Genomic DNA, 57,187 nt, shown 5'->3' with positions numbered 1-57,187 from the left:
GCGCAGCCTGTCCCACCGCCTGCACGGGCTGCAACTCTGGCTGGCCCTGCCCAAGGGACAGGAGGAGATTGCCCCCGAGTTCCATCATTACCCGTCACAGAAGATCCCCGCCATTACCGTGGACGAGGTGCCGGTCCGCGTGATCATGGGCAGCGCCTATGGTGTCGAATCCCCGGTAAAGACCTATGCGGAAACCCTTTATGTCGAGGCACACCTGCAGGCCGGCCAGCGGATCACCCTGCCGGATGTCGAGGAAAGGGCCGTCTATGTGGCCGCCGGAAAGCTCAATGCGCGCGATATGGAGATACCGGAATTCAGCATGGCGGTCTTCCGCCAGGAGTCCGGCGTGGAACTCGTGGCTGCCGAGGAGAGTCGCATTGCGATCATCGGTGGCGAGCCATTCGACCGGCGCCATATTGTCTGGAACTTTGTATCCAGCAGGGCTGAACGGATCGACCAGGCTGTGAATGACTGGAAACAGGGCAATTTCGCCAGGGTCCCCGGTGATGAGGAAGAGTACATACCCTTCCCGGATAAGTAGCCACCCGGGCGCACGGTACGCCCGCAGCCACCCACGGGGCTGATAGCAATTTAACGAAAGCTGCCCCCGGAATAAGCTGGCGACTCAGGGGGAGGACCTATCCTTGCGGGGGATATGGACCAGGGAACAACCGCTATGGCAAGGCATCCTGCAACCCCGGCGACCCATGAGTGCAATGACTGAACTCCCCTGGATCCTGGGGGGCGGACTGCTGATGAGTGGCATCGCCATGTCCGGTGCCATCAGCCTGCTGATGCGCGAAGCCACCCTGGAGAGGATCCTGTTGCCGCTGGTGTCCCTGGCGGCGGCAACCCTACTGGGTGGGGCCTTCTTCCACATGCTGCCCGAGGGGCTGGCATCTGTTCGACCGCTCAATGCGGGGCTCTGGGTCCTGGTTGGTTTCAGTACGTTCCTCCTGCTTGAACAGTTACTCAGCTGGCACCACTCCCATGGCACCCACTCCAACAGCCGGGAGCCGGTCACCTACCTGATCCTGCTCGGGGACGGGATCCATAACTTTATCGGCGGGCTGGCGGTTGCCAGCACCTTCCTGATTGATGCGCGCGCAGGTATTGCCGCCTGGCTTGCCGCTGCGGCACACGAGGTGCCCCAGGAGCTTGGGGATTTTGGAGTGCTGGTACACGGTGGCTGGTCGCGCCGCCGGGCGCTGGCCTGGAACTTTATCTCCGGCCTGACATTTCCCCTGGGCGCATTACTGGCTTACCTGTTGTCGCGCCACTTTGACCTGGGCACACTGGTCCTGTTCGGGGCTGGCAGCTTTATCTACATCTCCGCCTCGGACCTGATCCCGGAAATCAAGCATCGCGGGGGCGCCGGCGCCGCGGCGGTCCATTTCGGTTTCTTTGCCCTTGGGCTGCTGCTGATGTTCGCCCTGGCACGCTATGTTGCACACTGACCTTTAGCCGGGGGGTCCCGGGCATGGTGTCGGCCCCTTGCTAAACTACGGATAGCACGAACACCCGAACACAACGGTACAGCCGATGGCTCACTCATTGCTTGGACAGTCGCGCGACCCGGTCTGCGGTGCCACGGTGCCGGAGGGGGCTCACAGCTGGCAACACCGGCATATCAAGTATTCTTTCTGCTCCGAGCACTGCCGTTCCCGCTTCCAGCGCTGGCCACACCTGTATGTGGGTGAGGCCACCTTCGGGCTGGCGGAGAAACAGCTCGGTACCGCTGTGTTCAAGGCCCACAGGATCAGGCTGACGAAAAAGCTCAATGCAGAGGCCCGTGACCGGGTGATGGCGTCAGTTCAGTCACTCAAGGGTATCGACGGTCTCTGGATTAAAGGGGAAGAGGTGCTTGTCCGCTATGACCTGATGCAGGTTTCCCTGAGCGATATTGAGGAGGCGATCATCGCCGAGACCGGGAAGCTGCGTAACCATATCCCAGACAGGATAGAGCGCGCGCTGATTCACTACAGTGAGGAGTGCGAGCTGGATAACCTCTCGCACCTGCCCAGCCACTATCGTCCCTGAGTCCTGCTGCGGCTGCGGCTGCGAGACAGGGCGCTCCCTGGTCTAGACTGGTCCGGCAGCCGCATCCCGATTTGCCAGGCACCGGACCCCTCGCCATGCACGAACCCCTACCGCCAGAGGCCCAGGAAAAGACCTCGATTATTTCCACCGGCAGCCTCCCGGCCGCCGGCACGGTAGCGGCCATGCTACACGATGCCTATGAGCTGTACCGGGTTGGCGACGAGGGCAGGGTGGCGGATTACATCCCGGTGCTGGCAGAGGTGCCGCGGGACCTGTTTGGCGCGTGCATCACCAGCGTCGATGGCACCCAGCATGCAGAAGGTGATGCGGATCACTCTTTCACGATTCAGAGCGTGTCCAAACCCTTTGTGTTCGCCCTGGTATGCCAGGCCATAGGCGTGGAGGAGGCCCGCAGGAAGATTGGCGTCAACGCTACCGGCATGCCCTACGATTCCGTGATCGCCCTGGAACTCAGCCCCGATCGCCTTACCAATACCATGGTCAATGCCGGTGCCATTGCCACCACCAGCCTGGCGCCGGGTAAGACCGCGGAGGAAAAATGGCGCTTTGTGCTAGACGGTCTGTCCCGCTTCGCGGGTCGCCGACTGGAAATTAATGAAACTGCCTACAACTCGGAGATGGCGACCAACCAGCGCAATCGCGGCGTCGCTAAATTGCTCGAGGGATATGAGCGGATGTACTGCGACGCCATGGAGGCAACGGATGTCTACACACGACAGTGTTCTATCAATGTCACGACCCGGGACCTGGCAGTAATGAGTGCCACACTGGCCGGCGGCGGTGTGAACCCGCTGTCCGGTGAGCGCGTCGTGGGTACCGCTGTATCCAAGCGGGTGCTGGCGGTATTGGCAACCGCCGGGCTGTATGAACTGACTGGTGATTGGCTCTACGAGACCGGGCTGCCCGGCAAGAGCGGTGTCAGCGGGGGGCTGATTACGGTGATCCCCGGGAAGGGCGGCCTGGCCACCTTTTCCCCGCCCCTGGATGACGCCGGTAACAGTATCAAGGGGCTCCAGGTGACCCGCTACCTCTCCGAGCGCATGGCGCTCAACCTGTTCGCATCCAAGCCGCGACAATGATATATCTGTAAGGCAGAGCGATAAGTAGTCACAAGAGTAACAGGATAGACGTCAATGAAAGCATCCGATTTGTTTGTACGCGCACTGGAAGCCGAGGGCGTTGAATATGTATTCGCCATCCCGGGCGAGGAGAACCTCGATTTACTGGAGTCCCTCCGCGGTTCGAAGATCGAGCTCATTATCACGCGCCATGAGCAGGCTGCGGGCTTTATGGCTGCAACCTATGGCCGGCTGACCGGCAGATCCGCTGTGTGCCTGTCTACACTCGGTCCCGGCGCCACCAACCTGGTGACAGCCGCCGCCTATGCCCAGCTGGGCGCCATGCCCATGGTGATGGTTACCGGACAGAAACCCATCAAGAGCTCCAAGCAGGGTCAATTCCAGATTATCGATATCGTCGACATGATGCAGCCCCTGACCAAGTTCACGCGCACCATCGTCAGTGGTGACAATGTGCCTGCCCATGTGCGGGAGGCTTTCCGCCAGGCGCAGGAGGAGCGCCCCGGCGCGACGCACCTGGAGTTGCCCGAGGATATTGCCCACGAGCATTCCACCATGCCGGTACTGGAGCCCAGCTATACCCGCCGGCCCATTGCCGAAGAAAAAGCGATCCGCCAGGCAGCGGAGGCGATCACCGCCGCGCGCAGACCGCTGTTACTGATTGGTGCGGGGGGCAACCGCAAGTTGACCGCCAAAATGTTGCGGGAGTTCGTCGAAAAACTGGGCATTCCCGCGGTTACCACCCAGATGGGCAAGGGTGTGATCGACGAGTCGGGTCCGCACTTTATCGGTAACACCGCACTTTCCGATCACGATTTTGTGCACCGGGCCATCGACCAGGCCGACCTGATTATCAATGTCGGCCACGATGTGGTGGAGAAACCGCCATTCTTTATGCGCCCCGGCGGTGCCGAGGTGGTGCACATCAACTTCAACTCAGCCCAGGTGGACCCGGTGTATTTCCCGCAGATCGAGGTGGTAGGCGATATCGCCAACAGCCTGTGGCAGCTGAAAGAGCGACTGGAACCCCAGGATCACTGGAGTTTTTCCGACGCACACCGGATTCGTGATGCGCTGCAGAAACATATTCACGATGGTTGTGGCGATGACAGCTTCCCGATCAAGCCGCAACGCCTGGTGAAGGAAATCCGCGATGTCATGCCGCAGGACGGCATCCTTGCCCTTGATAACGGCATGTACAAGATCTGGTTCGCGCGTAACTATCCTGCGCACTCCCCCAATTCCGTATTGCTGGACAACGCCCTGGCCACCATGGGTGCCGGCCTGCCATCGGCCATGGCGGCCAAGCTGGTCTTCCCGGACCGCAAGGTGATGGCCATCTGTGGTGACGGCGGCTTCATGATGAACTCCCAGGAGCTGGAGACTGCCGTACGGCTCAAGCAGGACCTGATCATCCTGCTGTTGCGCGACGATGGTTACGGCATGATCAAGTGGAAGCAGAAGCAGATGGACTTCCACGATTTCGGGCTGGACTTCGGCAACCCGGATTTCGTTGCTTACGCGGAGGCCTACGGGGCCAGGGGCCATCGCATCAAGGCCACCGCCGAACTCAAGCCACTGATCCGGAAGTGCTGTCAGGAGGGCGGCGTGCACCTGATCGACGTGCAGGTCGATTACGCGGACAACGATCGCATACTCAACCGCGAAATTCGTGAGCTGTCCGGCAAGCTGTGATTAATGGCCAGCCCGGCTGGGCCACCTGACAATACCAGAAGGAGAGCGGCATGCTCCGGGAATCCTATCCTTATTACCTGGCCAATGAGGCGGTGGCGGCCAACACCGACCTGGAAGTGCTCGATAAATATTCCGGGGATGTGGCCACCCGGGTGGCGCTGGCAGCGACAGAAACCATCGATAGGGCCATCGACTGGGCGGTGAAAGCCGAGAAACCGATGGCCGCAATGGCACCGTACGAGCGCCAGGCGGTACTCAACCACTGTGTCACACGTTTTAAGGAGCGCTATGACGAGCTGGCCGAGGCACTTTGCATCGAGGCCGGCAAACCCATCGGGGATGCCCGCGGCGAGGTTACGCGGCTGATCGACACCTTTCGGGTAGCCGCAGAGGAGTCGGTACGTATCGATGGCGAAGTCATCAACCTGGAAATATCTCCCCGTGCCAGGGGCTATCGCGGTTTTGTCAAGCGTGTACCGGTGGGGGCCTGTTCGTTTATCTCGCCATTTAACTTCCCGTTGAACCTGGCCGCCCACAAGGTGGCGCCGGCGATCGCCGCCGGCTGCCCGTTTGTGCTCAAGCCCGCGAGTCGCACGCCGGTGGGCGCGCTGATTATTGCCGAGGTCCTGGCGGAGACGGACCTGCCAAAGGGAGCCTTCTCGGTGCTGCCCTGTCACCGGGAGGGCGCCGACCTCTTTACCGTGGATGATCGTTTCAAACTACTCAGCTTTACCGGGTCACCGGCCGTCGGCTGGGACCTCAAAGCCCGTGCTGGACGCAAGAAAGTGGTGCTGGAACTGGGGGGCAACGCGGCCTGTGTGGTGGATGCGGATACCGACCTGGACGACGCGGTGGAGCGCCTGGTTTTCGGTGCCTTTTACCAGTCCGGCCAGAGCTGTATCGGTGTGCAGAGGATATACGGGCACAGCAGTATTTATGCAGAGCTGAAGCGACGGCTGGTCGAACGCACGCGGCAGCTGGTCAAGGGGGACCCGCACGACGAGGAAACCTTTATCGGCCCGATGATTTCCGAAGGGGAAGCCACGCGACTGCACAACTGGATCCGGGAAGGGGTAGAGCAGGGTGGAACACTGCTGTGCGGTGGCGAGCGGGACGGGGCCATGCTGGACCCGACCCTGCTGGAGAATGTGCCCCGGGGCTGCGCAGTGGTAGAGGAAGAAGCCTTTGGCCCAGTGGCTGTCCTCGAGTCTTTCGAAGACTTCGACGACGTGTTGGCGCGGGTCAATGACAGCGCCTTTGGCCTGCAGGCAGGCATATTTACCCGCGACCTCTACCGGGCGCAGAAAGCATGGGACCAGCTCGAGGTGGGTGGCGTGATTATCGGTGATGTCCCCAGCTGGCGGGTCGACAATATGCCCTATGGCGGGGTCAAGGACTCCGGCCTGGGCCGCGAGGGCATTCGCTGGGCGATTGCCGACATGACCGAGGAGCGCCTACTGGCGATTCGTACACCGGCGGGGTAGCACCAGCCAGCCTACCGGCCAGTTGGTGCCAGCGGTTGTCAGCTCCAGCTACCCGGTGCAGGTACCTGGAGTCCCAGATGCCGTGCATGGAACTGCAGGTGCTCGCCAATAAAACTGGCAATAAAAAAGTAGCTGTGGTCATAACCATCATGGCGCCGTAATTGCAGCGGGTAGTTGCTGACCAGCGCTGCCATCTGCAGTGCTTCCGGCTTCAGTTGTTCTGACAGGAAGTTGTCGGCTTGACCCTGGTCCACCAGTGCCGGTACCTGTGCCTCGTTCGCAAAACTACGCATCAGCAGGCTCGCATCGTAGGCTTCCCAACCCGCGGTGTCCTCTCCCAGGTAAGCCGTAAATGCCTTCCTGCCCCAGGTACTGTCGACCGGGTTGGCAATGGGGCTGAATGCAGACACTGAATGGAACCGCCGGGGGTTGCGCAGCGCCAGCACCAGGGCGCCGTGGCCACCCATGGAGTGGCCGCTGATGGACCGCTTGTCATTTACGGGAAACATTTCTTCGACCAGGGCCGGTAGCTCATCGAGTACGTAGTCGTACATGTGGTAGTGACGGCTCCAGGGATCGCGGCTGGCATTGACATAGAACCCCGCGCCCTGGCCCAGGTCGTAACCCTCGTCGTCGGCTACCGCCTCGCCTCGCGGACTGGTGTCCGGCGCCACCAGCGCCATGCCCAGCCTTGCGGCAATCTGCTGGGCGGCGGCTTTCTGCATGAAATTCTCATCCGTGCAGGTCAGGCCGGATAACCAGTAGAGCACCGGCACCCGCTGGCCATCTGCCGCATGCGGCGGCAGGTAGATGGCAAAGCGCATATCGCAGTTGAGTACATCGGAGCGGTGGCGGTATTGCTTGTGCCAGCCGCCAAAGCTCTTGTTACTGCTCAGGTTTTCAAAGGTCATGGGAAGGCCCCGGTCAGTGATCGAAATGGATCACGGAGCGAATGCTTTCGCCGCTGTGCATCAGGTGGAAGGCCTCGTTGATGGCCTCCAATCCCATGGTGTGGGTGATAAAATCGTTCAGCTTGAACTCTCCGGCCAGGTAGCGCTCCACGTACTCGGGTAGTTCGGAACGTCCCTTGACCCCGCCGAAAGCGGTGCCTTTCCAGACCCGGCCGGTGACCAGCTGGAACGGACGGGTGGAGATTTCCTGGCCGGCCCCGGCCACACCGATGATGACCGATTCACCCCAGCCCTTGTGGCAGCATTCCAGCGCGGACCGCATCACGTCGACATTGCCAATACACTCGAAGGAATAGTCCACGCCCCCATCGGTCAGCTCGACGATCACTTCCTGGATCGGCTTGTCGTAGTGCTTCGGGTTGATGCAGTCGGTGGCACCCAGCTGGCGGGCCAGGTCGAATTTGCCCTCATTGATGTCGATGGCAATGATACGCCCGGCCCGGGCCATGGTGGCGCCGATCACTGCCGACAGGCCGATACCGCCGAGGCCAAAGATGGCGACGGTCGCTCCCTCCTCGACTTTTGCGGTATTCATTACCGCGCCCATACCGGTGGTGACACCACAGCCCAGCAGGCAGACTTCTTCCAGTGGTGCCGCCTTGTCCACCTTGGCCAGCGATATTTCCGGCAGCACCGTGTACTCGGAGAAGGTTGAGCAACCCATGTAATGGTAAATCGGCTCTCCATCCTTGTAGAAACGGGTGGTGCCGTCCGGCATCAGCCCCTTGCCCTGGGTTTCGCGGATCTTGCCGCACAGGTTGGTCTTGCCGGACAGGCAGAATTTACATTCGCCGCATTCCGGTGTGTACAGAGGGATCACATGGTCGCCTACTGCCAGGCTGGTCACGCCTTCACCCACAGATTCCACAATACCGCCTCCCTCATGGCCGAGAACGGCCGGGAAAATACCTTCCGGGTCGTCACCGGACAGGGTAAAGGCATCGGTGTGGCACACCCCGGAGGCAACCACACGGATGCGGACCTCGCCGGCCTGCGGTGGCATCACATCAATTTCCTCCACCGATAGCGGTTGTCCCGCTCCCCAGGCCACGGCGGCCCTGGCTTTGATGGTCCCGGTCATAAGGCTCTCCTCGGTAATAGGGCGGCGGTATGCCGCGATATGGCGGGCAGTCTAACTGTTTCCATTCGGGTTATAATCGGCGCTTTTGGTAAATCATATTTACCAGGTGGTAATAATTGTGGCGAAGTATTGATGGGGCAAGCAATGCGCGAGTGGGAAGGAGTCAGTGAATTTGTCGCAGTGGCCGAGGCCGGCAGCTTTACCGGCGCCGCCCGCAGGCTGGGGATCTCCACCGCCCAGGTCAGTCGGCAGGTCAGCGCCCTCGAGTCCAGGCTGTCGACCAAACTGCTGTATCGCACCACGCGCAAGGTGTCGGTGACAGAGGTGGGGCAGGTGTACTACCAGCATTGCCGCCAGGTTCTCGACGGCCTTGAGGAGGCTGAGCGGGCTGTAAGCGACCTGCAGCAGGTGCCACGGGGCCGGCTCAGGCTGACCGCCCCCGTCACCTACGGCGAGACCACACTGGCGCCACTGGTAAATGATTTTGCCCTCCGCTACCCGGAGCTGGAAGTGGATATGCAGCTGACCAACCAGAAGCTGGACCTGGTGGCGGAGGGCTACGATCTCGCCATCCGCCTGGGCAAGCTGGACGACTCGAGCATGATGGCGCGGCGACTGGGATCCCGCACGTTGTATGTCTGCGCCTCCCCCGCTTACCTGGCCGCCCACGGTGAACCCCACAGCCTGTCGGAGCTGGGGCAACACAACTGCCTGCCGGGGACCCTCGTATACTGGCGCTTCCGGGAGCAGGGGCGATCGAGGGATATCCGGGTGAGTGGCAGTATCCGCTGCAACAGTGGACAGGCGCTGGTAGATGCGGCGCTGAAGGGGATCGGTCTCGTGCAATTGCCGGACTACTACGTCGACGAACACTTGCGTTCAGGCCGCCTCATTTCCCTGCTGGAGCACTACCGGGAGGAGGATGACGGTATCTGGGGCGTCTACCCCCACAACCGTCACCTGTCGCCCACGGTGAGCATGTTGCTGGACTACCTGGGCGAGTTTATCGGTTAGCCCGGAACATGGCATCGGCTCTGCAGGGGGGGGGGCCGCACCGGCATCACCACTCTACACAGATCTTGCCAAAGTGCGCGCCGCTCTCCTCATAGCGGAAAGCGTCACCCAGCTCCTCGAACGGGAAAGTGCGGTCAATTACCGGGCGGATTCCTGTCTGGTTGAGCGCGGCCACATACTCCTGCTGGTTACGGCGGCTGCCCACGACCAACCCCTGTAGCCGAGCCTGCTTGGCCATCAGCATCGCGGTGGGCACCTCGCCGGATGTGCCGGTCAATACACCGATCAGGGCGATATGCCCGCCGATACGGACTGCCTTGATGGACTGTTCAAGGGTGCCGGGCCCCCCGACCTCTACGATGTGGTCCACACCCCGGCCGTCGGTGAGTTCCAGTACTTTTTTGCCCCAGTTTTCCTCACGCTTGTAGTTGATGGTGTGACCGGTGCCCATGTCGCTGACGCGCTCCAGTTTCTCGTCGGAAGACGAAGTGGCGATAACCCTGGCGCCCATGGCCCTGGCGATTTGCAGGGCGGCAATGGACACGCCCCCGGTTCCCAGTGTCAGTACCGTGTCACCCGCCTTGAGTCCCCCATCGACAACCAGTGCACGCCATGCGGTAAGCCCGGCGGTGGTAATGGTTGCCGCCTCTGTGTGGCTCCACCCGCGGGGTGCATGGGTAAAGGCACTCTGCGGGCGCACCGCGTGACTCGCGGCAAACCCATCGATGCCATCCCCAGGGGTACCGGCGAAGCTGCCAACGCCCAGCCCTGCAAGCCCATCGGACCACTGCGGAAAGAAACAGGAGACAACCTGGTCACCGGGACTGAATTCGGTGACGCCCTCGCCGACAGCCTCCACAGTACCTGCGCCGTCGGACATCAGTACCCGGCCGTCTTCCGTGGCAATCTGCCCGGCAGCTACCAGGTAATCGTGGAAATTGAGAGACGTGGCATGCAGTGCGACCCGGATTTCTCCCGGGCCGGGTTCGCCCGGGTCCGGCCTCTCCGTGATTTCGAGCCGGTCGAGCCCGCCGGGTGCCTTTACAACAAATGTCTTCATTTTTTCCTCCTTTCATCGGTGTCGGCCAGGGCCGTATATGCCCGCCACGGGCGGCAAGCAATACGGCCCAGTCGCTACTTTCCCGCAGTAACTCCCTCACCCAGTGCACTGTACCTTGAAGTTCGGGTTTAAGGTGGCGGTCGCGCGTTTCCCGCCTCACTATATTGAGAAGTTCCTGCGCATACTGGCTGTCGAGATCAAACGCGCGCCGGTTATGGGCACCACATTCGAACGGTCATAGTAAGCCGGAAAGCGCCACATAAAAGGGTGACACCTTTACCAGGCTACGCCAGGGTCCGCCGGCGGCTAAGGCCCCGGACTGACCGGCTGGCCTGCCCATCAGCAGGTTAATCAATAACGCCTGGAGCACTCCGGTGCGCCGCTTAGCGCAAAGAGTGACCAGGTGGTAATCCTCCAGGCGCCACCCAGTTTCGCAAGGCTAAAGATATTGCAGAAATCGTCCACTCGGGGATTTGTTTCGTGGGGACGGCGAAAGGCGACAAGAATCGCGGCAGTTCCATCATCGCCGACCGACAGTGTCTCTATTACATGCCTGGTGAAGGGGTGGGAAGTAACATGAAACTTTTCACGGAAAACATTCAACATCACCGCGCTAATTTCCGGGCTATCACTCAGCCCGGGCATCTCGCCCACGTAAAAAACCGGTGCTCCGGCGAAGTACTCATCAGCTACTCTGGCTGGCGCGAGGCTGCTGTCAGAGAAATCCTCCATAAACTCACTGATAAAGGTCTCCACGGCCTGTTTCTCTTCTGGCTCGGCGCTCACCGCCAGTGGTGTCAATAGCAGGAGCAGTATCTTCCCGATCGAACTAACGGTTTTCATGGTAACGGCCCATTCGGATTGCTCCGGAGAAGCTTGACAGAATTATCAATTGAAGGGCCTGAAAGCTGCGCATTTGGCTGCCAATATACCGGGATGTGCAGCTATGCTGGGGGCAAGGCTTACGGGCAGACAGGCGCCCGGTGCTGCAATGATTTGCCTTCCCTGTCGATAAGTCGCTCGCGCACCCCTGGTGTTTCTATCCTGTGGGGAACAGATTCTGCGAGTAGGAGAACTGTGGATCAGTTAAGTCCTGATGAGTGCAGCGTCACCCCGGCAGCCCAAATCGGTGTCATTACCGAGGTACACGGCCCGGTGGTGGTGATCCGTTGCCAGCGGCTCCCGCCTTTGCGCAGGGCATTGAAGGCTTTTGTCGATGGTGAGACTTACCTGTTTGAAGTCCACCAGCACCTGGACCAGCATCACGCGCGGGCCATTACCCTGCACCGCACCGGCGGGCTGTGCCGGGGCAGGCCGGTTTACGATACCGGCGCGCCATTGCACGTCCCGGTTTCCATCGATTGCCTTGGACGCCTGTTGAATATTTTTGGTGAACCGCTCGACGGCGCGCCTGCGCTTGAAACGGATGAATATCGGAATATTCATACGCCACCGACTGCCCTGTGGGATGCGGTCGATACCGGTGATATCCTCCAGACCGGTATCAAGGTGATCGATCTTTTGTGCCCCTTCGTGCGCGGCGGCAAGACAGGGCTGTTCGGCGGTGCTGGTGTAGGCAAGACCGTGCTGGTGATGGAGTTCATGCACGCCGTGGCCGCTCTCCATAGCGGCGTCTCTGTATTCGCTGGTGTAGGAGAGCGGATTCGCGAGGGGCACGAGCTATGGCACGAGATGCGCGAGGCGGGGGTTATGGACCAGACCCTGATGTGCTTTGGCCAGATGGACGAGTCGCCGGGGGTGCGCTTTCGCATCGGCCTGTCGGCGCTTACCTACGCCGAGTACCTGCGCGATTCCGTGGCCAGGGAAGTACTGTTCGTAATGGACAATATCTTCCGCTTCGTACAGGCCGGCAGTGAGATTTCCAGCCTGCTTGGCCGGATGCCGGCCACGGTCGGCTACCAGCCCACCCTGATCAGTGAGGTGGCCGAGCTCCAGGAGCGCATACTCTCCACCCGCTCAGGGGCGATTACCGCGGTAGAGGCAGTCTATGTGCCCGCCGACGATATGACCGACCCGGCGGTGGACGCGATCCTGGGCCACCTGGACTCTGCGGTTGTGCTATCCCGGGCGCAGGCGGGGAAGGGGATCTACCCGGCTGTGGAGCCGCTGCAGTCCGCCAGCCGCGCGATGGACCGCCAGACTGTCGGCGACCACCATTATGCAGTCGCCGGGGGAGTGCGCGAACACCTGGCACGCTACCGGGAGCTGGAGGACATTATCGCCATGCTGGGTATCGAGGAGCTGTCCCGGCAGGATCGACGGATTGTGCTGCGTGCCCGCAAACTACAACGCTACCTGACCCAACCCTTTAACGTCATCGCCTCCCACACGGGTATCGCAGGCGTCTCTGTCCCCCTGGAGGAAACCCTTGCGGACTGCGAGGCCTTCCTGCGTGGCGACTATGATGAGCTGGGGGAAGACGACTGCTACATGCGCGGCAGCATGCGGGACCGGGCAAAATGAACAGCTTTACCCTGGAACTGCTTTCCGCCACCGAGCTGCGGAAGGTCGAGGGTGTCATTTCTTTCGTCGGTGAGGATGCATCCGGCAGCTTCGGTATCCTCGCCGGCCATATGCGCTGCATAACTTCCCTGGTGTTCGGCCTGAGCCGCTTTCGCTGTATCGACGGGGAATGGCACTACCTGGCACTGCCCGGCGGGCTGCTCTATTTTCTCGACAACCGGCTGCAGGTCTGCACCCGGCACTTTATGGTCGACAGGGATTACGAACGGATCTCCGGATTGCTGCAGGAGCAGTTACTGGAGGAAGAGCGGGCGCTGCAGGATATGAAAGAGAGTCTCCGGCGCCTTGAGGAATCGTTGCTCAAGCGTCTCTGGGAGTCGGGCCATCGGCAGATCCTGCAGGAGTAGACCACAATGAGGGAAGACAACGACAGGGCCCTGAAGAACAGGGTCGAGCGCCAGGCGCGGAGAATGCGAAGGGCAGAGCGGGAACGGCCCACCCTTTTCGCACAGACCATTTATATTGGCACCCTGGGTCTGGTGCTTGTCTTGCCGGTCGTCGGCGGTGCCTACCTGGGGCTCTGGCTGGACAGCCTGGCCGGGGGCTACTCCACCCGTTGGACCCTGAGCCTTATTTTTGTCGGGCTGGTGGTAGGCGCCACCAATGTCTACCTGCTGATCAGGGAAAAGTGAATGCGCGACGGCGAGCTCTTTCCCACCGTATTCTTCAATCTGGGACCGGCCCAGGTCACTGGCACAGTAGTGACCACATGGGCAGTAATGCTGGGGCTCTGGTTGATGGCCTGGTTGATTTCGGGACGCCTGCGGGAACGACCCGGCCCTGCACAGGCTGTGGCCGAGGGGGTCGTCGGGGCCATAGAGGGTGCCATCCGCGCAGTGGCGCCGGACCATGTCAGACTGCTGTTGCCGTTTATTGCCACCCTGTGGATCTTCCTGGTGGTGGCCAATCTCTGCGGCCTGCTGCCCGGGGTCCATTCACCGACGCGGGACCTGTCGGCCACCGCAGCCCTGGCGATACTGGTATTCCTCTCAGTGCACTGGTTCGGTATCCGCAGCCAGGGTTTGAGACCCTACCTGCGCCATTACCTGACCCCCAGCCCCTTGCTGTTGCCGTTCCACCTGATCAGCGAGGTCACCCGCACGGTTGCACTGGCAGTTCGCCTGTTCGGGAACATCATGAGCCTGGAAATGGCGGCACTGCTGATACTGCTGGTAGCGGGATTCCTGGCCCCGGTTCCTATACTGATGCTGCATATTGTCGAAGCCCTGGTACAGGCCTATATCTTTGGCATGCTGGCGCTGATCTATATTGCCGGTGGGCTTCAGTCCCAACAACTCAGGCAACAGCCGCAAGGAGAGCGCGATGAATGACATATCCTGGTTTGCGCTGCTTTCAACCATCGCAGCCATGCTGGGCATCGCGATTGGCGTGCTGCTTCCCGCATTTGCCATGGGGCGGGCCATCAGCAGCGCGCTGGATGCCCTGGCTCGACAGCCGGAAGCAGAACGTTCGATCATGCGTACCCTGTTTATCGGCCTGGCTATGATTGAATCCCTGGCAATCTATGTGCTGGTGATTGCGCTGATCATCCTGTTCCGCAATCCACTGCTGGAATACCTGCTCGAGTCGGCGTCGTAGCAGGAGGGGTAAGCCGTGGAGCTCAGCTGGTCGACCTTCCTGCTGGAAATCATTAACTTCCTGGTACTTGTGTGGATCCTCAAGCGGTTTTTCTACAAGCCGCTGCAATCCGTTATTGCCCGGCGGCAAGAAAGCATCGAGGAAAGCCTGGCCACGGCTGAACAGACCCGTGCGGAGGCCGCCAGCCTACAGCGGCAATACGAGCAGCGGCTGTCCCAGTGGGCAATTGAGAGCGAGCAGATGCGGGAGGAACTCCAGGCCGAGATGCGCACGGAGCGCACAAAGCGGCAGGCGGAGCTCGAGGAGTCATTGCAACAGCGGCGCCAGCAGGCAGAGGTTGCCGACGAGCGCCAGCGGAGGGAGCTACAGCGGCAGCTGGAGCAGGCAGCCCTGCGCCAGGGCGGCCAGTTCGCGGCACGGCTACTGCAGCAGGGCGCAGGGCCGGAGCTCGAGCAGCGCTTGCTGGAGCTTCTGCTGCGCTCCCTGGATCAGCTCCCGGATGAACAGCGCGCGCCGTTGCGGGAGCAGCTTGCGGAGCGGGGCGAACTGGCTGAGGTCACCAGCGCCTTCCCGCTGGAGGAGGACCAGCGAAGGGACATTGAGGAGGTACTGGGCGAGGTCCTGCAACCTGGTATCCGCTGCCACTTTGTCGAGGACCCGAAGTTGCTAGCTGGCCTGCGCATTACTGTCGGCCCGTGGCAGCTGGGGGCCAGTGTCCGGGACGAGCTGCAGGCATTTACCGAACTGCCACAGGCGGGATCGTGAACGACAGGCTATTGCCGGACCGGGCACGCTGGCTGGAGGGCTATCGGCCACAGCTGCGCATCCACGAGCAGGGACGGGTGGTTTCAGTCGGTGACGGCATCGCCTGGGTCGCAGGCCTGCCAACCGCGGCTATGGATGACCTGCTTGAATTCGCCGATGGCAGCCGGGGCCTTGTGTTCGACCTCTCGGGCAACCTGCTGGGCGCTGTGCTGCTGACAGAGACCGAGCAACTGACTGCCGGTACAACCGCACACCGGTATCCGCGGCCACTGGGATTGCCGGTGGGGGATGCACTGCTGGGCAGGGTCGTGGACCCGCTGGGTAATCCGCTCGATGGCAAGGGGACAGTGGATAGCCAGGGCTGGCGACGTATGGAAATGGCGTCTCCACCGATTACGCAGCGGGACTTCGTGCATCGGCCGATGTATACCGGCAACAAGGTGCTGGACACGCTTATCCCCATCGGTTGCGGTCAGCGACAGTTGCTGATCGGGGACGAGGGCCTGGGGCGCAGCGCGCTCGCCCTGGACGCGGTGATCAACCAGCGCAACTCGGGCGTGCGCTGTGTTTATGTGCTGATCGGCCAGAAGCGCTCGGCAGTGGTGAACAGCATCCGCCTGCTACGGGACTATTTCGCCATGGACTACACCACCGTGGTGGTAGCGGAAGCCAGCGCACTACCAGGGCTGCAGCACCTGGCGCCTTTTGCCGGCTGCAGCATAGCCGAGTACTGGATGCGACGGGGCCACCACACCCTGGTGGTATACGACGATCTCTCTACTCACGCAAAAACCTATCGGGAACTGTCCCTGTTGTTGCGGCGCCCGCCGGGTCGCGAGGCCTATCCAGGCGATATTTTTTCCGTCCACGCGCGCCTGCTGGAGCGTGCTACCTGCCTGGGCCCGGATGAGGGTGGCGGCAGCATGACCGCGCTGCCAATTGTGGAGACCAAGCAGGGCGAGATCGCCGCTTATATCCCCACCAACCTGATTTCCATCACCGATGGCCAGGTCTACCTGAACCGTGAACTGTTCACTGCGGGGTTCCGGCCCGCCATCGATATCCCCATGTCGGTATCCCGGATAGGCGGCCGTGCGCAGCACCCGGCGGTCAAGCGGGAAGGAGGGCGTATGAAGCTCGATTACCTGCAGTTTCTCGAGCTGGAAATGTTTACCCGCTTTGGTGCCCGGCTGGAAGCGGGAATGGAAAAGGCTATCCGGCGTGGCCGGGTGCTGCGGGAAGTTCTCAAGCAGGAGCGCCTTGCGCCCCTGTCGATCGAGTACCAGCTGGCGTGGATGGTTGCGTTTAACGATGGCCTGCTCGATAACCTGGACCCACAGCAGGTGCGGCAGTTCCTGGCACAGTTGCAGGCGAGGATGGAAACCAGTGAATTAGTCCTGGACGACCCGCGCCGACACTGGACCTGCCTAACCCGGGAGGTGTTCTCCACTGTTGAAGGTGCAGCAACATGAGCCGCCAGCAGGAGCTGGCCCGGCACGAAAGGCAACTGGGCGAAACCCGTGAGATTGTCGGAGCAATGAAAGCGATGGCCTTTATGGAGGTTCGCCGGCTGGCGCAGACTCTTGACAGCCAGCGCCGGGTAGTCGAGACGATGAACACTGCGGCAGCAGACCTGCTCAGCTATTTTCCCGATGCCCTGCCATCGCCGGTGGGGGAGCTGCGCCACGTCTACCTGCTGATCGGCTCCGAACGTGGCTTCTGCGGAAGCTTTAATGAGAGCCTGGTAGAGAGGCTGGAGGAGTGCCTCGCGCGGGAACCGGTCCGCAGCGATGCCTGGCCCGGTATTATCGGTTGGGGACGCCGGCTATGCGCAAGGCTGGAGGGCCATCCCCGGTTTGTCGCGGCGCTGGACGGTGCAGCGCTGGCGGATGAGGTCAACTCGCGGCTGCAGCAACTGCTGGTGCGGCTGGCTGAGCTGCAGGGTGCAAGCGCCACGGCACTTACAGTGCTCTACCGGGACCCACAGCGGAAGGCGGTGGTGGAGGATGAGCTTTTGCCGCCGTTCCAGGGGCTGCGAAATCGCGTGCAGCGTTATCCTTGCCCACCGCAACTCAACCTGTCCCCGGCAACCCTTGTGCGTGAACTGGCGGAGGAATACCTTCTGCAGTCGTTGCAGAAAATCATTTACCTGTCACTGATGGCTGAGAACCAGCAACGCATGCAGCACCTGGAAGGTGCCAGTCATTACCTGGATGAGAAACTGGATTTGCTGCATCGCAAAGCCAGCCAGCTTCGGCAGGAGGAAATCACCGAGGAGATCGAAGTGATCCTGCTGAATGCAGACAGCGCCAGTATGCCTCGCGATCAGGAATCCCTGCAGGGGGATAACGAGAGAGACAAGGGGGATGCCAACCGGTAATCACCGCTTCGTGCGATGCAAGGCTGGATTCTCAGCGGGGTCCGGTTACCGCAACGATGGCCAGGCCAGCAAGCTATACGAGCAATTGCGGGAACAGCACCAGGATCACGCCCAGGACCAGCATCACCAGCCCGCTGGTAAATTTCAGCCAGCGCCCGGCCCTGTCTGTCAGCCTGCGGCTGCCCAGGGCGATAACCGCGATGCTTACCATCAACAGGTCGTCGGCGATGTAGGCAAGGATATAAAGCCCCAGGTAGGCGTAATACGCGCCGGCCCCCAGCTCCTGCCGGGACAGTACCGCTGTATAGATTGCCGGGAGCCCGGCCGTGCACAGCAGCTCGATAAAATTCACCAGGATCGCGAGCAGCGCAACGCCAACCAGTGACGCTGCCAGGCTATCGGCCCGCTGTACCCGCCTCAGCCGCTCGTAGAGCCCCGGTTTGGCGGATTCCGGGATCGACAGCATGTAGTCGCGCCCGCATTGGTCCCCGCTGCGGAAAAAGTCCCGGAGGTTGAGGGCACCGATCGCCAGCGCCACGCCTCCGAGCAACCAACGCAACAGTGCGGAAACCCCCACCAGCAGGAACAGGTTCAGCCAGGCTGCCATAAACATGTAGTAAACAGCCCCGCTGACCAGTACGAAGGTACCCGCAATCAATGCCATGCGACGACGATCCTGCAACCTGACCAGTATCGATAGCAGTACCAACAACACCCACATGGCACAGGGGTTGAAGCCGTCGATCAGTCCCAGGGCGATTGTGAACAGCGGCAGGCCAAGGTCGGCGACATCCAGTCCACCGGGGCCTGCCGCTTCAGTCTTTCCCGGCGTTGCAGCGCCTCTTTTCACCAGTTCCGTGAGTTGCGGCCCGGTAACCCCGGGGCTGGCAAAACCCACCAGTACCCGGTCCTCGATCACGAAAGTGGGCACGCCCGGTGGCCAGGCGCCGGCGCGGCGTGAGTGCCGGGCAAGGTCCTCAGCAGCTCGCGGGTCACTGTCCAGTGAGCGGTAGACAATGCGCAGCCCGGGGTGCTCGTGGGCGAACTGTGGCAGGTATTCCTTGGCTGCGGCACAATGGGGACATCCATCCCGCACGAATACTTCCAGCACCTGTTCCGCTTTCGCCTGATCCGCCACTGCCGCACCGGCCAGTGACAGCAAAACCAGCATGGTCCGGACAGGAACCGACAATCGTACTCGCCAGCCTGGGGCGGGCAAGACTTGCCAGCACATCCGAAGTGTTTGCAGAAAACTCATTGGCAACCGCTGTATTGGCATGTCACTGTTCAGTAAAGACGTAATGGCAGTGGCAGGCTTCCGGCCGTGAGTGCAACCGTATAGCTAGCCCGGAATGCAGCTGGATTCCCCGGTTGGCACTGCCGGAGAAGGCCCCGCCGATCTGGCCGGGGCTGCTAATGTTTGTTTATCCAGTTCCCCCAATCCCGAGTTGCAATGCCTGACAGCAACCCCCAGCGCCAGTGGCAATCCCTGTCGCCCCGGGAAGTGACCGCGTTACTCGACAGTAGCGATGCGGGCCTGACCACGGCAGAGGCCAGCCGGCGGCTCTCAACATATGGCCCCAACGCGCTGCCAACGCCACGCCTGCCCGGGTTCCCGCGGCTCTTCCTGCGCCAGTTCGCCAGCCCACTGATCTATGTGCTGCTGGCGGCGATGGCGGTATCCCTGGGTGTCGGCAAGCTGGCGGATGCCACGTTTATCGGGTTGATTCTGCTGCTCAATGCGTTAATCGGGGCCCTGCAGGAGTACCACGCCCATCGCAGTGCGCAGGCCCTGCGCAAACTGATGGTGAACCGGGTACAGGTAGTGCGGGACGGCGAAACCATCGAGATTCCTGGAGAGGAGCTGGTACCGGGAGACCTGGTGCTGCTGGGTTCAGGGGATCGGGTACCGGCCGACCTGTACCTGCTAGAGGCAAAAGGCCTGGAAGTGGATGAGTCCGTCCTTACCGGTGAGTCATTGCCGGTGGGCAAGGACAGTGACCTACTCTGTGCACCGGACGCACCGCTGGCGGAAAGGTTCAACCAGTGTTTCGCTGGCAGCCTGGTTGCCTCGGGCCGTGGCAGGGGGGTGGTCACCGGTACCGGCCTCGCGACCGAGGTTGGCAAGCTGAGCCTGAGCCTGGAATCTGCGGAGGAGGCGAAGCCACCGCTGTTCCAGCGTATCGAGCGCTTCAGCAAAAAACTCACCATCGCGTTACTGGTCAGCGTGGCGCTGCTGGCTGCGATCGAACTCGCCCGGGATACCCCGCCACTATTGATATTCATGACGGCGGTAGCCCTGGCAGTTTCTGCCATTCCCGAGGGCCTGCCGATGGCGCTGACGGTGGTGCTTTCCATTGGCACACGTCGTATGGTCAGGCGGCATGTCATTGTCCGCAAACTGGTAGCCGTGGAGAGCCTGGGCTCCTGCACCGTTATTGCCGCTGATAAAACCGGCACCCTGACAGAGAACCGGCTCACGGCCAGCGAGGTGGCCCTGCTGGACGACCGCAATTACCACATCGGCACAAATCATCCCAGCGACGAGGTGATTGAGCGACTGTGTCGCGTCGCCGCGCTCTGCAACGAGGCGGAGGTACACAGGACAGATGATGGCCAGTGGCAGGGCAGCGGCGACGCTGTGGACCAGGCACTACTGGTCATGGCCTGTAAATGTGGTATCGAGCGCGGTCATTTACTGGCTCGATATCCGCTTTGCTCCCAGATCCACTACGAACCCGCTCTGGGGTATGCCGCGACCCTGCACAATGACGGCGAACGGGGACTTAGCTGCGTGAAGGGCGCGCTGGAAAAACTGTTGCCCATGTGCAGCAGCATGGCCACTGCAGCGGGCGATGTCCCCCTGGACAACAGTCGCGCTCTGGACGCGATGAAGAGCCTGGCCGAGCGCGGGGCGCGGGTCCTTGCGCTGGCCGAGGGCAAACTGCCCGCAAGCGACCGTGTTTTCCCCGAACAACTGCATAACCTTTGCCTGCTGGGATTGGTCGGCATGGTGGATCCACTGCGCCCGGAAGCGGCACAGGCGGTGTCAGACTGCCGTACCGCCGGCATCCATGTGTGCATGCTCACCGGCGACCATCCGCACACTGCCCTGAGCATTGCCCGGGAACTGAAACTTGCGGACAGTGAAGACGGGGCTGTGACCGGTATGGAGCTGGCACGGGCGGAGGCCCAGGGCAGCACGGCAGTCGACCAGCTGACATCCGGTACCCGTGTTTACGCGCGGGTTTCGCCGGAGCAGAAGCTGACCATTGTGCAATCGCTGCAGCGCCAGGGTGAGTTTGTCGCGGTAACCGGAGACGGGGTCAACGATGCCCCGGCGCTGCATAGCGCCCATGTCGGTGTGGCCATGGGAGAAAGGGGAACCGAGGTGGCGAAGGAATCCGCTGACCTGCTGCTGACCGACGACAATTTCGCCTCGGTGGTGGCCGGGGTAGAGGAGGGGCGCATCGCCTACCGGAATATCCGTAAGGTCGTGTTCTTCCTGATTTCCACTGGCGCCGCTGAAATTGTCCTGTTCGTATTGAGCACCGCCTTCGCAATGCCGTTACCGCTGACGCCGGTTCAGCTGTTATGGCTCAACCTGGTTACCAACAGTGTGCAGAGCGTGGGCCTGGCACTGGAGCCGGGAGAGGGTGATGAGATGCAGCGCCCGCCGCGCCCGCCCAGGGAGTCGCTGTTCGATCCGCTGATGTTACGCCGGGTCATTACCTCCGGCCTGGTGATGGGCGGTGTCGCCTTCAGTTGCTTTTACTGGCTCCTTCAGCAGGGCTGGCAGGTAGAGCAGGCGCGTAACAGTGTGCTGCTGCTGATGGTGCTGTTTGAGAATGTGCAGGTGTTCAACAGCCGCTCGGAAGTCCGCTCCATCTTCCACCAGCCGTTTTTCTCCAACCCGGTGCTGCTACTGGGGACACTGGCGGCCCAGGGTCTGCATATCCTGTCGATGTACTCGCCTCTGATGCAGGGTGTGCTGGGCGTTTCGCCAGTGAGCCTGGCACACTGGACAGGCCTGTTGTCGTTGGCGATGCTGCAGTTGCTGGCGATGGAGCTGCTGTTGCGCATTTCGAACTGGCGCGAGAGTAATACAGCTGCCGGATAGCGCGGTGAACCGCCACGTTTGGGAAATCTTCTGGGACATATTTTTCGCGGCCATGGGCCGCTCCTAAGAAATCCGTGAGTGTGCTTCACCCCTTGTAGGAGCGGCCCGCTGCCGCGATCGGGGCTCGATAACCCGGAGGTAATCGCGGCTGGCAGCCGCTCCTACAAAATCGGTGAGTGCGCATCCCCACCCGCAGGAGCGGCCGCTGGCCGCGACGCGACCGCCGGCTGCACCTATCCCGATTTTTTCTTTTCCTCGATGGCCGCCACCCTCTCGATGGTGCGCAACAATGCATCCGGGCTCAGGCTGATGGAATCGATCCCCAGTTCCACCAGGTACTCGGCCACTTCCGGGTAGTTCGACGGCGCCTCGCCGCAGATACCGGCCGGAATACCGTTGCGTTGTGCGCCCTCAATAGCGAGCCGCAGCATTTCCAATACGCCAGGATCCCGCTCGTCGAAATCAAAGGCGACAATGTCTGAATCCCGGTCTACACCGAGCACCAGCTGCGTCAGGTCATTGGAGCCGATGGAGATACCGTCGAACAGCTGGCTGAATGCGTCTATCTGCACCACGTTATTGGGGATCTCGCACATGACGTAGACCTCCAGGCCGTTCCTCCCCTGTTTCAACCCGTGGTCAGCCATCGCCTGCAACACCTGCTCGCCCTCGGGAATGCGTCGGCAAAAGGGAATCATCACCTTGATATTATCCAGGCCCATTGCTTCCCGTGCCCGTTTCAGGGCGGCACACTCCAGCGCAAAGCCATCGGCATAGGCCTCGTGGGCATACCGGGCGGCCCCCCGGAACCCCAGCATCGGGTTCTCTTCATGGGGCTCGAAGCCGGCTCCACCCACCAACCGCGCGTACTCATTGGTCTTGAAATCCGAAGTACGCACAATCACTGGCCGGGGGTAGAAAGCAGCGGCAATGGTACCGATTCCCTCGGACAGTTTTTCGATGAAAAATGCCCCACCACTTTCGTGACCGGCCGTCAGTTGCTGGAGCTTTTGCCTGTCCTTTTCATCGTCGACCCTCTCTGGGTGGGCCAGCGCCATCGGGTGGGCCATGATATGTTCATTGACGATAAACTCCATACGCGCCAGGCCGACACCATCGCAGGGCAGGGCACTCAGCCGAAATGCCTGGTCCGGGCTGGCCAGGTTGATCATCATCCTGGTCTCTGGCCGGGGAACATGGTCCAGCTCGATCGTGGTTACCTCGAACGGTATCTCCCCGTCGTAGACCCTGCCCACGTCACCCTGGGCGCAGGACAGGGTGACGATCTGGCCGGCCTGCAGGTTGCGGCCTTCGTCGCCAATGCCAACCACCGCCGGGATACCAAATTCCCGCGCAACAATGGCCGCATGACAGGTCCTGCCACCACGCTCGGTAACCAGTGCCGCCGCGCGCCGCATGGCCGGGCCCCAGTCGGGACTGGTGCTTTCGGCGAACAGTACCTCGCCATCCCCGAAGCCTGCCAGCTGGTCCACGCTGTCCACCCTGCGCAGGGTGCCACTGGCAATACCGGTACCGATAGCCCGCCCGCTGGCGCGCAGGGATTCGCTGTCTGGCTTTTCCCTGAAATGGTAACGCTTAAGCTGGTTACGCGGCTTCTGCGAGGCAACGGTTTCCGGCCGCGCCTGGAGGAGGTACAGCTGCCCGTCATCGCCGTCCTTTGCCCACTCCATATCCATGGGGCAGTCCACGCCCCGTACGCTGCTGTAATGCTTCTCGGTGCGAATCGCGTAATCCGCCAGGGTCAGTACATCGTCGTCATCCAGGCTGTAAATTTCGCGACGGGCCCCGGGGGTATCGATGTTATGCAGCTCCTGGCTGTTCAGGTCTTCATCGCAGACCAGTGTCTGCTGCTTGGCGCCCAGCTGGCGGCGCAAGACACAACGATGGCCCTGCTCGTAAGTTGGCTTGTGCACGTAGAACTCATCCGGGTCCACGGCCCCCTGAACGATATTTTCGCCCAGCCCATATGCCGAATTGATAAAGACTACGTCGCGGAAACCGCTGTCCGTGTCCAGGCTGAACATAACGCCACTGGCGGCCAGGTCCGCCCGGACCATTTTCATCACCGCGATGGTGAGTGCCACCTTGAAATGATCGAACCCGTTGCGCTCCCGGTAACTGATTGCACGCTCGGTAAATAACGACGCAAAACAGCGACGACAGGCCTCCAGTAGCCCTTCGGAGTCACCAATATTGAGGAAGCTGTCGTGCTGGCCGGCAAAGCTGGCGTCGGGCAGGTCCTCTGCGGTGGCGGAGCTGCGCACGGCAACCCTGAGCTGCGGGCCATACTGTTCGCACAGTTCGACATAGGCATCGGTGATTTCCCGGGCCAGGTCGTCCGGTAATCCTGATTCATACACGGCGTTACGGGCTTCCGCGGCAATCTGGCCCTGCTTATCACCTCCGGCATTGCCCACATCACGCAGCAGTTCGTGCAAAGTATCCCGGGTATTGCCCTGGTCCAGTACTGCGCGGTAGGCATTGGCGGTGATGGCAAACCCGTTGGGGACACGAATGCCCTGGGGCGCCAGGGCCCGGTACATTTCACCGAGAGAGGCGGTCTTTCCGCCAACTTCCGCGATATCGCCCAGTGAGATGCACTCAAACCAACGGATGTAATGACTGTGCGGCATGATACGGGTCCTCGGGCGAGACGGCTGGGTAAACAGGGTGCGTTGAGGAAACCGGCGGGTGCAGTAGTATCAGCTGATGGAGAGGGGGGGGGAGGGAGCGCCCCGGCGCGGCCCCCCGCCATGCCTGCCTGGTTACGATTCTGCGGTGAGATCAAGCCGGTAAATGAGCTGGGTGTGATCCTCGGGATCCGTATGGCATTCCCAACCCATGGCTTTGGCTACTTTCTGCAACCGTGTGTTTTCCGCCGAGTCAATCGAGTAGAGGTGGCCGACGCCCCTGGCCCGTGCCGACTCGATCAGTCGATTCAACAGCAGGGTGCCCAGGCCCTGCATCTGCCAGTCGTCCGCAACCACGACGGCACACTCAGCAGCTGCGCCACCCGCTTCCAGCGCGTAGCGGGAGACACCGATTTCCTTTTCTGCCCCATTTTCGCTGATGATGGCGATAAATGCCTCGCGCTGGTTGTGATCGACATCTGTCAGCCTTTCCAGCATCTGCTGGCTCGGTTTTCCGACACCGCCCAGGAACCGGAAATGACGGGACTCCGCCGACAGGTTGGTGATAAATTCCCGCTCCAGGTCAATATCGCCCCGGTTTATTGGGCGTATTGTCACCACCTGGCCATTCCGGAGCTTTTCCGTCACAGTTCGCGATAGTGCCTCTTGGTGCTGCTCCTCGGACATTGTCACCTGCCTCCTCTCAAGCTGGCCTGCCGGTTCCTACAATCAGCCTAAATAATAGATCTGCGTTGGTACTTAGGGCCAACCGCACAGATTTATTTACGCGCACCAGGGGGAATAACGGTCACGGCAGCACATGATGCAGGACTTTATATTGCAGGCAGGTGACCTGGACCTCCTGGTCCAGGCGATCCGAAAGGAAGGCTTCCAGGTGATGGGACCTGTGCTGCGTGACAAGGCAATTACCTACGACACCGTTGCGTCCGCCGCAGACCTGCCTCAGGGCTGGACCGATAGGCAGGAAAAGGGCTGTTACCGCCTGGAGCGCCGTGACGATGACGCCTATTTCGGCTATGCGGTCGGACCGCATTCATGGAAAAAATTCCTGCAGTTGCCGCGCCGACAGGTATGGAAGGCGCGCAAGGACACTAATGACATCCAGGTAACGGAAATTACTGAAGAGCCACCCCGAATGGCTTTTCTCGGCGTACGCAGCTGTGAGCTTCATGCCATCGCCATACAGGACCGGGTATTTGTCGACGACCAGCACTCCAATGAAAATTACGCCCACAGGCGCAGCAATCTGTTTATTGTCGCGGTGAACTGCACTTGCGCAGCCGCCACCTGCTTCTGCACCTCGATGAATACTGGACCGAAGGTGACCCTCGCCACTGACCTGGCGATGACCGAAGTAATCGATGGTGATGAGCATTATTTCCTGATTGGCAGCGATTCATACCGCGGCAGCCAGGTCCTGCGCCAGTTACCGGTGACGCCTTCTGGGAAACGGCACGAGGAGGCTGCGGCCCGGGGCGTTCAGAATGCCGTGCGCCAGATGGAAGAGGGGCCCCGCCGGTTTGACAGCTCCGACCTGAAGGAACTGCTCTACCGCAACTACGAGAGTGCATCGTGGGACCAGGTCGCCGAGCGCTGCCTGAGTTGCGCCAATTGCACCATGGCCTGCCCGACGTGCTTCTGCTCCACGGTGGAGGACACCACCGACCTGAGTGGCGACCATGCCGAACGCTGGGAGCGCTGGGATTCCTGTTTTACCGCTGACTTCAGCTATGTCACCGGTGGCCCCGTACGAGCCGATACGCGATCTCGCTACCGGCAGTGGATGACCCACAAACTGGCCACCTGGCACGACCAGTTCGGTTCTTCCGGCTGTGTGGGGTGCGGGCGCTGTATTACCTGGTGCCCGGTGGGTATCGACCTTACCGAGGAAGTGCGGAACATCCGTGAACTCGAGAAACCCGGCCCGGAGCAATAATGCAGAAGATCCCCGACATGCTCCGTGAACACCCTTTCTTCCGCGACCTGGCCCCGGCAGACCTGGAGTTCATCGCTGGCTGCGGAGAGAACGCTATATACGCTGCCGGGGACTACCTGGCACAGGAGAACGAGCCAGCGGACTACTTCTTCCTGATTCGCAAGGGCAGGGTCGCAGTGGAAACCTACCGTCCGGATCGTGGGCCAATCTGCCTGCAGACCCTCCATGACGGCGACGTCTTTGGCTGGTCCTGGCTGTTCCCCCCCTACCAGTGGACCTTCGACGGCCGCGCGATGGATCAGGTACACGCGATACGCCTCAACGGCAAGTGCCTGCGGGAAAAATGTGAGGCAGAGCCACGATTGGGGTTCCAGCTGATGCAGCGCTTTGCCCGGATCGCCACCGAGCGGCTACAGGCTGCGCGAATCCAGCTGCTGGATGTTTACGCCCAACCGTCTCCGCTGGTTGGGGATCGCCAGTGATTCCGCAGATGTACCGTATCGAGCATCGCCAGGAGGAATATCCCGGCACTTTCACGCTGCACCTGTCCCCTGAGCAGGACGATTCGGATGCCTTTCGTCCCGGGCAGTTCAACATGCTCTATGCCTTCGGTGCCGGCGAAGTCCCCATCTCGATGAGTGGCCCGGAATCGCGGGACGGGAGCCTGGTTCATACCATCCGCACACAGGGCCAGGTAACGGCCGCGCTGGAACGATTGCGGCGTGGGGACCAGGTGGGTGTTCGGGGCCCCTTCGGGAATGGCTGGCCGCTGGAAATAGCGGCCGGCAGTGACCTGGTGATTATCGCCGGTGGGCTGGGCCTGGCCCCGTTGCGACCGGTGATCTACAGCGTGTTGCGCAGCGGTATCCAGACCAGTCGCGTAAGGCTTTTCTATGGTGCGCGACGCCCGGCAGAGCGTCTCTTCCAGTCGGAACTGGAGCGGTGGATGCAAGCGCTGGAACTGGTGCAATCGGTCGATCACGCCGTCGACGAGTGGCAGGGGTATATCGGCGTTATTACCGACCCCCTGCAGGCAGCCGAGTTCGACGCGGCCAGGACGGTCGCCTTCGTCTGCGGCCCGGAGATCATGATGCGCTTCTGCATCCGGACCCTGCGCCAGGCGGGGGTACCGGAATCAGCTATCTTCCTTTCCATGGAGCGCAATATGAAGTGCGCAACGGGACACTGTGGACACTGCCAGTGGGGCCCGAATTTTGTCTGCAAGGACGGCCCGGTGTTCTGCTACGGGGATATCCGGCAGTGGTTCAACATCAGGGCCCTGTAATGATTCAGGTGACTGAGGGGCAGGAGCCTACTCGCAGGCGATGAGCCATATGCAAGAGCCCACCAAACCCAGACTGGCGGTATGGAAATTCGCTTCCTGCGACGGTTGCCAGCTCAGCCTGCTTGACTGTGAAGATGAACTTTTGCAGCTGGCGGACACAATCGATATTGCCTATTTCATGGAGGCCAGCAGCCGGCAGGTGGCGGGCCCCTATGATCTTTCCCTGGTGGAAGGATCCATCACCACCACAGAGGATGCGCACCGCATTCGTGAGGTACGCGCCCAGTCCCGCGCCCTGGTAACGATCGGCGCCTGCGCGACCGCCGGCGGAATCCAGGCACTGCGCAATTTTGCTGATGTAGAGGAATTTACAGCTGTCGTGTACGCCCACCCGCAATACATCGCCACCCTGGCAACCTCGACTCCCATCAGTGCCCACGTGCCGGTGGATTTCGAGTTACAGGGCTGCCCGATCAACAAGCGCCAACTGCTGGAGGTCATCAGCGCCTTCCTGCACCGACGCCCACCCCAGGTGCCGCCGCACTCGGTGTGTGTGGAGTGCAAGATCCGGGGCAATGTCTGTGTCTGGGTAGCCCACGGAACGCCCTGTATGGGCCCGGTAACACACGCCGGGTGCGGGGCCATTTGCCCCACCTATAACCGCGGCTGTTACAGCTGCTATGGCCCCAAGGAAAACCCCAATACGGAGTCCCTGTGCCACTGGTGGCGGGAAGAGCTCGGCGCTGAACGTGTCACGATCATTGAGAACCTGCGCAACTTCAATGCGGCCGCGCCGGCTTTCGAGCGGGAAAGCCGCCGCCAGGCCAGCACCGGCAACCAGGAGCAGGCCGATGGCCAGGACTAAAACCATCAAGGTGGATTACCTGGCCCGGGTCGAGGGCGAAGGGGCGCTGTATATCCGTTATGACGATGGCGGTGTGCACGACGTCAAACTCAAAATCTTCGAACCGCCGCGCTTCTTTGAGGGATTCTTGCGCGGCAGGGACTACCTTGAGGCCCCGGATATTACCGCGCGCATCTGTGGTATCTGCCCGGTGGCCTACCAGATGAGTTCTTTACATGCGATGGAGGACGCGCTTGGCCTGGCCCCCACACCGGAACTGCGGGCACTGCGCCGGCTGATCTATTGCGGTGAGTGGATTGAGAGCCACAGCCTGCATATCTATATGCTGCACGCGCCGGACTTCCTCGGCTATGAGAGCGCTGTGGCGATGGCAAAGGACCACCCGCAAATCGTGCAGGATGGGCTGGCGATCAAAAAGGCCGGCAATGCACTGGTGAGCCTGTTGGGTGGCCGGGAAATTCACCCGATCAATGTGCGCGTCGGCGGGTTTTACCGGGTGCCGGTGAGGGCTGAGTTGGAGCCATTGCGACAGCAGTTACTGCGGGCGCGGGATCTGGCAGTGGAGGGGGTTCGATGGGCTGCGTCATTATCATTCCCGAAGTTCGAACGGGCCGCGGCCGATCAATACGAGTTTGTCGCTCTCTCGCATCCGAACGAATACCCGATGAATGAAGGCCGTATCGTCTCCACCCGCGGCCTGGACATCCCGGTACAGGCCTATGATGCGCATTTCCGGGAAGAACACATCGAGTACTCCAATGCACTGCACAGTACGCTGGTGGAGCGGGGAGCCTATTTTGTCGGCCCCATGGCCCGCTATAACCTCAATTACGACCGCCTGTCGCCTCTGGTACAGGAGACGGCAGAGGATGTCGGCTTCCCACCATTCTGCGCCAACCCATTCAAGAGCATTGTGGTCCGTAGCCTGGAGGTGCTCTACGCGTTTGACGAGGCCCTGCGGATTATCGACAACTACCAGCAGCCACAGCAGGCTTACCTGGAAACGAAGCCGCGGGAGTCCCATGGGTGCGCGGCAACGGAAGCGCCGCGGGGGCTGCTCTACCACAGCTACGGGATCGACGATAAAGGCAAGATCACTGACGCCAGGATTGTCGCGCCCACCTCCCAGAACCAGAAGACCATCGAGGATGACCTGCGCCATATGCTGCCGCAGTACCTGCACTTGCCTGAGGACCGGCTGCAGGCCCAGTGTGAGCAGGCGATTCGCAATTACGATCCCTGCATCTCCTGCTCGACCCATTTCCTCCAATTGCACCTGGAACACGCGGGAGGCAACTCCGGGGGAAACGACGGGTGACACGGGACACGGTAAAGGGGTGGGCGATCATCAGCCTGGGCAACCGCTTTCGCGGTGACGACAGTGTGGGCCCGTACCTGTTACACCGGTTGCGCGACAGGCTCGGCGGTATTGCCGAGTATATTGAAAACAGCGGTGATATGACGAGGCTTCTGGACGACTGGAAGGCTCGCCCGGTTGTGCTCGTGGACGCTATGGTGGTCTCCGGCACGGCACCGGGTGAAATCATTCGTCTGGACGGACTGGATGAAACCCTGCCCGCAGGCCTGAGTATTACTTCAAGCCATGGCTTTACGCTGGCCGAAGCCCTGGAGCTCGCCAGGCTGCTCGATTCACTGCCGTTGACGCTGAGGATATTTGCCATCTGCGGCAAGGACTTTTCCACCAGCGCGACCATGACGCCCGCGGTGGAAGCCGCAGCAGCGCAGGTCGAACAGGAAATTCTGGAATTTTTGAAAGTTCAGGCAGGAGGCCCCTGATGCACGAACAGTCCCTGATCAAGGACCTGGTAGGAAAGATCCGGTTGCTGGCCGGTCGCGAGAGGGGCAGGCTGGTTGCCGCCAGGCTTCGCCTCGGTGCGCTGGCACATATCTCGGCGGATCACCTGCGTGAACACTTTGAGCGTGAGACTGCGGGCACGCCCCTGGAAGGCCTGCGACTGTATATCGATGAACTGTCCGATATACACCATTCTGAGGCCCAGCAGATCGTACTGGACAGCCTGGAGTTCGAGGGCACCGATGCAGAATAATTCGGTAGAGCGCCTGCGTATCGAGATCGGCGGGGTGGTCCAGGGGGTCGGCTTTCGCCCGTTTGTGCACCGCCTGGCGCACGGAAGTGGGCTGCATGGCTGGATCGCCAATGACGCCCGGGGCGTGTGCTTGGAAGTGCAGGGCAAGAGCGCAAAAATACGGGATTTTGTGCAGGGACTACAACAGCACAAACCCAAACACAGCCGCATCGACCGGCTGGTGAGCACACCCGTTCCCCTGCGGGATGATATCGGTTTCTTTATCCGTGAGAGTGACAGCGGTGCCGCACCGTCCGCGACTGTAATGCCCGACCTGGCGCCCTGTGATGACTGCCTGGCCGAGCTGTTCGACCCGGCGAACCGCCGTTACCGTTACCCCTTCATCAACTGCACGGCCTGCGGCCCGCGCTTCAGCATCCTGGAGCGCCTGCCTTACGATCGCGGCAACACCGCAATGAAAAGCTTCGCCCTGTGCGAACATTGCCACCGTGAATATACGGATCCCCGGGACCGGCGATTCCATGCGGAACCCAATGCCTGCGCCGAATGCGGCCCTCAGCTTGAACTTGTGGATCAGCGGGGCCGCTCTATCGCGCTCATGGGGCAGGCCCTGCAACTGGCAGCAGCCGCAATCGATAGCGGCCAGGTTGTCGCCCTCAAAGGCGTTGGCGGTTTCCAGCTTCTGGTCGATGCCAGTAACGAGAACGCTGTAAGGCGGCTGCGACAGCGCAAGCAGCGTCCGCACAAGCCTTTCGCGGTTTTGTACCCGGACCTCGCCACTGTGCGCAGGGACTGCCATGTCTCAAGGCAGGAGGAATCGTTGCTCTGTTCCCGGGAGAGACCGATTGTCCTGCTGACTGCAAAAGGTCAGGCTGACATGCATATCGCTGCAAGTATCGCCCCGCAGAATCCCTTACTGGGAGTCATGCTCCCGGCATCTCCCCTGCACAGCCTGCTGATGCAGATACTGCAACGCCCGGTGGTTGCCACCAGTGGCAACCTGGCGGGGGAGCCCATCTGCACCGACAATGCCCAGGCACTTGAGCGGTTGGGCGGGATCGCCGACCAGTTCCTGTTGCATGACCGCCCCATTGTGCGCGCACTGGATGACTCGGTACAGCGGATAATCGATGGCCAACCGGTGATGCTGCGCCGGGCGCGTGGCTATGCACCACTGCCATTACAGTTACCTGGGCAGGCCAGCAGTACTGACCGGGTCGCTGTAGGCGCGGACCTGAAAAACTGCGTGGCTATTGCCAGGGGGAATACCGTGCAGCTGAGCCAGCATATCGGTGACCTCGACAGCCCGATGGCAATGGAAGCCTTCAGGGGAGCAATCGAAGACCTAATGCGTTTCTACCAGCTGGATCGATGCGTGTTGCTCAACGACCTGCATCCCGGTTATGCGTCACACCGCTGGGCGGGATCCAGTGAGCTGGAAAATACCGGTATCCAACACCACCGGGCCCATTTCTTCTCCTGCATGGCAGAACATGCCCACTATGGGCCCGCCCTGGGTATCTGCTGGGATGGCACCGGCTATGATGGCGACGGCGCCATACGTGGAGGAGAGTTCCTGCGCTGGGATGGCAGCACTACGGTTACCCCGTTTGCCAGCCTGCGGGAATTCTCTCTCCCGGGAGGCGAGCGTGCTGTGCGGGAGCCGCGCCGAACTGGCGCCAGTGTGCTGTTCGAAGCCCTGGGCGACGGGGCGGAGACCCAACAATACCTGAGCAGGCAATTCAGCAGCAGCGAAATCAGGATTCTCAAATGCATGCTCGAACGGGAACTCAACAGCCCCCGCTGTAGCAGCGTCGGCCGCCTGTTTGATGCGGTGGCGTCACTGCTGGGTCTTGCCTCTGAAGTCACATTTGAGGGGCAGGCGGCGATGGCGGTGGAGCATGCCGCACTGGAATCAGATGATTCATCCAGTTACCCATTCGGGCTGCAGCAGCGTGGCGGTCTCTGGCTTGTCGACTGGGCGCCGGTTATTACCGCGTTGCTGGAAGCAGGAGCTGCAGGGACCGAAGTTGCGGACAGGGCTGCCGCGTTTCACAACACCCTGGCCCGGATGATACTGGCCATCGCGCAAAAAGCCGGGGAGGACAATATCTTCCTGTCCGGCGGGGTTTTCCAGAACCGGCGACTGGTTGAGACCACTGCGAAATTGTTGCGGCAGGCCGGGTTCCGTGTCCACTGCCACGGCAGTGTGCCTCCGAACGACGGTGGTATCGCGCTGGGGCAGGTTTACTATGCCTGCTGTATGGCATCCCCTGGGACGCATAAAGGGGAGGGCAGTACCCTGTGTGTTTAGGTATCCCCGGACGCGTGGAGGCGTTTCTCAACACCGAGCCCCTGGAGCGCAGTGCCAGGGTCAGTTTTGGCGGCATCTCCAGGGAGGTGAACCTGGCGTATGTCCCGGAAGCCGACGTAGGTGACTATGTGATTGTTCATGTGGGGTTTGCCATCAGCCGGGTCAACGAGGATGAGGCCCGCAGGATATTCCGTTACCTGGAGGAGATTGGGGAGTTGGGTGAACCATGAAATACCTGGATGAGTATCGCCAGCGGGACAGTATCGAAAAGGTCGCGGCAGAAATTGCCCGGCTCAACACCAGGCCCTGGACCATTATGGAAGTCTGTGGCGGCCAGACCCATGCCATTGTCAAATACGGGCTACAGCAGTTCCTGCCTGCTGCAGTGGAACTGGTCCATGGACCGGGTTGCCCGGTATGCGTGACGCCGCTGGAAGCCATCGACCGCGCGATCGCCATTGCCTCCAGGCCGGAGGTTATTTTCTGCTCCTTCGGCGATATGCTGCGGGTGCCCGGGAGCGATCGTGACCTGCTGTCGGTCAAGGCCGCAGGTGGGGATATCCGTATCGTCTATTCGCCCCTGCAGGCGGTCACGTTGGCAGAAGAGAATCCGGACAGGGAAGTGGTCTTCTTCGCCATAGGCTTCGAGACTACTGCCCCCGCCAATGCCATGGCGGTATTCCTGGCCCGGGAGAAGGGCCTGCGGAATTTCTCCCTGCTCGTCTCCCACTTCCTGGTGCCACCGGCGATCGAATCCATCTGCTCTGCGAAAAACTGTCGCGTGCAGGGTTTCCTGGCGGCCGGGCATGTGTGTGCGGTAATGGGCTACGAGCAGTACCCGCCACTGGCAAGGAAATACCAGATCCCCATTGTGGTCACCGGCTTCGAACCGCTGGATATCCTCGAGGGTGTGATGCTCTGCCTGCGGCAGCTGGAGGAGGGCAGTTGCCGGGTGGAAAACCAGTATGCCCGCGCAGTAGAACGCCATGGCAACCTGCCCGCACAGGAAATGGTCAGGCAGGTATTCGAAGTCGTCGACCAGAACTGGCGCGGGGTTGGCGCAGTCGCTGCCAGTGGGCTGCGCCTGCGGCAGGACTTCGCCCTGTTCGATGCCGGGCGCAGGTTCTGCACCGATATTATTGCCCGGGCGGATACCAGTGGCTGCATCAGTGGGGAGATCATGCAGGGGCATAAAAAACCCGGTGATTGCCCACATTTTGGTAACAGCTGCCGACCGGAAAAGCCCCTCGGCGCGCCCATGGTTTCATCCGAGGGCGCCTGTGCCGCCTACTACGGCTACCGCAGACAGGAACCTGCCAATGAACATTGACTGCCCACTACCTGCAGATACCGGCGAAATCGTGCGCCTGGGCCACGGCAGTGGGGGAGAACTCAGCCAGAGGTTGCTACGGGATTGTGTCTTCCCGCATTTCAATAATTCCTGGATTGCCCAGGGGCACGACAGCGCTACGCTACCACCGGCAACCGGGCAGGTGGTATTCACCACCGACTCATTTGTGGTTACTCCACTGTTTTTCCCCGGTGGCGATATCGGCAGGCTCGCGGTATACGGCACCGTAAACGACCTGGCCATGAGTGGTGCCAGGCCGCTGTACCTGAGTTGCAGCCTGATCCTGGAAGAGGGGCTGCCCCTGGATACCCTGACCAGGGTGATGTCCTCGATGGGCGCGGCGGCCACGCGCTGTGGCGTGCAGCTGGTGACCGGGGACACCAAAGTGGTGGAGCGGGGCAAGGGTGATGGTATCTATATCAATACCGCCGGCATTGGCGTACTGCACGAATCGTTCACGATAGAACCCGGCCAGATCCGGCCCGGTGACGTGATTCTGCTGTCCGGGGATATCGGTCGCCATGGCATGGCGGTAATGGCCCGTCGCGAGGGACTGGAGTTTGATTCCCCGCTGCAAAGTGACTGCGCACCCCTGCACCGACCCGTGCAAAATCTGCTGGACGCAGGCATCAGCATCCACTGCCTGCGTGACCTGACCCGCGGCGGCCTGGCTACGGCACTGGTGGAGCTTGCGGAAACCGCCGGCAGGGAATTCCTGGTGCGGGAGGCCGACATTCCCACCTGTGATGCCGTGCGGGGCGCCTGCGAAATGCTGGGCCTGGACCCGTTTTATGTGGCCAATGAGGGGCGCTTTATTGCTTTTGTGCCCGCGGACCAGGTTGAATCGGCACTGGCCGTGCTGGAATCAGATCCAGTCACAGTGGGGAGCCGGGCCATCGGAACAGTTACTGGTGGAGATCGCCAGCAGGTTATCCTGCAGAACGCATTGGGCTGTGATCGGCTGTTGCACCGGTTGCCCGGCGAGCAGCTGCCGCGGATCTGTTGAAGGATTCCATGGCCAAGGCAGTGAGGCGCGGCACATAAATATTTATGTAAATCGTTCGCACGGGCTCACCATAAATAGTTATGTATAATGCACATAAAACTTTATGTGAGCTCAATATGGCGTCAATCATCATCGACGGCAGGAATGCGGACACAAAGCGGGTATCTATCAGCCTGGACCAGTTCTTATGGCAGCTTGTCTGCGCAGATTTCGGCACAGAGGCTGAGGCACGCACCTGGGTCCGCGAATACATGTCAACACTTCATACCAGCAAGGGCCTTACTGCGATTGTTCGCGACCACTGCCTGCACCGCATCGCAAAGCCGTCGCTGCTGCGTCGCGTTCAGGGTCTGGAGGGCCAGATGGATATTGACGACATCTGAGGATGTGCGAATCGTGACTGCAGGCTAACTTGAAGGGACTCACGCCCAGGAGCAAAGCACCAACTAACGTCCGCTAATGTGAGCCAGGAGGGGCAATTCAGGTGTGGGGTGATCGCCGCAAAGGAGCTCATCAGAGATCAGGCATGTGGGCACGTATTCTGGGATTGATTGGCGCAGGGATTCTGCGGCTGCAATGCACAACATGGCGCGTTGAAATCGAGGGGCTGGACCGCCTGGATGATGTGCGTTACAGGGGCAAGCGGCTTTTAGTTGTGTTCTGGCATGGCCAGTATCTGCCGCTGTTCACCCTGTTACGCGGGAGAAAGGCTTGTGTTTTTGCGAGCCATTCGTTTCGGGGAGCAATTATCTGTGAGATATGCCGTCACTTTGGCTATACATGTATCCAGTTACCAGCCCGGTATAACGAAGCAAATTTGCTTGATCTCATGCGGGCCGAGCTAGTTACGCAATCTGCTGCCGCGCTTGCCGTGGATGGACCGCTCGGGCCTTATCATGTGGTAAAAAGGGGGGCGATTGAGCTTGCCTCATCACTGGGTTTTCTCCTTGTTCCCGTGTCCACTGCAAGCCGTCGCAAACACGTCATGAATCGGCGATGGGACCGTATGGAACTGCCGGGGATGTTCACGCGGGTGGCACTTGTTGCCGGTGAACCGCTACGAATTCCGTCCGACATTGATCACAAAGATATTCCATTCTGGGAAGATAAAGTCCACCAGGCGCTAGAAGCCGTGGATAAGAAGGCGAGTGAGCTGGTGAGCAGAGATTGAACGTTCGCGGTAAGTCACGTGGCTTACCGTTGGTGGGCTCGAAGGAACCGCCTGGTTTAGCTGGCCATACAGGACAAGCACTGGCTGTCGGCTCCCCCAACCATAGTTCGCATAATATAGATTATGTTAAATTAGGTATTCACATAACACACCTGACACCAACAATGGGGGCTACAATTGCACCCCTGTTCCCTGAATCTGGTGCTGGCAACCGTTATGGCAAGCAGGTTCCCCGATCACGCCGCCAATGAGCGCACCTTTCTCGCCTGGGTGCGAACCGCCGTGGCTGTCGTCGGCTTTGGGCTTGCCGCGGGCCGGCTGGGCCAGCAACCGGTGTCACCGTGGTCCGAGGTTGCCATGCTCGCAAGTGGCGGCCTGGTGATCCTGCTGGCATACCTGCGAATGCGCGTGCACCGCAAGCAAATCGATAACCAGGCCGAGCCCGATGATAAGGTCAGTAAATTTGACCTCTTGCTGGTGATCCTGATCGCCGACCTGTTTGTCCTGATGGCCGTCTTTACCGCGCACCTGGCGTGACCAGGGCTCGCCCGGGGATCAGAGGATACGCTCTGTTGCTGCGCTTTCCTCCAGGCAGACGCCGACCAGCTTCGATGCCGGTGTGAAACTGCCGATACCGTAGTTCTCCAGTAGCACCAGCGGGTTGGTCTCGGGGTAATAGGCGGCGGCCTGCCCCGGGGGTATGTCATAGGCAACCAGGGTAAATCCCTCCACTCTCCGATCGACATCATCATCCCACAGGGAGACGATGTCCACTCGCTGTCCCTCGCTGAAACCCAGCCGGCTGATATCCTCCCGATTGGCGAACAGTACCTGGCGGCTACCGGTGATACCCCGGTAGCGGTCGTTTGGGCTGTATACAGTGGTGTTGAACTGGTCGTGGGAGCGCATGGTTTGCAGTTGCAGGTCTGGCCGGCGCTCGCCCTTGTCGCACATCTCACTTCGCACCAGCGAATCCAGTAGCGGGTTGGATTTGAAGTTGGCCTGGCCGGAAGCGGTTTTCCAGTGTCGTTTGGCCGCCGCGTTTTGCAGGTAAAAGCCGCCGGGCTGCCCGATCCTGCGGTTAAAGTCATCAAACCCGGGAATGACGCTCTCGATCAGGTCCCTGATCCGGCTGTAGTCTTCCACCAGATGCAGCCAGTCGACAATCTCACTACCTACAGTGGCATTGGCGATGCCCGCAACTATGGCACTTTCCGAGCGGATCCGGGACGACAATGGCCGCAGCTGCCCATAGGATGCGTGCACCATGCTGAACGTGTCTTCCACCGTTACCGCCTGGGGACCCGCAGCCTGCTCGTCGATATCCGTGCGCCCCAGGCACGGCAGGATCAGGGCCTCGCGACCGGTAACCAGGTGGCTGCGGTTGAGCTTGGTACTGATCTGGACCGTTAAATCACACGATCGCAGCGCCTCGTGCGTACGCTGGCTGTCCGGGGTCGCTTGGGCAAAGTTGCCCCCCAGACCGATAAACACCTTGATCCGGCCCTCGATCATGGCGCCGATGCCCTGCACCACGTTCACACCCGGTTCCCGTGGGCAGCTAAAACCAAAGCGCTTTTCCAGGGAATCGAGAAAATCCGCAGCGGGCCTCTCGTTGATGCCCATAGTCCGGTCACCCTGGACATTGCTGTGCCCGCGAATCGGGCTGGCACCGCAGCCGGGCCGGCCTATCTGGCCGCGCAGGAGAAGCAGGTTGGTGAGCTCCTGTATCGTCGCCACACCGTGATAATGCTGGGTAATCCCCATGCCCCAGCAGAAAATCACGCGTTTACCGCGAGCATAAATATCGGCGATCTGTTCCAGCTCTTCTTTTTTAAGCCCACTCTGCTGCAGGATATGCTCCCAGGGAGTCTCCGTTACCAGTTCCCGGTATTCGCCGAAGCCATTGCAGTGCTCACGGATAAATTCAAGGTCCAGGGGGCCGGCGCCACCATCGTTGTCCGCCCTCTCCTGTCGCTCGAACAAAATCTTGGCCACGCCGCGTGCCACTGCCATATCACCGCCGAGTGCGGGGCGAAAATATGCGCTGCTGGTTGGTGTCGCTCCGTCTGTCAGCATTTCAACCGGGTTCTGGGGCGCCTGGAACCGTTGCAGGCCCGCTTCCCGAAGCGGGTTGATTGCCACTACCTGTGCTCCCCGCTTGACCGCCCTGCTGACCGGGTCCAGCATGCGCGGCGCATTGGAGCCCGGATTCTGGCCGAAAATAAACAGGGTATCCGCCTGTTCGAGGTCTTCGTAGGTGCAGGTCCCCTTCCCCACCCCGATACTTTCTTTCAGGGCATAGCCGCTTGCCTCGTGACACATATTGGAGCAGTCCGGGAGGTTGTTGGTACCGAAAACCCGCGCGAACAGCTGGTAGAGAAAAGCCACTTCATTGCTGGCGCGCCCGGACGTGTAAAAGGCGGCTTCGTCCGCCGACGCAAGCGCATTCAGGTGCCGGCCAACCAGCTCGAACGCTGCATCCCAGGAAATCGGACGGTAATGGTCACCCTCGCTGTCAAAGTACATCGGTTCGGTCAGCCGGCCCTGGAACTCAAGCCAGTAGTCCGTGTGTCGCAACAGGTCAGTGATGCTGTTTTCCCGGAAAAATGCGGCATCAACCCTGCGACTGGTCGCCTCCCAGTTTGTGGCCTTGGCGCCGTTCTCGCAGAAGCGGATCCGGCCCTCATCAGGGGCCTCACCCCAGGCACAGCTCGGGCAGTCAAATCCACCGTGGTGATTGATACGCAGTAGCAACAGCAGGTTTTTCAGGGCCTGCTGGCTGGCCCGGGTCGTATGGGCCACGCTGCGCAGGGCGCCCCACCCCGCCGCGGGCCTGCGATAGGGGTGAAACCGAAAGGGCTCTATCGGGGGCTTCATAGGCATTCCTCATCCGACTCCGGTGCCGGGCTATAGATCCGCCCTTCGCCCCGGGCGGTCTGGTGTAACAGGTTGAGGCCACAGTCCCGGGCCCAGCGCACGCTGAAATCACTTGGTGCAGACAGGCTCACCAGGGTGCCGACCCCCGCCCTTACCGCTTTCTGCACCAGCTCCAGGCCACAGCGGCTGGTAACCGCAACGAATCCCTGCTCGAGTGCGATTCCCTGGCGAAAGCAGGCACCCAGCAGTTTATCCAGCGCATTGTGGCGACCGATATCTTCCCGGCAAAGTAACGTTTGTCCGTGCGAGCTCACATACAGTGCGGCATGCATGGCCCCGCTGTGGTGACGATGTTTTTGTACCTGCTGAAAGCGTTCCCGCACCGAGCGGAGGTGGGCCTGTGGTGGGAGGGGCCGATTGGGGCCAATCGAGTTCGCCGGGGGGCGTAACAGGGCCTGCTGAAGCGCCTCGGTTCCGCAGAGCCCGCAGCTGCCGCTGCCTGCCAGGTTTCTCCGCATGGCTTTCAGGCCGTGCAGTGCCCGCTGGACCAGGGTGATCTCCAGGCAGGCGCTATGCTGCTGGTAGTCGACACTGATATCGAGAATTTGATCCGGAGAATCGATAACCCGGTTACTGATACTGAACCCAACGGCAAAATCCGCCAGGTTGTCCGGGGTCGCCATCATTACGGCGTGATTCAGGCCGTTATAGCTGATGGCAATTGCGGCTTCCTGTGCCAGCCCCTGGCGGTGGGCCTGAGAACGGTCGGCCCCGGAATCCCCGCCTTCCGGTAAGCAGTAAGTATCAGTGCCAGCCTCCCGACTCCCGGGGATTGCATCCACGGATTGGCATTCGGGCATATTCGCGCTCCTCCGGCTGAAAGATTGGCCGCCAGCCAACCTGGGGCAGCCGCAGCAACCGGACTTTAACGGTGACATCCCTTAATCCGCCTGAAGCTGGCTCCTGTCCGGGGACCTGATTATATGCCTGAAGGCCGGGGTCGCTTGACGGACAACCCGCCAAAAAAGGCCATGCAGATGGCCCTGCATAAAGGGCCTGCGCAGTTGGGGGCATAACAGGATCAGGTAAGCCAGCTATTTTGGTTGCGCTATGCCGGGGTCGCGGTGAGAGAGCGGGCTATTTGCTGTAAAAAATCGGGGATACGGATTTCCAGCCAGTACTCCGGCCGCCACAGGCTGCCGCTGACAAAGCCCACGTGCCCACCCCGTCGAGAGATCTCCAGTTCTACCGAGGGGCTGCATTCATCCGGTTCCGGTACTGCCGTCGGGCAGATGAAGGGGTCATCCAGTGCGTGAATTATCAGGGTCGGCCTTGCTATCTGCCTGAGCAGCGGCTTACTGGACGCCCGGGTGTAGTAATCCTCGACATCCAGGTAGCCGTGCAAAGGCGCCGTGAACTTGTCATCGAAAACGCGGAAGTTGCGGAACAGCTCGGCATCATTCACGTCCGGTAGCTGGCGGGCAAGCTCAACATCGGCGCTCTTGCGGCGCAGGCTCTGGCGCAGGCTGTCCAGCAGGTGGCGCTGGTAGACCCGGGAAAGCCCGCTGTTGATCCTGCGGCTGCAGGCATGCAGGTCCAGCGGAGCCGAAACCGACACTGCCGCCACCAGGGGGCTGCTGTCGCTGTCCTCCCCCAGCCATTTCAATAATACATTCCCGCCCAGCGAATAGCCTACGGCCATCAATGGTGTATTCGGCAGTTCCCTGCGCAGGACACCGGCCAGCCAGCGCGGATCATCACTGTCGCCACTGTGATAGGCCCGCGGGAGCTTGTTGGGGATGCCCCCGCAGCCACGAAAATGCATTACCGCAACCTGGAAGCCGCGCTTTTGCAATGCCTGCATGATGCCCTGGGCATAGGGAGAGTTGACCGAGCCTTCCAGTCCGTGGAGGACCAGCACCAGAGGCCTGGCAGGATCATCGTGGAGTTCCTCCGGCATATGCAGCGCGATGACATCCCCATCCGGGGTATGGAGCCAACGGCTGTGTGTCCGGACCCAGGGCTTCGGGCGATGGAATCGGGGAAATACGGTCTGGAGGTGACAATTGCCCAGGCCGGTGGCCGGGCGGAACTTCTCTGTCATGCAAGTCAATCCGGTTCGGGGAGGCGCTACCTTACCAGAAACAAGGGGGTCAGGAACCGCCCTGTGGGGACCCGGCATCTGCACTTGCCTCTCCAGCGCGCTCGGCGGTCATCGCGGCGTCACCTTCCGGGCCAGCCTCCGGTTGCTCGACCCGTGCGTAAAACCGGTAATCGCCATCACGCATCACCAGGTAAACGGTATAGGGGGAAAATTTATCACCGTCGTACATTCCGGGGCTCCCCTCCGGCATCCCGGGCACGGTCAACCCAATACTACCCTCCGGGGGATTGGCGAGGAATTTCCGGATCAGCCGGGCCGGCACATGACCCTCGAACACATACTCGCCATTGAACACGCCGGTGTGGCATCCCTGCATACCAGTGGGGATACGCCACTTGCCCTTCAACTCGCTGAGTTCATCGTTGCTGGCGTTCACCACCGGTGTCTGCATGCCATTGCCCTGCAGGTGCTCCATCCACCTTTTGCAGCAAAAACAGAAGCGATGCTTGTAGACCGTGATGACCGGTTGTTGCACTGCTGCCTGTTGCTGCTCAGCAGTTCGCCCCGGTTCAGTCGCACTATCATCGGCACGGGTGGGATTGACTATGGTAAGGCACAACACTGCCACCACCAGGGCAAGCGGGGAAACAACCGATGATTCAGCGGATTTCCGCATAATGAATGGCATACAGGCCTCCCCCATCGGTCCACTGGTGTACCAGTGTAAAGCCGGCTTCACGGAGCATTTCAGCAAACCCCTCCAGGGTATATTTGTGGCTGTTTTCCGTGTGAATGGTTTCGCCCTCGGAAAAATCAAAACACTCGCCTGCTATATGCACCCGCTGGGGCTTGAGGCTCACCAGGTGCATCTCCACCCGCTGCTTGAGCGCATGGTAGAATGAGCGGTGGGCAAAGGCGTCCAGGTCAAAATCCCCACCCAGCTCACTGTTAATACGTGTCAGCAGGTTCTTGTTGAAGTTCGCGGTAACATGTTCGCTGTCGTTGTAAGCCCGCTCCAGTACGACCGTGTCCTTGACCAGGTCGGTGCCAATCAGGATGCCGTCCCCGGTAGAGAGATGGGCCGCAAAATCCGCCAGCAGCTGGCGCGCGGCTTCAGGGTCAAAGTTGCCAATGGTGGACCCCGGGAAAAAGATTACCCGCCGGCCACCAGGGGATTGTCTCGACACGCCCTGCCAGGCCTCCGGTGCGGTAAAGTCACCAACATGCGCCTCCACTTTCAGGTCAGGCAATTGCCTGCGAATGCGAGTTCGTGCAGCGAGCAGGATTTCCGGCGAGATGTCCATGGGGATGTATGCCCGCGGTTCTTCCAGCGCCTGCAACAGTGGTTCCACTTTCTCGCAGTTACCGGCGCCCGGCTCGATAATCACGCTGTCGGGCCCGATCAGCTTCGCCATATGTGGCAGGTGGTCACGGAAAATCCCGGCTTCGGTGCGGGTCAGGTAGTAATCACTGAGCTCGCAGATCTGCTCAAAGATGCGCGACCCCTCTTCGTCATAGAGGTATTTGCAGGGGAGCGTTTTCTGCTCCTTGCGCAGGCCGGCAATGACATCGCGGCGGAAAAATTCTGTTTCACTGACTTCATTCGCTGGCGATAAGGCCATATTCATACTGGGTCTCCTGCCAGCCTGACACCGGTAAACTGCCATCCCTGGTGCGGGTAAAAGAAGTTACGGTAGGTCATACGGATATGATCTGCCGGAGTAATACAGGAGCCACCTCGCAATACTTTCTGGTTACACATGAACTTGCCGTTGTATTCACCTACCGCATCATCACTGGCGCGGAAGCCCGGATATGGCAGGTAGGCGCTGGAGGTCCACTCCCACAGGTCGCCGAGGAACTGGTGCTGGCCCGCGCTTGCGCAAAGTGGGCGGAACTGGCGCTTCTCCAGCAGGTTGGCAGAAGCCAGCTGGTCGGGCTGGCGGATCTGGCAGGCAGCGGCTTCCCACTCCGCTTCTGTCGGCAGTCGTTTGCCGGCCCAGGTAGCGAACGCGTCAGCCTCGTAAAAGTTCAGGTGGCAGGCGGGTTCACCATCGACCAGCGGCTGTAACCCACCGAGGGTAAACTGCATCCAGCGCCCCTCCCTCTGCTGCCAGTAAAGCGGCTTCTCCCAACGCTCCTGCTGCAGCAATGACCAGCCATCGGAGAGCCAGAGCCTCGGGTTCCGGTAGCCACCATCCTCAATAAATTCGATAAACTCGCGGTTGCTTACCAGCCGCGATGCGATATGGAAATCCTCCACCAGCTGCTGGTGTGCCGGGCTCTCATTATCGAAATAAAAATGGTCCCCCTCGGCACCAATGGCATAGGCCCCGCCGGGAATTTCCAGCCACCGGAGTGCCGGCGCATCGGCGCCCTCCTCTTCTTCCGGGTCGCAGGAGAGATCTGCATAGGCTGGCTGCAGGGGGTTAATGGAGAATGCATGCTTGATATCGGTGAGCAGCAGTTCCTGGTGCTGCTGTTCATGGTTCAGGCCCAGGGCAACCAGTGCCTGCAGCGCCTCAGAAGCCGGATAGTCGGACAGGAGCTCCTGCATGGCCAGGTCCACGGACTGGCGATAGGCAAAGATACTGTCTATGTCCGGCCGGGACAGCAGTCCACGCCGGGGGCGACTGAAAGGCGTACCCAGGCTGTTGTAATAAGAATTGAACAGCTCGTGATAGTGGCTGTTGAACACCCGGTAGCCGGGCAGCGCGTTGCGCAGGATGAAGGTTTCAAAAAACCAGGTGGTATGGGCCAGGTGCCATTTGCTGGGACTGGCGTCGGGCATGGACTGCAGCTGCATATCCTCTGCCGAGAGTGGATCGGCCAGTGCCTCTGTCTCGGCCCGCACTCGCTGGTACCGGGAGATGAGTTCAGCCTGGGTTTCGTCAGATACCTCTCGCGCCAGTAACGTCATGCGATGGATCACTGCTGCTGCTTTTCATTGATCATACGCAGTTTTGGCGTGATTCCGATAGATTTGCCAGTGCGGCGGGATTTTTTGGCGCTTATTTCTTTGTATTGATTGCCTCGCCAGAAAAAGAAAAGGCCGGCGAATGCCGGCCTTTTCCTACTGCTTTGAAAGCACGCTGATCAGAAGCGAACGGTCACGTCCGCACCGAACATGCGCGGCTGGAAGCGCCAGCCGGTTTCGGAGCCGATAGCACTACCCGGGCCACCGAAGGAGCCCACCACTTCCTCGTCGGTAAGGTTCTGGACCCACGCGGATACGCTGTAGGTATCGCTGGCACTGTGGAATGCCACACGGGCATTCAGCAGGTTGTAGTCCGGAACCACCAGGGACGGATCAGAAATGGTACCGACACGCTCGTCAGTCCAGTTGTAGTCACCACGCAGGACGACATCAGCACCGGAGTTCATGCCGATGGTGTATTCCGCCATCAGGTTGAACTTGTTTTCCGGGGTGCCGACGCGCGGCTGGCCGGTACGGTCATCCTCGGCAGTTTCACCGGCAGCCTCGATCACCTGGTAACGGGTGTACTCGGTCTGCAGGTTGGAGTAGTTACCGCCGATCAGCAGGTTGTCAGTGGCTGCGAACAGCACCTCCACCTCTGCGCCCTGGCCTTCAGCGTCTGCGTTACGCAGGTTGTAGCTGGGGATCGGGAAGCCGATCAGGCTCAGCTCCTGCAGGTTTTCGTACTCGTAAGCGAACAGGGACGCATTCAGCTGCATGCGGTTGTCCAGCAGGTTGGACTTCATGCCCACTTCGAAGTTGGTAACGTTCTCCTGGTCAAAGGAGTTTTCGATATTCTCACCGTAGTTGAGGCTGTTGAAGCCGCCCGCCTTGAAGCCGTTCGCCAGCGAGGCGTAGGTCATGACGTTGTCGTTCCAGGTGTAATCCAGCACCACGCGACCGGACAGGTCAGACCAGCTGTCGGACGGCGACTCGGAGATCATCGGCTGGCCACCGCTGAAGAACGCGATACCGAACGGCAGGCCGTACAGTTCGTTCTGGTACTGGGTGTCGATGCTGAAGTCTTTCTCGTCCTGCGTATAACGCAGGCCGAAAGTCAGGTCCATACGATCGGTCAGGGACCAGGTGGCATCACCATAGATGGCCGCAGAACGGTAATCACCGGTGTTCAGCACGTTCTCACGCCAGTTGGCATCGGTGCCCTGTACGAACGCATTCGCTCCCTGGAACAGGCAGCCCTGCAGCAGGGCCGGGTCGCTCAGCGCCGGGGCGCAGGAGAAGGTGCTCAGGAACTGGCCCCAGGCTTCCGGGGATTGCTGCGCCCGGGCAACCAGGGACGGCAGCAGGTTCTGGCCGAAGAAGCTGGCGATCAGGGCGCCGTCGAGGCCGTAGCCGCGAATCATCTCGCGTGCTCCAGGAACAACTTCGCGAACCTGCTCGTCGGTCATCTGGGAGATGGCCATCAGCTGCGGGGTCAGCTCATCGATAACCGGCTGCTGCATTTCGGGGGGCAGCGCACCGGCCAGGCCCAGCAGGTCCATCGGGCTCTCACGCAGCGCAGTGTAGAGGGCGAAAGACTCGAAGGTGCTCGGGGTGAAGAACGCCTCGGTATTGTGCTCGAGCTTCTCCTGGGAGTAGGAGGCACCCAGGGTCCACTTCAGGGTGTCGCTCTCGCCGTTGAGGCGGAATTCCTGGGAGAAGTACTCCTGGTCATCGTAGTTGGCGGAACCGAAGAAGAAGTCCGGGTTGTTCGCGCCGTCCTCATCCTGGCGAATATAGGCCTCGAAAGTGCGATACGCCGTGATGGAGGTCAGGGTAACGTTATCGAAGTCATGGGTAACCTGCAGGGAGGTACCGTACAGGTCGCGCTCTTCCAGGTTATTGAAGTCCAGCGCTACGTCGCCAAAGACATCGCCGCCGCCAACTGAAATAGCGTCGTTGGTAGAGACGCGGGTGGCACCGTTCTGGTCCAGGCGGCTGTATTCACCACGCCACAGGATTTCAGTGTCGTCGGTGGGCAGCAGTGATACGGACGCACGCAGGGTCTTGGTGTCCTGGCCGCCCCAGTCAGCGCCGTCGAGGGCGTTGGGGTAGTAGCCGTCACGCTTGTCGCTGGAAGCTGTCAGGCGCACCGCCGCGCGGTCGTTGATGGCGCGATTGATGATCACATCCGAGGACAGGCGGCCGTAGTTGCCGGCGGTCATGGAGACCTGGGTCTGGTCCTCGTTGAACGGGCGCTTGGTGATGATATGGATGGCACCACCGGTGGCGTTGCGGCCAAACAGGGTACCCTGCGGGCCTTTCAATACCTCTACCCGCTCGATATCAGCCAGCGGCACCTCGGCGCCGGCGCCACGGCCGGTGTAGACACCGTCGACATACACCGCCACGGCCGGGTCAGAACCAACGGTGAAGTCGGAAGTCTGGATGCCGCGGATGTTGTAGGTCGGCTGCAGGGCTGTGTCGTTATTCATTTCGACACCGGGCGTGGACTTACCCAGGTCGGTCAGGCTCTGTGCACCCATCTTCTCGATGTTGTCGCCGGTGAAGGCGGAAATCGCAATGGGGACATCCTGGAGGTTCTCCGAGCGCTTCTGCGCGGTTACCACTACTTCCTCGATCTCGGCCGCATAGGCAGAGCCGCTGATGGCGGTGGCAAAGGCAACAGCCTGGGAGAGAATGGACAGACGGAAGTTCCGGTTGCTACCGGTCTGATCGGCGTCGTGCATCATCGCGTCCTCGCGTTTGTTGTTATAGAAAAGCGTGATGTTCAGTTACGTTTTTGTTATTGGGCGCCATATTACGTGCCAAAAAACAAATGTGAAAGCCTGTTATGACTTTTTTCTAGTGACCAGTCAGTTCTGCAGGCGGTAACCAGTTAGTGGCGGACTCTAATGGCACTCTATTCCACAGAAAAGGCATATTTGTGACTCGTCGATGTCCTCCGGTAACTATTTTGGTGCACGAGTGGCTGATAATATCTCCGGATAACACAACCCTAAGCTCCACTGGATGTACGCATGTCCCTCAATGCCCCGCTTCGCTTCCTGACCCGCACTGCCCTCTTGCTGGCAGCCCTGATAGCCATCGGCCTGCTGGGGGCGTGGCTATGGTTGCGCCAGAGCCTGCCACTACTGGAGGGAAGCCTGGAAACCGGCCAGCTGGATCATCCGGTAACCGTGCGGCGTGACGCCCAGGGAATTCCCCTCATCGAATCCACCAGCCGCGACAGCATCGCCTTCGCCCTGGGCTTCCTGCACGGCCAGGAGCGTTTCTTCCAGATGGACCTGCTGCGCCGCAACTCGGCTGGCGAACTGTCGGAGCTGGTAGGCGATGCAGCGCTGGAGCATGACCGTGAAGTGCGCGTGCACCAGTTCCGCAAACGGGCACAGCGCAATGTCGAGGCCCTGCCGGAGGACCAGCGTGCTGTGCTGGCCCAGTACGTGCGCGGGGTCAACCTGGGGCTGGAGGAACTGGGCAGCAAGCCCTGGGAGTATCTGCTGCTGGGGCAGGAGCCCCGCCCCTGGACCGCAGCTGACAGCATGCTGAGCGTCTTCAGCATGTACCTGAGCCTGCAGAGCCCGATCGGCAAGTTCGAGCAACGGGACACCGCCCTGGCCGACCTGCTGCCGGACGACCTCTACGGTTTCTTCTTCCCGGAGGGCGGCAGCTGGGACGCGCCCCTGATCGGCGAGGCCCGCGGCCCGGTGCGCCTGCCGCAGACCAATATCGCCGCCCTGCTGGAAGAGGCCGATTCCATTGCCTACCAACCCATGGAGAGCGACGACCAGGTATACGGCAGCAACAACTGGGTTGTCGGCGGTGCGCTCACAGCGCACGGCGGTGCCATGCTGGCAGATGACATGCACCTGGGGCTCGACGTGCCCAATATCTGGTACCGGGCGGCCTGGAGCATTCCCGGCACCGATCGCCAGATGCGGGCGGCCACCCTGCCCGGCGGCCCCATTGCCGTCGTCGGCACCAATGGCCGCGTGGCCTGGGGCTTTACCAATACCATGGGCGACTGGGGCGACCTGATTCCGCTGGAGCTGAATGAAGCAGGCAACCGCTACCGGACCCCCGACGGCTGGGCTGAGTTTACCGTCGAGCCCGAGCAGATCGCCGTCAGGGGTGGGGAGCCGGAAACCCTGGAGGTGCGCAAGACCATCTGGGGCCCGGTAGTGGGCGAGGACCACCGTGGCCAGCCCCTGGCCTACCGCTGGGTGGCCCATGACACCCGCGGTGGGAACCTGAACCTGCTGCTGATGGAAACGGTGGAAACTGCCAGCGAGGCGCTCGACCTGGGCCCCCGGCTGGGCATCCCCCACCAGAACCTGGTGGTCGGTGACAGCCAGGGGAATATCGGCTGGACGGTAGGCGGTGCCATTCCCCGGCGTGTGGGGCTGGATGGCAGCCGCTCCGTTTCCTGGGCCGACGGTACCGCATACTGGGACGGCTACCTGGGTGCTGAGGAGCAACCCCGCGTCTACAACCCGCCCTCTCACCGCATCTGGACTGCCAACAGTCGTGTCATGGACGGCCCGCAACTGGCAGTGATGGGCGACCACGGATATGCCCTGGGCGCCCGCCAGCGCCAGATCCGCGATGCGCTGTTTGCCCGGGACTCCTTCAGCGAGCAGGACCTGCTCGACCTGCAACTGGATGACCGCGCACTGTTCCTGGAACGCTGGCAACAACAGCTGCTGGTCCTGCTAGACGGTGAGGATGAGTACGCCGACGTGCGGGCCGAAGTGGAAAACTGGGGCGCCCGGGCCAGCGCCGATTCCGTAGGCTATCGAGTCGTACGTAACTTCCGCCTCAAGTTCCTGGAGTTCACCACAGCGCCGGTACTGACCTACATGCGCCGCTTCCAGGAAGATTTCTCCTTCGGGCCGCGCAAGCGTCAGCTGGAATATGCCGCCTGGGAAATGAACCACTCTGAGCCAGCGCATTTGCTCAACCCGGACTTCGCGTCATGGCGCGAATTGAAGCTGGCCGCCCTGGACGCGGTGCTGGAGAGAATGGCCCGGGACGGGCTTCCGCTGCAGGAGCAGACCTGGGGCGTGCAGAATACCGCCCGCATCTGGCACCCGCTTGGCCGCGCAGTGGCGCCGGTAAACTGGCTGACCGCGATGCCGGCGGATCGGCTGTCCGGCGACACCCACCTGCCCCGCGCACAGTCCCCGACCACCGGTGCCTCCCAGCGCATGGTGGTGTCATCGGGATCAGAGGAGAGCGCCATTTTCCATATGGCGACCGGGCAGAGCGCCCACCCGCTTTCGCCTTTCTTCGCTAACGGCCACCGTGACTGGGTCGAGGGGAACCCCTCACCGCTGATGGAAGGCAAGACCCGCTACACCCTGACACTCCAGTAGCTGTTGTGGCCCGGGCCTGCGTCTCAGGCAGTTTCGTCGAGGATGGCGAAAGACAGGAAAGAAGTCAGCAAGCCCAGCGCCGCCACAAAGGGCAACAATGGGAAACAGAGCATCAACAGGGATGCGGCAATCCAGAGATTCTTAACCCAGCCCCGCTTTACCCGGTAAGCCCGGGTATAGCGCCGGGTATGGCTGTCATTTGGGTCCGGCAGGGAAATCTCTTCTTCCGCCGGCGTAAAGCAGTGCACTAAAAGCGTGCAATAAAATCGGATCAGCGCGACAACCATGCTAGACACCACTGGGAAAATCTATCTGCAGTATAGATAGCCGTGACGTCTCGGGTGGCTTGTGGCCACCGTTCAAAGTGGTTGCAGCTGTCAGTCAGTGGAAGGGTCCCGACGGTCAGGCGGGCACGTCGGCAAAAAACCGGGCAGTGAAGTCGTCGTCAGCGAAACCACTGCAGCTTTTCATGCAGGCTGACAACACCACCGACAATCGTTAGAGCGGGCGCCTGGACTTCACGCTCACGGGCCAGGTCCGGCAGTGTCTGCAGGTTGCCGACCACGACCCGCTGCTCCGGCGTGGTGCCCTTCTCTACCAGTGCCGCTGGTGTTTCCGCCGGCAGCCCATGGGCCGCAAGCTGCGCGCAGATGGTGTCCAGGCCGGTAAGCCCCATATAGAACACCAGCGTCTGGCCCGGGGAGGCAAGCTCCTTCCAGGGCAGGACCAGCTCCCCCTCCTTGAGGTGCCCGGTAATAAACCGTACCGACTGGGCATGGTCACGGTGGGTCAGCGGGATACCCGCATAGCTGGCACAGCCTGAAGCCGCCGTGATACCGGGTACCACCTGGAACGGAATCCTGGCATCCGCCAGCCGGTCAATCTCCTCACCACCGCGGCCGAAAATAAAGGGGTCACCCCCTTTCAGGCGCAGGACTTTCTTGCCCTCCCGGGCCAGGTCCACCAGCAGCTGGTTGATATTGTCCTGGGGAACCGAGTGAAACTCTTTTTTCTTGCCGACGTAAACCCGTTCGGCATCGCGGCGCACCAACTCCAGCACTTCCTTCGATACCAGCCGGTCATACAGCACGACATCCGCCTGCTGCATCAGCCGCAGCGCGCGGAAAGTCAGCAGGTCAGGGTCACCGGGCCCGCCGCCCACCAGGTAGACCTCGCCGGTGGGCTCGGGGCTTCCGGCCCACTTTTCCAGCACCTCGAGCAGCTGCGCCTCGCCCTCTTCCGGCTTGCCGGACTCCACCTTGCTGGCAACCGGGCCGGTAAAAACCCACTGCCAGAAATCCTTTCGCTGGGGCTCCGGCAACGCCTCCTTTACCCGGTCCCGGGTCCGCGCGGCCATTTCCGCCATGGAGGCCACCGCCGGCGAGAGCAGTGCCTCCAGCTGCGCGCGAATGCTCCGCGCCAGAACCGGGGCCGCGCCACCGCTGCTGATGCCAATCGACAGCGGACCGCGCTCCACCAGGGCGGGCACCGTAAAAGTGCAAAGCTCGGGGGAGTCGACCACATTGACCGGCAGGCGCAGGGCCCGGGCATCGGCGGACACGATCGCATTGACCGATTCCTCCGAGGTCGCGGCAATTACCAGCTCGCCAAGGTCGAGAAATTCTGTGCGATACGGCTCGGGGTAATACTGGCCACCGCTCTCGCGCACCAGCTCACGCAACTCGTCGGTAATGTCCGGTGCGACCACTACCAGGCGGGCGCCCGCCTTGCGGAGCAGGCGTGCCTTGCGGGTGGCGACGGGCCCGCCACCCACCAGCAGGCAGGGGCGGTCGATCAGGTCAAATGCGAGGGGGATATAGCGCACTGGTTGTTATCCGTTATTTCAATGCGGCCCACGCCCTGGTGCAGGGCATCAGCCAATACTTTCGATACCGCCCATATAGCTGCGCAGTGCCTCGGGAACTTCGATGGTGCCGTCTTCACGCTGGTAATTTTCCAGTACCGCGATCAGGGTACGACCGACTGCGAGCCCGGAACCGTTCAGGGTATGCAGCAGCTCCGGCTTGCCGGTCTCCGGGTTGCGCCAGCGGGCCTTCATTCGGCGCGCCTGGAAATCCCCGACCAGTGAGCAGGAGGAGATCTCGCGGTACTTGTCCTGCGACGGAATCCACACCTCGATATCGTAGGTCTTGCGTGCGGCGAAACCGATGTCGCCGCCACAGAGGATGACTGTGCGGTAAGGCAGGCCGAGCTTCTGCAGGATGGTTTCCGCGTGGCCGGTAAGGTCCTCCAGGGCCTGCTCCGACTGGTCGGGGCGGGCGAACCAGACCAGTTCAACTTTTTCAAATTGATGCTGGCGAATCATGCCGCGCGTATCGCGGCCGTGGGACCCCGCCTCGGAACGGAAGCAGGTGGTGTGTGCCACATACTTGTGCGGAAGGGATTCCCCCTCCTCGACAATCTCATCGCGGTACAGGTTGGTCAGGGGCACCTCGGCGGTCGGGATCAGGTAGAAATCCCGCTCGTCTTCCAGCTTGAACAGGTCCTCGGCAAACTTGGGCAGCTGTGAGGTCCCGAACAGCGAGTCGCTGTTGACGATCACCGGCACGTTGGCCTCGCGGTAACCGTGCTGATCAATGTGCACATCCAGCATGAACTGGGCCAGTGCGCGGTGCAGCTTGGCTACCTGGCCGGTCATTACCGCGAAGCGGGAACCGGTGAGCTTGGTTGCAACCTCAAAATCCAGGCCGTTCAGCTGGGCTCCCAGGTCGACATGGTCGCGAACTTCGAAGTCGAAGCTGCGGGGCGTGCCCCAGGTGCGGACCTCGACATTGTCATCCTCAGTCTCACCCTCCGGTACGGCGTCATCCAGCAGGTTGGGGATCGCCGACAGGATCGCGTCCAGCTCCCCCTGCAGTTCGCCGAGCGCCTCCTTGGCCTCACCCAGCTGGCCGCCCAGGGACTCAACCTCCTTCAATAGCGGGGCGATATCCTCGCCCTGCGCCTTGGCCCGACCAATGTTCTTCGATTTGCTGTTGCGCTCACTCTGCAGGCTTTCGGTGCGAACCTGTAGTTCCTTGCGCCGCTCCTCCAGCTCCTGGAGGCGGGCAGTATCGAGTTCGAAACCGCGCTTTTTCAGAGTCGCGGCCACTTGGTCCATCTGGGTGCGAATGAGTTTGGGGTCGAGCATGGTGCTTTGATTACCGCTTATAGATATTTCATTGTCAGGGCGATAGCCGCGCCGGTGGCAGCCAGGCAGAGCACCAGGCTGATCAGAATATAGGCAAGGGCCATCAGGGGCTGGTTATTGTGCCACAACAGCAGTGTTTCCAGCGAGAAGGTGGAGAATGTGGTGAGGGCGCCGAACAGCCCGGTCATCAGCAGCAGGCGCCATTCCGGGGAGAGCAGACCCCGCTCGATGATCGCCACATAGACCACGCCGATCAGGAAAGAGCCCATGATATTGACGATCAGGGTGCCGAGCGGAAAGCGCCCCTCGAATACCGGATAGCTCCAGACGCTAACCAGGTGGCGGATCAGGGCTCCGACCGCCCCACCCACTGCAATTGCCAGCCACTGCATTCGACTTTCCCGTGTCTATCGACGCTGTAGGGGAGAGAGCGCCGCCGTTGAACCCCCTGCCCGATTCCGGGCCGGTCATATGACCCGAATTCTACCGGAATTCGCCGCCACGGACACCGGGGCGGTCCGAATCGGCCGCCTGCCGTTACCCCACTGCCACCCGGTGCTTCATGGCACTGAAGCGCCATGGCCGCCCGGAAGAAGTGGCCGGGGTGGTGGCATTCCTGGCGGGACCGGAAGCAGCCTTCATTACCGGTTCGCACTACGACGTCGATGGCGGCTTCAAGGCCTGATCGACCTTCCCATTCCTTCATCGAGGGGCCCGCATGTGCGGGCCCTTTTTGTTTCTACAGTTTCTTCTACTCTCCGCCATCCCGGCCATACCGCTGCTGTGCGCTGTCGCGGTTCAGCTGTCTCAACTTCTCCAGCTTGTCGCCGATCTTCAGCTCCAGCCCGCGGGGCACCGGGTGGTAGTAAACCCGCTCGTGGATTTGCTCGGGGAGGTAATTCTCGCCTGCGGCAAAAGCGTCGGGCTCGTCGTGGGCATAGCGGTACTCCGCCCCGTGCGCCATGCTCTTGGCCAGCTTGGTGGGGGCATTGCGCAGGTGAATCGGCACCTCGTAGCTGGGGTCCCGGCGCACGTCCGCCAGCACCCGCTTGTAGGCGCTGTAGACGGCATTGCTTTTCGGGGCAACCGCCAGGTAGGCAATTGCCTGCGCGATGGCCAGCTCCCCTTCCGGGCTGCCCAGGCGCTCCTGCACATCCCAGGCACCGAGGGCGACCTGTAATGCGCGCGGATCGGCGTTGCCGATGTCCTCGCTGGCCATGCGCACTGCCCGCCGGGCGACATAGAGCGGGTCGCAGCCTCCGTCCACCATGCGCGCGAACCAGTAGAGCGCGGCATCCGGGTCCGAGCCGCGCACCGCCTTGTGCAGCGCCGAGATCTGGTCGTAGAAATAGTCGCCGCCCTTGTCGAAGCGCCGCACATCGGCGCTCAATACTTCCGCCAGTACCGCCTCGTCGATCACGTAGCGGCCGCCCTCTTCCCGCGACAGGTCACAGGCGATTTCCAGCAGGTTCAGGGCACCGCGGGCATCGCCATCGGCAGCCCGCGCAAGCTTGGCCAGTATCTCTTCGCCGATCTGTGGTTGCAGCCTTTGCAGTGCCTCGTCTTCCGCCAGGGCGCGGTGCAACAGTTGCAGCAGTTCTTCTTCCGATAGATTGCGCAACATATAGACGCGACAGCGGGACAGGAGCGCGTTGTTCAGCTCGAATGAGGGGTTCTCCGTGGTGGCGCCGACAAAGGTGACAGTGCCCTCTTCCACGTAAGGCAGGAATGCATCCTGCTGCGCCTTGTTGAAACGGTGCACCTCATCCACAAACAGGATGGTGCCGCGGCCGGTCTGGGCTCGTTGCTGCTCGGCCTGGGCCACAGCCTGGCGGATATCCTTGACCCCGGCCAGCACCGCGGAAAGCGTGGTGAAATGGGCATCGCACTCCTCAGCCAGCAGGCGGGCAAAGGTCGTCTTGCCCACTCCCGGCGGCCCCCACAGGACCATAGAGTGCAACTGTTCCCGCTCCACCGCTTCCCGCAGTGGTTTTCCCGGGCCCAATAAATGCGTCTGGCCCATATACTGGGCCAGGTTGCGGGGCCGCATACGCGCGGCCAGGGGCTGGTTTTTCGGGGCGGACTGGAACAGGTCACTCATCGCGAATAATGTCGGTCCCGGCCGGTGGCTCGAAATTGAACAGGGCAGCGGCGAGGCTCGGGTTGGCCTTTACGCGACTGAATTTGATTTTAGTGGTCTGCCCCATGCTGTCGCGCACGGTCATCGCTGCGGGCAACCCGCTGTCGGCAAAGCGGATTTCCATGGCGCGGAAGGGTGCCGAGGCGCTTTTCGGGGTGAGCTGGAAGGCACCATTCTTACTCGCCACATTGAATGAGCTACGGATCTCACCGACCTTGCCACCCAGCAGCAGGGCCGGTGTCTCTTTCATGCGCTTGTCGACCGGGCGGATGGTTACCTGTTCCAGGTCCGGGTCATACAGCCACAACTTCTTGTTGTTGGTCACCAGGAGCTGCGGAAATGGCTCGCCGGTTTCCCAGCGCAGTTTCCCGGGACGCTCCACGGAAAAAGTGCCGCTGCTTTTCTGCAACACCTCACCGCGCTCGTCGGTGAGGGTCTGGTGGAATTTACCCGAGATGGAAGCCAGGGGCTGCAGCAGCTGGCTCAGCTCGGCAGTGGCATCGGCCCAGGCAGAGCTGGCCAGTAATGCCGCGGAAGCCGCGAAGGCAGTGACAAATCGTTTCATAGCGAGACTCCAGTGCTGGTATTTTCCCTAAAGCCTAGCCGCCGGCATGTGAACAATAACTGAACCCGGCGGCCAGGCCGGCTATCAGGCGGGTGGCGGCGCCAGCACTTCGCGGTTGCCGTTGTGGCCGGCAGGGGAAACGACCCCGGCCGCCTCCATGGCGTCGATGATGCGGGCCGCGCGATTGTAGCCGATACGCAGCTGGCGCTGCACGGAAGAGATCGAGGCCTTGCGCGACTTGGTCACAAAGGCGACGGCCTCGTCGTAAAGCGCGTCTGTTTCCGGATCGTCGTCTTCACCGCCCTCGGACTGTAGCCCCGGCACCGGGATGCTGTTGTTGCTGTCATCGATGATGCCGTCGATAAAGTCCGGCTCGCCGCGGCGGCTCCAGTCAGCCACGACCTTATGCACTTCGTGGTCATCGACAAAGGCACCGTGCACCCGTACCGGCACGCCACTGCCCGGAGGCAGGTAGAGCATATCCCCGTGGCCCAGCAGCTGCTCGGCCCCACCCTGGTCGAGGATGGTGCGGGAATCCACCTTGGAGGAGACCTGGAAGGCCATCCGGGTGGGCACGTTTGCCTTGATCAGGCCGGTGATGACATCCACCGACGGGCGCTGGGTGGCAAGCAGCAGGTGGATACCGGCGGCCCGTGCCTTCTGCGCAATCCGCGCAATCAGCTGCTCCACTTTCTTGCCGACGATCATCATCATGTCGGCGAACTCATCGATTACCACCACGATGGCCGGCAGCGGCTTGAGGTGCGGCGGGGTCTGCTCCGCCTCCGGTACGCTGGAGGCCGGGTCCGGCTGCCAGGTGGGGTCCACCAGCGGCTCGCCGGCGTCGATCGCCTCGCGTACCTTGCGGTTGAAGCCGGCCAGGTTGCGCACACCCATGGCCGCCATCAGCTTATAGCGCCGCTCCATTTCGCCCACACACCAGCGCAGGCCGTTGGCGGCATCGTTCATGTCGGTGATCACCGGCGTGAGCAGGTGGGGGATCCCCTCGTACACCGAGAGCTCCAGCATTTTCGGGTCCACCAGGATCAGGCGTACCTCATCCGGTGTGGACTTGTACAGCAGGCTGAGCAGCATCACGTTGATGCCGACGGACTTACCGGAACCGGTAGTACCCGCTACCAGCAGGTGCGGCATCTTGGCCAGATCCGCCACCACCGGCTGGCCGGAGATGTCATGCCCCAGCGCCAGGGTCAGCCGGGACTTGGCGTTGTCGTAGACATCCGCCGACAACACCTCGGAGAGGCGCACCATCTGGCGGTTCTCGTTGGGAATCTCGATACCCACCACGGATTTGCCCGGGATTACTTCCACTACCCGCACACTGATGACCGCCAGTGAGCGCGCCAGGTCCTTGGCCAGGTTGCTGATCTTGCTGACCTTCACACCCGGTGCCGGCTGGATTTCAAAACGCGTCACCACCGGGCCCGGCAGCACCGATACCACCTCTGCCACCACGCCGAAATCCTTGAGCTTGAGCTCCAGCAGGCGCGA

Annotated in this window: 53 protein-coding genes (2 of these 53 only partly in view); 32 read left to right on the top strand and 21 right to left on the bottom strand. The window is 61.2% G+C overall.

What is annotated here, in order from left to right:
* The 6 genes from ACH6CX_RS01505 to ACH6CX_RS01480 form a co-directional block, all read left to right on the top strand.
* Window positions 1-541 carry the 3' portion of a pirin family protein gene (locus ACH6CX_RS01505; RefSeq protein WP_237061495.1) on the top strand. It extends 377 nt beyond the left edge of the window, so only the last 541 of its 918 coding nucleotides appear in the window; the start codon falls outside the window, past its left edge; its stop codon occupies window positions 539-541.
* A gap of 175 nt (window positions 542-716) precedes the next feature.
* Window positions 717-1,457 (top strand): ZIP family metal transporter, encoded by a 741-nt coding sequence (locus tag ACH6CX_RS01500; RefSeq protein WP_232942546.1) that lies wholly within the window; start codon window positions 717-719, stop codon window positions 1,455-1,457.
* Between the two features lie 85 nt (window positions 1,458-1,542).
* Window positions 1,543-2,040 carry a hypothetical protein gene (locus ACH6CX_RS01495; protein ID WP_232942544.1) on the top strand — a complete coding sequence of 166 codons (498 nt, stop codon included), beginning with the start codon at window positions 1,543-1,545 and terminating at the stop codon, window positions 2,038-2,040.
* 95 nt (window positions 2,041-2,135) lie between these two features.
* Entirely contained in the window at window positions 2,136-3,140 is a 1,005-nt protein-coding gene (gene glsA, locus ACH6CX_RS01490) for a glutaminase A (RefSeq protein WP_232942542.1), read from the top strand.
* Window positions 3,141-3,194: 54 nt separating this feature from the next.
* On the top strand, window positions 3,195-4,835 hold the full coding sequence (locus ACH6CX_RS01485; RefSeq protein WP_232942540.1) for an acetolactate synthase large subunit: 1,641 nt from the start codon (window positions 3,195-3,197) through the stop codon (window positions 4,833-4,835).
* A 50-nt stretch (window positions 4,836-4,885) separates the two neighbouring features.
* Entirely contained in the window at window positions 4,886-6,319 is a 1,434-nt protein-coding gene (locus ACH6CX_RS01480; protein WP_237061491.1) for an aldehyde dehydrogenase family protein, read from the top strand.
* A gap of 38 nt (window positions 6,320-6,357) precedes the next feature.
* Here the strand turns inward: ACH6CX_RS01480 and fghA are convergent, their stop codons facing one another.
* Together fghA and ACH6CX_RS01470 are read right to left on the bottom strand one after the other, a co-directional pair.
* Window positions 6,358-7,230, bottom strand: coding sequence for an S-formylglutathione hydrolase (gene fghA / locus ACH6CX_RS01475; protein ID WP_334078865.1), 873 nt, complete (start codon window positions 7,228-7,230; stop codon window positions 6,358-6,360).
* Between the two features lie 13 nt (window positions 7,231-7,243).
* Window positions 7,244-8,371, bottom strand: a complete 1,128-nt coding sequence (locus ACH6CX_RS01470; RefSeq protein WP_237061487.1) for an S-(hydroxymethyl)glutathione dehydrogenase/class III alcohol dehydrogenase — start codon at window positions 8,369-8,371, stop codon at window positions 7,244-7,246.
* Between the two features lie 144 nt (window positions 8,372-8,515).
* Here ACH6CX_RS01470 and ACH6CX_RS01465 point away from each other — a divergent pair, with 144 nt between their 5' ends.
* A complete protein-coding gene (locus tag ACH6CX_RS01465; RefSeq protein WP_396674423.1) occupies window positions 8,516-9,385 on the top strand; it encodes a LysR substrate-binding domain-containing protein in 870 nt (289 codons plus the stop codon).
* 46 nt (window positions 9,386-9,431) lie between these two features.
* On the opposite strand, the gene ACH6CX_RS01460 is transcribed toward ACH6CX_RS01465, so the two are convergent.
* Together ACH6CX_RS01460 and ACH6CX_RS01455 are read right to left on the bottom strand one after the other, a co-directional pair.
* The gene (locus ACH6CX_RS01460; RefSeq protein ID WP_396674421.1) at window positions 9,432-10,445 is read right to left on the bottom strand and encodes an NAD(P)-dependent alcohol dehydrogenase; all 1,014 of its coding nucleotides are present in this window, start codon (window positions 10,443-10,445) and stop codon (window positions 9,432-9,434) included.
* A 351-nt stretch (window positions 10,446-10,796) separates the two neighbouring features.
* The gene (locus tag ACH6CX_RS01455; RefSeq protein ID WP_334078867.1) at window positions 10,797-11,288 is read right to left on the bottom strand and encodes a hypothetical protein; all 492 of its coding nucleotides are present in this window, start codon (window positions 11,286-11,288) and stop codon (window positions 10,797-10,799) included.
* Between the two features lie 282 nt (window positions 11,289-11,570).
* Here ACH6CX_RS01455 and atpD point away from each other — a divergent pair, with 282 nt between their 5' ends.
* Genes atpD through ACH6CX_RS01415 form a run of 8 tightly spaced genes read left to right on the top strand, consistent with a single transcriptional unit; the run spans window position 11,571 to window position 17,733 of the window.
* Entirely contained in the window at window positions 11,571-12,929 is a 1,359-nt protein-coding gene (gene atpD, locus ACH6CX_RS01450; RefSeq protein ID WP_396674866.1) for a F0F1 ATP synthase subunit beta, read from the top strand.
* The gene (locus ACH6CX_RS01445; RefSeq protein WP_334078868.1) at window positions 12,926-13,336 is read left to right on the top strand and encodes a hypothetical protein; all 411 of its coding nucleotides are present in this window, start codon (window positions 12,926-12,928) and stop codon (window positions 13,334-13,336) included. The genes atpD and ACH6CX_RS01445 overlap by 4 nt, the downstream gene beginning before the upstream one ends.
* Before the next feature lie 6 nt (window positions 13,337-13,342).
* Window positions 13,343-13,621 (top strand): AtpZ/AtpI family protein, encoded by a 279-nt coding sequence (locus ACH6CX_RS01440; protein ID WP_232942523.1) that lies wholly within the window; start codon window positions 13,343-13,345, stop codon window positions 13,619-13,621.
* The gene (locus ACH6CX_RS01435) at window positions 13,622-14,320 is read left to right on the top strand and encodes a F0F1 ATP synthase subunit A (RefSeq protein WP_334078869.1); all 699 of its coding nucleotides are present in this window, start codon (window positions 13,622-13,624) and stop codon (window positions 14,318-14,320) included.
* Entirely contained in the window at window positions 14,313-14,588 is a 276-nt protein-coding gene (locus tag ACH6CX_RS01430; RefSeq protein ID WP_232942519.1) for a hypothetical protein, read from the top strand. Before ACH6CX_RS01435 ends, ACH6CX_RS01430 begins: the two co-directional genes overlap by 8 nt.
* 15 nt (window positions 14,589-14,603) lie before the next feature.
* Window positions 14,604-15,353, top strand: coding sequence for a F0F1 ATP synthase subunit delta (locus ACH6CX_RS01425; protein WP_396674418.1), 750 nt, complete (start codon window positions 14,604-14,606; stop codon window positions 15,351-15,353).
* Complete coding sequence (locus ACH6CX_RS01420; RefSeq protein ID WP_232942516.1) at window positions 15,350-16,825, top strand: F0F1 ATP synthase subunit alpha; 1,476 nt, start codon at window positions 15,350-15,352, stop codon at window positions 16,823-16,825. Before ACH6CX_RS01425 ends, ACH6CX_RS01420 begins: the two co-directional genes overlap by 4 nt.
* Complete coding sequence (locus ACH6CX_RS01415; protein ID WP_232942514.1) at window positions 16,822-17,733, top strand: F0F1 ATP synthase subunit gamma; 912 nt, start codon at window positions 16,822-16,824, stop codon at window positions 17,731-17,733. Before ACH6CX_RS01420 ends, ACH6CX_RS01415 begins: the two co-directional genes overlap by 4 nt.
* A 73-nt stretch (window positions 17,734-17,806) precedes the next feature.
* Here ACH6CX_RS01415 and ACH6CX_RS01410 read toward each other — a convergent pair whose 3' ends face one another.
* Window positions 17,807-18,925 (bottom strand): glutaredoxin family protein, encoded by a 1,119-nt coding sequence (locus tag ACH6CX_RS01410; protein ID WP_396674415.1) that lies wholly within the window; start codon window positions 18,923-18,925, stop codon window positions 17,807-17,809.
* A 261-nt stretch (window positions 18,926-19,186) separates the two neighbouring features.
* Between ACH6CX_RS01410 and ACH6CX_RS01405 the strand changes: the two genes are divergently transcribed.
* Window positions 19,187-21,853, top strand: a complete 2,667-nt coding sequence (locus ACH6CX_RS01405; protein ID WP_396674413.1) for a cation-translocating P-type ATPase — start codon at window positions 19,187-19,189, stop codon at window positions 21,851-21,853.
* A 233-nt stretch (window positions 21,854-22,086) separates the two neighbouring features.
* Here the strand turns inward: ACH6CX_RS01405 and ppsA are convergent, their stop codons facing one another.
* Both ppsA and ACH6CX_RS01395 read right to left on the bottom strand, forming a co-directional pair.
* Window positions 22,087-24,507 carry a phosphoenolpyruvate synthase gene (ppsA, locus tag ACH6CX_RS01400; RefSeq protein WP_396674411.1) on the bottom strand — a complete coding sequence of 807 codons (2,421 nt, stop codon included), beginning with the start codon at window positions 24,505-24,507 and terminating at the stop codon, window positions 22,087-22,089.
* A gap of 132 nt (window positions 24,508-24,639) precedes the next feature.
* A complete protein-coding gene (locus ACH6CX_RS01395; protein ID WP_232942506.1) occupies window positions 24,640-25,191 on the bottom strand; it encodes a GNAT family N-acetyltransferase in 552 nt (183 codons plus the stop codon).
* Between the two features lie 136 nt (window positions 25,192-25,327).
* Between ACH6CX_RS01395 and ACH6CX_RS01390 the strand changes: the two genes are divergently transcribed.
* The 14 genes from ACH6CX_RS01390 (at window position 25,328) to ACH6CX_RS01325 (ending at window position 37,059) form a co-directional block, all read left to right on the top strand.
* On the top strand, window positions 25,328-26,461 hold the full coding sequence (locus ACH6CX_RS01390) for a 4Fe-4S dicluster domain-containing protein (protein WP_396674409.1): 1,134 nt from the start codon (window positions 25,328-25,330) through the stop codon (window positions 26,459-26,461).
* Window positions 26,461-26,943: a cyclic nucleotide-binding domain-containing protein gene (locus tag ACH6CX_RS01385; protein WP_232942502.1), complete on the top strand. Its 483-nt coding sequence runs from the start codon at window positions 26,461-26,463 to the stop codon at window positions 26,941-26,943. Before ACH6CX_RS01390 ends, ACH6CX_RS01385 begins: the two co-directional genes overlap by 1 nt.
* Complete coding sequence (locus ACH6CX_RS01380; protein WP_396674407.1) at window positions 26,940-27,746, top strand: FAD/NAD(P)-binding protein; 807 nt, start codon at window positions 26,940-26,942, stop codon at window positions 27,744-27,746. The genes ACH6CX_RS01385 and ACH6CX_RS01380 overlap by 4 nt, the downstream gene beginning before the upstream one ends.
* A gap of 40 nt (window positions 27,747-27,786) precedes the next feature.
* A complete protein-coding gene (locus ACH6CX_RS01375; RefSeq protein ID WP_237061469.1) occupies window positions 27,787-28,611 on the top strand; it encodes an oxidoreductase in 825 nt (274 codons plus the stop codon).
* Window positions 28,598-29,929, top strand: coding sequence for a Ni/Fe hydrogenase subunit alpha (locus ACH6CX_RS01370; protein ID WP_396674405.1), 1,332 nt, complete (start codon window positions 28,598-28,600; stop codon window positions 29,927-29,929). The genes ACH6CX_RS01375 and ACH6CX_RS01370 overlap by 14 nt, the downstream gene beginning before the upstream one ends.
* Window positions 29,926-30,408, top strand: a complete 483-nt coding sequence (locus tag ACH6CX_RS01365; RefSeq protein WP_334078876.1) for a hydrogenase maturation protease — start codon at window positions 29,926-29,928, stop codon at window positions 30,406-30,408. The genes ACH6CX_RS01370 and ACH6CX_RS01365 overlap by 4 nt, the downstream gene beginning before the upstream one ends.
* Window positions 30,408-30,680: a hydrogenase/urease maturation nickel metallochaperone HypA gene (locus ACH6CX_RS01360; protein ID WP_232942493.1), complete on the top strand. Its 273-nt coding sequence runs from the start codon at window positions 30,408-30,410 to the stop codon at window positions 30,678-30,680. The genes ACH6CX_RS01365 and ACH6CX_RS01360 overlap by 1 nt, the downstream gene beginning before the upstream one ends.
* Window positions 30,670-32,994, top strand: coding sequence for a carbamoyltransferase HypF (gene hypF / locus ACH6CX_RS01355; protein WP_396674402.1), 2,325 nt, complete (start codon window positions 30,670-30,672; stop codon window positions 32,992-32,994). Before ACH6CX_RS01360 ends, hypF begins: the two co-directional genes overlap by 11 nt.
* Window positions 32,985-33,224, top strand: a complete 240-nt coding sequence (locus tag ACH6CX_RS01350) for a HypC/HybG/HupF family hydrogenase formation chaperone (RefSeq protein ID WP_232942489.1) — start codon at window positions 32,985-32,987, stop codon at window positions 33,222-33,224. Before hypF ends, ACH6CX_RS01350 begins: the two co-directional genes overlap by 10 nt.
* Entirely contained in the window at window positions 33,221-34,324 is a 1,104-nt protein-coding gene (gene hypD / locus ACH6CX_RS01345; protein WP_232942487.1) for a hydrogenase formation protein HypD, read from the top strand. Before ACH6CX_RS01350 ends, hypD begins: the two co-directional genes overlap by 4 nt.
* Window positions 34,314-35,351 carry a hydrogenase expression/formation protein HypE gene (gene hypE, locus ACH6CX_RS01340; RefSeq protein WP_334078878.1) on the top strand — a complete coding sequence of 346 codons (1,038 nt, stop codon included), beginning with the start codon at window positions 34,314-34,316 and terminating at the stop codon, window positions 35,349-35,351. The genes hypD and hypE overlap by 11 nt, the downstream gene beginning before the upstream one ends.
* 116 nt (window positions 35,352-35,467) lie before the next feature.
* Complete coding sequence (locus ACH6CX_RS01335) at window positions 35,468-35,734, top strand: hypothetical protein (RefSeq protein ID WP_232942483.1); 267 nt, start codon at window positions 35,468-35,470, stop codon at window positions 35,732-35,734.
* A gap of 143 nt (window positions 35,735-35,877) precedes the next feature.
* Window positions 35,878-36,522, top strand: a complete 645-nt coding sequence (locus ACH6CX_RS01330) for a lysophospholipid acyltransferase family protein (RefSeq protein ID WP_237061460.1) — start codon at window positions 35,878-35,880, stop codon at window positions 36,520-36,522.
* Window positions 36,523-36,738: 216 nt separating this feature from the next.
* Window positions 36,739-37,059: a YidH family protein gene (locus tag ACH6CX_RS01325; RefSeq protein ID WP_232942479.1), complete on the top strand. Its 321-nt coding sequence runs from the start codon at window positions 36,739-36,741 to the stop codon at window positions 37,057-37,059.
* A gap of 18 nt (window positions 37,060-37,077) precedes the next feature.
* Here the strand turns inward: ACH6CX_RS01325 and ACH6CX_RS01320 are convergent, their stop codons facing one another.
* From ACH6CX_RS01320 to ACH6CX_RS01290, 7 genes are all read right to left on the bottom strand, one after another.
* Window positions 37,078-39,402 (bottom strand): FdhF/YdeP family oxidoreductase, encoded by a 2,325-nt coding sequence (locus tag ACH6CX_RS01320; RefSeq protein WP_334078879.1) that lies wholly within the window; start codon window positions 39,400-39,402, stop codon window positions 37,078-37,080.
* Window positions 39,399-40,262: a formate dehydrogenase accessory sulfurtransferase FdhD gene (gene fdhD, locus ACH6CX_RS01315; RefSeq protein WP_396674398.1), complete on the bottom strand. Its 864-nt coding sequence runs from the start codon at window positions 40,260-40,262 to the stop codon at window positions 39,399-39,401. Before fdhD ends, ACH6CX_RS01320 begins: the two co-directional genes overlap by 4 nt.
* Before the next feature lie 248 nt (window positions 40,263-40,510).
* Entirely contained in the window at window positions 40,511-41,506 is a 996-nt protein-coding gene (locus ACH6CX_RS01310) for a hydrolase (RefSeq protein WP_232942473.1), read from the bottom strand.
* Window positions 41,507-41,555: 49 nt separating this feature from the next.
* Window positions 41,556-42,194: a DUF411 domain-containing protein gene (locus tag ACH6CX_RS01305; RefSeq protein WP_396674396.1), complete on the bottom strand. Its 639-nt coding sequence runs from the start codon at window positions 42,192-42,194 to the stop codon at window positions 41,556-41,558.
* Entirely contained in the window at window positions 42,166-43,134 is a 969-nt protein-coding gene (gene egtD, locus ACH6CX_RS01300; RefSeq protein ID WP_396674394.1) for an L-histidine N(alpha)-methyltransferase, read from the bottom strand. Before egtD ends, ACH6CX_RS01305 begins: the two co-directional genes overlap by 29 nt.
* On the bottom strand, window positions 43,131-44,438 hold the full coding sequence (gene egtB, locus ACH6CX_RS01295) for an ergothioneine biosynthesis protein EgtB (protein WP_232942467.1): 1,308 nt from the start codon (window positions 44,436-44,438) through the stop codon (window positions 43,131-43,133). The genes egtD and egtB overlap by 4 nt, the downstream gene beginning before the upstream one ends.
* A gap of 164 nt (window positions 44,439-44,602) precedes the next feature.
* Complete coding sequence (locus ACH6CX_RS01290) at window positions 44,603-47,173, bottom strand: TonB-dependent receptor (protein WP_232942465.1); 2,571 nt, start codon at window positions 47,171-47,173, stop codon at window positions 44,603-44,605.
* A 291-nt stretch (window positions 47,174-47,464) separates the two neighbouring features.
* Between ACH6CX_RS01290 and ACH6CX_RS01285 the strand changes: the two genes are divergently transcribed.
* Window positions 47,465-49,819, top strand: coding sequence for a penicillin acylase family protein (locus ACH6CX_RS01285; RefSeq protein ID WP_396674391.1), 2,355 nt, complete (start codon window positions 47,465-47,467; stop codon window positions 49,817-49,819).
* A 23-nt stretch (window positions 49,820-49,842) separates the two neighbouring features.
* On the opposite strand, the gene ACH6CX_RS01280 is transcribed toward ACH6CX_RS01285, so the two are convergent.
* The 4 genes from ACH6CX_RS01280 to crcB all read right to left on the bottom strand — a co-directional run bounded on the left by ACH6CX_RS01280 (window position 49,843) and on the right by crcB (window position 53,362).
* The gene (locus ACH6CX_RS01280; RefSeq protein ID WP_232942461.1) at window positions 49,843-50,106 is read right to left on the bottom strand and encodes a hypothetical protein; all 264 of its coding nucleotides are present in this window, start codon (window positions 50,104-50,106) and stop codon (window positions 49,843-49,845) included.
* Between the two features lie 158 nt (window positions 50,107-50,264).
* Window positions 50,265-51,644 carry a siroheme synthase CysG gene (gene cysG / locus ACH6CX_RS01275; protein ID WP_232942459.1) on the bottom strand — a complete coding sequence of 460 codons (1,380 nt, stop codon included), beginning with the start codon at window positions 51,642-51,644 and terminating at the stop codon, window positions 50,265-50,267.
* Window positions 51,645-51,692: 48 nt separating this feature from the next.
* Complete coding sequence (gene serS, locus ACH6CX_RS01270) at window positions 51,693-52,970, bottom strand: serine--tRNA ligase (protein ID WP_334078885.1); 1,278 nt, start codon at window positions 52,968-52,970, stop codon at window positions 51,693-51,695.
* Between the two features lie 17 nt (window positions 52,971-52,987).
* Window positions 52,988-53,362 carry a fluoride efflux transporter CrcB gene (crcB, locus tag ACH6CX_RS01265; RefSeq protein ID WP_232942455.1) on the bottom strand — a complete coding sequence of 125 codons (375 nt, stop codon included), beginning with the start codon at window positions 53,360-53,362 and terminating at the stop codon, window positions 52,988-52,990.
* Window positions 53,363-53,532: 170 nt separating this feature from the next.
* On the opposite strand from crcB, the gene ACH6CX_RS01260 reads away from it, so the two are divergent.
* Window positions 53,533-53,655, top strand: a complete 123-nt coding sequence (locus ACH6CX_RS01260; RefSeq protein ID WP_334078886.1) for an SDR family oxidoreductase — start codon at window positions 53,533-53,535, stop codon at window positions 53,653-53,655.
* A gap of 66 nt (window positions 53,656-53,721) precedes the next feature.
* On the opposite strand, the gene ACH6CX_RS01255 is transcribed toward ACH6CX_RS01260, so the two are convergent.
* The 3 genes from ACH6CX_RS01255 to ACH6CX_RS01245 all read right to left on the bottom strand — a co-directional run.
* Window positions 53,722-55,071, bottom strand: coding sequence for a replication-associated recombination protein A (locus ACH6CX_RS01255; protein ID WP_396674388.1), 1,350 nt, complete (start codon window positions 55,069-55,071; stop codon window positions 53,722-53,724).
* Window positions 55,064-55,675 carry an outer membrane lipoprotein chaperone LolA gene (gene lolA, locus ACH6CX_RS01250; RefSeq protein ID WP_396674386.1) on the bottom strand — a complete coding sequence of 204 codons (612 nt, stop codon included), beginning with the start codon at window positions 55,673-55,675 and terminating at the stop codon, window positions 55,064-55,066. The genes ACH6CX_RS01255 and lolA overlap by 8 nt, the downstream gene beginning before the upstream one ends.
* Window positions 55,676-55,759: 84 nt before the next feature.
* Window positions 55,760-57,187, bottom strand: partial view of a DNA translocase FtsK gene (locus ACH6CX_RS01245; protein ID WP_396674384.1) — the 3' portion only. It continues 915 nt past the right edge of the window; the window shows 1,428 of its 2,343 coding nt (coding positions 916-2,343); its start codon lies beyond the right edge, outside the window; its stop codon occupies window positions 55,760-55,762.

This window comes from Microbulbifer sp. JSM ZJ756 (assembly GCF_044383805.1).
GTDB classification, from domain to species: Bacteria; Pseudomonadota; Gammaproteobacteria; order Pseudomonadales; family Cellvibrionaceae; genus Microbulbifer; species Microbulbifer zhoushanensis.
The sequence above is the reverse complement of the archived record's forward strand: the minus strand, read 5'-3'. Positions and strand labels throughout refer to the sequence as shown.

Bases quoted from the DNA above. Each gene is read 5' to 3' on its own strand.
- ACH6CX_RS01360 (WP_232942493.1), top strand. From the start codon at position 30,408: ATGCACGAACAGTCCCTGATCAAGGACCTGGTAGGAAAGATCCGGTTG.
- hypF (WP_396674402.1), top strand. From the start codon at position 30,670: ATGCAGAATAATTCGGTAGAGCGCCTGCGTATCGAGATCGGCGGGGTG.
- ACH6CX_RS01335 (WP_232942483.1), top strand. From the start codon at position 35,468: ATGGCGTCAATCATCATCGACGGCAGGAATGCGGACACAAAGCGGGTA.
- egtD (WP_396674394.1), bottom strand. From the start codon at position 43,134: ATGAATATGGCCTTATCGCCAGCGAATGAAGTCAGTGAAACAGAATTT.
- ACH6CX_RS01470 (WP_237061487.1), bottom strand. From the start codon at position 8,371: ATGACCGGGACCATCAAAGCCAGGGCCGCCGTGGCCTGGGGAGCGGGA.
- ACH6CX_RS01485 (WP_232942540.1), top strand. From the start codon at position 3,195: ATGAAAGCATCCGATTTGTTTGTACGCGCACTGGAAGCCGAGGGCGTT.
- ACH6CX_RS01460 (WP_396674421.1), bottom strand. From the start codon at position 10,445: ATGAAGACATTTGTTGTAAAGGCACCCGGCGGGCTCGACCGGCTCGAA.
- ACH6CX_RS01370 (WP_396674405.1), top strand. From the start codon at position 28,598: ATGGCCAGGACTAAAACCATCAAGGTGGATTACCTGGCCCGGGTCGAG.
- ACH6CX_RS01325 (WP_232942479.1), top strand. From the start codon at position 36,739: ATGGCAAGCAGGTTCCCCGATCACGCCGCCAATGAGCGCACCTTTCTC.
- ACH6CX_RS01285 (WP_396674391.1), top strand. From the start codon at position 47,465: ATGTCCCTCAATGCCCCGCTTCGCTTCCTGACCCGCACTGCCCTCTTG.
- ACH6CX_RS01385 (WP_232942502.1), top strand. From the start codon at position 26,461: ATGCAGAAGATCCCCGACATGCTCCGTGAACACCCTTTCTTCCGCGAC.
- ACH6CX_RS01465 (WP_396674423.1), top strand. From the start codon at position 8,516: ATGCGCGAGTGGGAAGGAGTCAGTGAATTTGTCGCAGTGGCCGAGGCC.
- hypE (WP_334078878.1), top strand. From the start codon at position 34,314: ATGAACATTGACTGCCCACTACCTGCAGATACCGGCGAAATCGTGCGC.
- ACH6CX_RS01495 (WP_232942544.1), top strand. From the start codon at position 1,543: ATGGCTCACTCATTGCTTGGACAGTCGCGCGACCCGGTCTGCGGTGCC.
- ACH6CX_RS01480 (WP_237061491.1), top strand. From the start codon at position 4,886: ATGCTCCGGGAATCCTATCCTTATTACCTGGCCAATGAGGCGGTGGCG.
- ppsA (WP_396674411.1), bottom strand. From the start codon at position 24,507: ATGCCGCACAGTCATTACATCCGTTGGTTTGAGTGCATCTCACTGGGC.
- ACH6CX_RS01290 (WP_232942465.1), bottom strand. From the start codon at position 47,173: ATGCACGACGCCGATCAGACCGGTAGCAACCGGAACTTCCGTCTGTCC.
- ACH6CX_RS01320 (WP_334078879.1), bottom strand. From the start codon at position 39,402: ATGAAGCCCCCGATAGAGCCCTTTCGGTTTCACCCCTATCGCAGGCCC.
- ACH6CX_RS01330 (WP_237061460.1), top strand. From the start codon at position 35,878: ATGTGGGCACGTATTCTGGGATTGATTGGCGCAGGGATTCTGCGGCTG.
- ACH6CX_RS01395 (WP_232942506.1), bottom strand. From the start codon at position 25,191: ATGTCCGAGGAGCAGCACCAAGAGGCACTATCGCGAACTGTGACGGAA.
- ACH6CX_RS01435 (WP_334078869.1), top strand. From the start codon at position 13,622: ATGCGCGACGGCGAGCTCTTTCCCACCGTATTCTTCAATCTGGGACCG.
- ACH6CX_RS01500 (WP_232942546.1), top strand. From the start codon at position 717: ATGACTGAACTCCCCTGGATCCTGGGGGGCGGACTGCTGATGAGTGGC.
- ACH6CX_RS01430 (WP_232942519.1), top strand. From the start codon at position 14,313: ATGAATGACATATCCTGGTTTGCGCTGCTTTCAACCATCGCAGCCATG.
- ACH6CX_RS01280 (WP_232942461.1), bottom strand. From the start codon at position 50,106: ATGGTTGTCGCGCTGATCCGATTTTATTGCACGCTTTTAGTGCACTGC.
- hypD (WP_232942487.1), top strand. From the start codon at position 33,221: ATGAAATACCTGGATGAGTATCGCCAGCGGGACAGTATCGAAAAGGTC.
- fghA (WP_334078865.1), bottom strand. From the start codon at position 7,230: ATGACCTTTGAAAACCTGAGCAGTAACAAGAGCTTTGGCGGCTGGCAC.
- ACH6CX_RS01415 (WP_232942514.1), top strand. From the start codon at position 16,822: ATGAGCCGCCAGCAGGAGCTGGCCCGGCACGAAAGGCAACTGGGCGAA.
- ACH6CX_RS01310 (WP_232942473.1), bottom strand. From the start codon at position 41,506: ATGACAGAGAAGTTCCGCCCGGCCACCGGCCTGGGCAATTGTCACCTC.
- ACH6CX_RS01260 (WP_334078886.1), top strand. From the start codon at position 53,533: ATGGCACTGAAGCGCCATGGCCGCCCGGAAGAAGTGGCCGGGGTGGTG.
- glsA (WP_232942542.1), top strand. From the start codon at position 2,136: ATGCACGAACCCCTACCGCCAGAGGCCCAGGAAAAGACCTCGATTATT.
- ACH6CX_RS01455 (WP_334078867.1), bottom strand. From the start codon at position 11,288: ATGAAAACCGTTAGTTCGATCGGGAAGATACTGCTCCTGCTATTGACA.
- ACH6CX_RS01255 (WP_396674388.1), bottom strand. From the start codon at position 55,071: ATGAGTGACCTGTTCCAGTCCGCCCCGAAAAACCAGCCCCTGGCCGCG.
- ACH6CX_RS01405 (WP_396674413.1), top strand. From the start codon at position 19,187: ATGCCTGACAGCAACCCCCAGCGCCAGTGGCAATCCCTGTCGCCCCGG.
- fdhD (WP_396674398.1), bottom strand. From the start codon at position 40,262: ATGCCCGAATGCCAATCCGTGGATGCAATCCCCGGGAGTCGGGAGGCT.
- ACH6CX_RS01440 (WP_232942523.1), top strand. From the start codon at position 13,343: ATGAGGGAAGACAACGACAGGGCCCTGAAGAACAGGGTCGAGCGCCAG.
- ACH6CX_RS01390 (WP_396674409.1), top strand. From the start codon at position 25,328: ATGCAGGACTTTATATTGCAGGCAGGTGACCTGGACCTCCTGGTCCAG.
- ACH6CX_RS01445 (WP_334078868.1), top strand. From the start codon at position 12,926: ATGAACAGCTTTACCCTGGAACTGCTTTCCGCCACCGAGCTGCGGAAG.
- ACH6CX_RS01375 (WP_237061469.1), top strand. From the start codon at position 27,787: ATGAGCCATATGCAAGAGCCCACCAAACCCAGACTGGCGGTATGGAAA.
- crcB (WP_232942455.1), bottom strand. From the start codon at position 53,362: ATGCAGTGGCTGGCAATTGCAGTGGGTGGGGCGGTCGGAGCCCTGATC.
- lolA (WP_396674386.1), bottom strand. From the start codon at position 55,675: ATGAAACGATTTGTCACTGCCTTCGCGGCTTCCGCGGCATTACTGGCC.
- ACH6CX_RS01305 (WP_396674396.1), bottom strand. From the start codon at position 42,194: ATGCCATTCATTATGCGGAAATCCGCTGAATCATCGGTTGTTTCCCCG.
- serS (WP_334078885.1), bottom strand. From the start codon at position 52,970: ATGCTCGACCCCAAACTCATTCGCACCCAGATGGACCAAGTGGCCGCG.